The sequence below is a fragment of the Streptomyces antimicrobicus genome (assembly GCF_020532625.1).
In the GTDB taxonomy this organism is placed as follows: domain Bacteria; phylum Actinomycetota; class Actinomycetes; order Streptomycetales; family Streptomycetaceae; genus Streptomyces; species Streptomyces antimicrobicus.
Genome location: NZ_JAJAUY010000004.1, coordinates 56,345 through 102,865 on the forward strand (window position 1 = coordinate 56,345; position 46,521 = coordinate 102,865).

A 46,521-nucleotide genomic window follows, 5' to 3' on the forward strand; every position below is an offset into this window, starting at 1 on the left:
GGTGGTGCACCTGGGGGTAGGCCGCCGGGGCGTACGGCCCGTGCTCGCGCATGAACCGGTTGACCAGCCCCCGCGCCGGGCGGCCGGAGAACGCCCGGGTGAGCTCGGTGCGGACGAACAGGGGGTCCGTCAGCGCCTTCTTGTGCAGCGGGTGCGCCCCGGACTCCGGGCAGGCCAGGAACGCCGTCCCCAGCTGCGCCGCCGCCGCGCCCGCGGCGAGCACCGCGGCGATCTGCGAGCCGCGCATCAACCCGCCGGCCGCGACGATCGGCAGCCCGACGGCCTCGCGGACCTGGGCGACCAGGGCCAGCAGTCCGACCCCGCTGCCGTCGGCCTCCGGGTCGTCGCGGTGGGTGCCCTGGTGGCCGCCCGCCTCGATGCCCTGCACGCACACCGCGTCCGCGCCGGCCGCCTGGGCGGTCCTGGCCTCGGCCACGGAGGTCACGGTCACCACCGTGTACGTGCCCGCCGCCCGCAGCCGGTCCAGCGCCTCGGCGGTCGGGCAGCCGAAGGTGAACGAGACCACGGGGACGGGGTCCTCCAGCAGGATGGCCAGCTTGGCGTCGTAGCCGTCGTCGGTCGCGCCGAGGACGTCGTCGTCCGGGAGGGAGGTGCCGTACCAGCCGGCCTCGCCGGCGAGCTGCCCCCGGTAGGCCTCGACCGCGGCCGGATCGACGTAGCCGGTCTGCGGCATGAACAGGTTCACGCCGAACGGCTGCCGGGTCAGCCCGCGCAGCCGTTTGACCTCCTCGTACATGCCCTCGGCGGTCTTGTAGCCGCCGGCCAGGAAGCCCAGCCCGCCGGCCTCGCTCACGGCGGCGGCCAGTGCCGGGCAGGAGCCGCCGCCCGCCATCGGAGCCTGCACGATCGGACGGGGGAGGAGACCGTTCAGCGCGGTGGACATGAGGTGCATCGTGCCATGTCCACCGCACCCCGCCGAATCGTGGCGTGCGCCTGGCGCAGTCCGCGGCCGGGACCGGCCGGGCGGCCCGCGGCCGCTAGGTCAGCGGCCGTTGAAGGCGTCCTTCAGGCGGCTGAACAGGCCCTGCTGGCCGGGCTGGAACTGGCCCATCGGGCGCTCCTCGCCGCGCAGCTTGGCCAACTGCCGCAGCAGGTCCTCCTGCTGGGGGTCCAGCTTGGCCGGAGTCTGCACCTCGACGTGGACGATCAGGTCACCGCGGCCACCGCCGCGCAGGTGCGTGACACCGCGGCCGTGCAGCGGGATGGACTGGCCGGACTGGGTACCGGGCCGGATGTCCACCTCCTCCATGCCGTCCAGCGTCTCCAGCGGGCACTTGGTGCCCAGGGCCGCCGCCGTCATGGGGATGGTGACCGTGCAGTGCAGGTCGTCGCCGCGGCGCTGGAACACCGGGTGCGGCAGCTCGTGGATCTCCACGTACAGGTCGCCGGCGGGGCCGCCGCCGGGGCCGACCTCGCCCTCGCCCGCGAGCTGGATCCGGGTGCCGTTCTCGACGCCGGCCGGGATCTTGACCGTCAGGCTGCGGCGGGAGCGGACCCGGCCGTCGCCCGCGCACTCGGGGCACGGGGTGGGGACCACGGTGCCGAAGCCCTGGCACTGCGGGCAGGGGCGGGAGGTCATGACCTGGCCCAGGAAGGACCGCGTCACCTGCGACACCTCACCGCGACCGCGGCACATGTCACAGGTCTGCGGGGAGGTGCCGGGCGCGGCGCCCTCGCCGGAGCAGGTCGTGCACACCACCGCGGTGTCGACCTGGATGTCCTTGGTGGTCCCGAAGGCCGCCTCGTCCAGCTCCAGGTCGATGCGGATCATCGCGTCCTGGCCGCGCCGGGTGCGCGAGCGCGGGCCGCGCTGGGACGCCGTACCGAAGAAGGCGTCCATGATGTCCGAGAAGTTGCCGAAGCCGCCGGCCCCGAAGCCGCCCGCGCCGCCGCCGCCCGAGGAGGACAGCGGGTCGCCGCCGAGGTCGTAGACCTGCTTCTTCTGCGGGTCCGACAGCACCTCGTACGCGGCGTTGATCTCCTTGAAACGCTCCTGCGTCTTGGGATCGGGGTTCACGTCCGGGTGCAGCTCGCGCGCAAGCCGCCGGAAGGCCTTCTTGATCTCGTCCTGCGATGCGTCGCGGCGCACGCCGAGTACGGCGTAGTAGTCCGTGGCCACTTACGACTCCGCCAGGATCTGTCCGACGTAACGTGCCACTGCGCGTACCGCTCCCATCGTTCCGGGGTAGTCCATGCGGGTCGGTCCGACCACGCCGAGTTTGGCGACTGTTTCGCCGCCCGAACCGTAGCCGACCGAGACGACGGACGTGGAGTTCAGTCCCTCGTAGGCGTTCTCGTGGCCGATGCGTACGGTCATGCCCGACTCATTGACCTCGCCGAGCAGCTTGAGGAGCACGACCTGCTCCTCGAGCGCCTCCAGCACCGGCCGGATGGTCAGGGGGAAGTCGTGTCCGAAGCGGGTGAGATTGGCGGTGCCGCCGATCATCAGCCGCTCCTCGGTGTCCTCGGCCAGCGTCTCCAGGAACGTGGCCAGCACGGTCTGCACCGTGCCGCGGTCCTCCGCGTCGAAGGACTCCGGCAGGTCCTGCACCAGCTGCGGCACGTCCGTGAAACGACGGCCGACGACCTTGCCGTTGAGCCGGGCCCGCAGGTCCGCCAGCGACTGCTCGCCGAACGGCGCCGGGCAGTCCACCATGCGCTGCTCGACCCGGCCGGTGTCCGTGATCAGCACGAGCATCAGGCGCGCGGGCGCCAGCGACAGCAGCTCGACGTGCCGGACGGTGGACCGGGTCAGCGACGGGTACTGCACGACGGCGACCTGCCGCGTCAGCTGCGCCAGCAGCCGCACGGTGCGGCCCACGACGTCGTCGAGGTCCACGGCGCCGTCGAGGAAGTTCTGGATGGCCCGCCGCTCCGGCGTCGACAGGGGCTTGACGCCCGCCAGCTTGTCGACGAACAGGCGGTAGCCCTTGTCCGTGGGGATCCGGCCGGCGCTGGTGTGGGGCTGGGCGATGTAGCCCTCCTCCTCCAGCACCGCCATGTCGTTGCGGACCGTCGCCGGCGACACGCCGAGCCGGTGCCGCTCGGTGAGTGCTTTGGAGCCCACCGGCTCCTCGGTACCGACGTAGTCCTGGACGATGGCGCGCAGCACTTCGAGTCTGCGTTCGCTGAGCATCGCGCGCACCTCCAGCTGGTTCGGTCGGATTTCGGCCTGCGTCTGGCACTCGCTGCGGGTGAGTGCCAGAGAACCCCCCGGTCAGTGTACGGCGGGCGGGCACGCCCCCCGCAAGGGCGGACGGCCGTCGGGCCGGTCACGGTAGCGTCCCGGTATGGACATCGCATGGGAAGAGGCAGGGTGGGAGCGGCTCTCCGCGCGGGCCGGGCGCCGGCGGCTGCCGGGCTGGGACTGCACGGTGGGGCTGGTGGTGGGGGACGACGCGGTGCTGATGATCGACCCTGGTTCGTGCATCCGGGAGGGCGCGGAGCTGCGGGCGCAGGCCGAGGGGCTGACCGGTCGGCACGTGACCCATCTCGCATTCACCCACGACCATTTCGATCACGTCCTGGGTGCCGCGGCCTTCCCGGGCGCCGAGGTCTACGGCGCCGTGGGACTGGACGCGCTCATGTCCTCGGCCCGGGGCCGGGAGGAGCTGCGCGCGGACGCCGTCCGGCAGGGCCTGCCGGAGGCGGACGCGGCGGAGTCCGCGGCGCAGCTGGTGGCCCCCCGGCACCTGGTCTCGGGCGAGTGGACGCTGGAGCTGGGCGGCCTCCAGGTGCTGCTGGCCAACGTCGGTCCCGGCCACACCCCGCACGACCTGGCGGTGTGCGTACCGGACCCGGCGGGCACCGAGGTGGTCTTCTGCGGGGACCTGGTGGAGGAGTCCGGCGAACCCATGGCCGGACCGGACGCGGTGCCGGCGCAGTGGCCCGCCGCGCTGGACCGGTTGCTCGCCCTGGGCGGCCCGGACGCCCTGTACGTGCCCGGTCACGGAGCGGTGGTGGACGCGGCCTTCGTGACTGCGCAACGCGCCACACTGGCGGCGCGTTTCGGCGTGTCGTCCGCGTGACCGGCCCCGGGTGCCTACCGTCGTCCGAATGCGTGAGTACTCACCCGATCTGACCCCGCCCTGGAAGCGCCCCCGGGCGGTACCGGAGGTTCCGGCCGATCCGGAGCTGGTGGTCGAGGTGGCGGGCGCCGACTTCTGCGGGGCCGTGGTGGCGTGCGAGGCCGGCACGGTGACCCTGGAGGACCGCTTCGGCAAGCGCCGCGTCTTCCCGCTGGAACCGGCCGGCTTCCTGCTGGACGGCCGGGCCGTGACCCTGGTCCGCCCCGCGCGCGGCCGGGGCGGCGCCGGCGGTCCGGGGGGCCCGGGCGGTCATGGCGCCGGTCCGGCCCGTACGGCGTCCGGCTCGATCGCCGTGCCGGGGGCGCGGGCCCGGGTCGCCCGGGCGGGCCGGATCTACGTGGAGGGGCGGCACGACGCGGAGCTGGTCGAGCGGGTGTGGGGCGACGACCTGCGGATCGAGGGCGTGGTCGTGGAGTACCTGGAGGGTGTCGACGACCTCCCGGCGATCGTGGCCGACTTCGGCCCGGCCCCCGACGCCCGGCTGGGGATCCTGGTCGACCACCTGGTCCCGGGGTCCAAGGAGTCGCGGATCGCGGCGGCGGTGACCTCCCCCGACGTGCTGGTCGTCGGCCATCCGTACGTCGACGTCTGGCAGGCGGTGAAGCCGTCGGCCCTCGGCATCGCCGCCTGGCCCGTGGTCCCGCCCGGGCAGGACTGGAAGACGGGCGTCTGCCGGGCGCTGGGCTGGCCGCCGAACACCGGGGCGGCCTGGGCCCGCATCCTGTCGCGCGTGACGTCGTACCGCGATCTGGAGCCGGCGCTGCTGGGGCGGGTGGAGGAGCTGATCGACTTCGTGACGGCGCCGTAGGGCCGCGGGGCGGCCTGACGGCGCCGTAGCCGCGGGGCGGCGCGGACCGGTGGCGGGTGGCCGGTGGTTGGTGGCCGGTGGCGGGTGGCCGGTGGCGGGTGGCCGGTGGCCGGTGGCCGTCAGTCCACCAGGTCGCGCACCACGGCGTCGGCCAGCAGCCGCCCGCGCAGGGTCAGGACGGCGGAGCCGGCCGCGTACGGCCCCGGCTCCAGCAGGCCGTCGGCCAGGGCGCGCCCGGCCGCCGCGAGACCGGCCGGGGCCAGCAGGGACAGCGGGCAGCCGGTCACCAGGCGCAGTTCCAGCAGGATCCGCTCGACCCGGCGGTCCTCGTCGGAGAGCAGTTCGCGGCCGGCGCCGGGCGAGTGGCCCGCCGCCAGGGCGGCGGCGTAGGCGCCGGGGTGCTTGACGTTCCACCAGCGGACCCCGCCGACGTGGCTGTGGGCGCCGGGACCGGCGCCCCACCAGTCGGCGCCGCGCCAGTACAGCTCGTTGTGCAGGCAGCGGGCGGCCTCGGAGGTGGCCCAGTTGGAGACCTCGTACCAGCTGTAGCCGGCCTCCGCCAGCACCGAGTCCGCGATCAGGTAGCGGTCGGCGTGCACGTCGTCGTCGGTCGTCGGGACCTCGCCGCGCCGGATGCGGCGGGCCAGCTGGGTGCCCTCCTCGACGATCAGCGCGTACGCCGACACGTGGTCGGGCCCGGCACCGAGCGCGGCCTCCAGCGAGGCCCGCCAGTCGTCGTCGGACTCGCCGGGGGTGCCGTAGATCAGGTCGAGGTTGACGTGCTCGAAGCCGGCCGCGCGCGCCTCGCCGACGCAGGCCTCGGGCCGGCCGGGGGTGTGCGTGCGGTCGAGCACCTTCAGCACGTGCCGGCGGGCGCTCTGCATGCCGAAGGAGATCCGGTTGAAGCCGCCCTCGCGCAGCTCGGCGAGGTAGGCCGGGGTGACCGACTCCGGGTTGGCCTCGGTGGTGACCTCGGCGTCCTCGGCGAGCCCGAACTCGTCCCGGATCGCGCCGAGCATCCGGACCAGGTCGGCGGCGGGCAGCAGGGTCGGCGTGCCGCCCCCGACGAAGACGGTCCGGACCGGCCGCGGGTCGTCGCCGAGCACCTTGCGCGCGAGGCGCACCTCGCCGGTGAGGGTGTCGGCGTAGTTCTCGCGGGACGCGAGCACCCCGCCCGTGCCGCGCAGCTCGGAGGCGGTGTAGGTGTTGAAGTCGCAGTACCCGCAGCGCGTGGCGCAGTACGGGACGTGCAGGTAGAACCCGAGGGGACGGCCGGCCGCGCCGGTCAGGGCGTGGGACGGCAGCGAGCCGTCCTCGGGCACGGGGTCGCCGTCGGGCAGGGCGGAAGGCATGGACCCATTGTCGCGTATGCCGCGACACGCCCGGGCCGGGCGTGCCGCGGCGGTGCGACGGCGGTGGTACGACGGCGATGGTGCGACAGCGGCGCGACAGCGGCGCGACGGCTGCCGCGCGGTCGGGGCGCCGCCGGGGCCCGCAGGCTCCGTGGGCCGCCCCGCTGCGAGGCCTACGCCTCGACCGCGCCCTCGTACATCTCGTCGAGGAGGTGCTTGAACTCACGCTCGACGGCCGGCCGCTTCAGCTTCAGGCTGGGCGTGAGGTCGCCGTGCTCCACGTCCAGGTCGCGCGGCAGCAGCCGGAACTTCTTGACCGTCTGCCAGCGCTGGAGGCCGTCGTTGAGCGTCTGCACATACGTCTCGATCAGCCGGGCCGTCTCGGGGGCCGCGACGACCTCGGCGTACGACTTGCCCTCCAGGCCGTGCTCGGCGGCCCAGCCGAGGACGGCGGCGGGGTCGAGGGCGATCAGGGCCGTGCAGTAGTTCCGGTCGGCGCCGTGCACGACGACGTTGGAGACGAACGGGCAGATCGCCTTGAACTGGCCCTCGATCTCGGCCGGGGCGACGTACTTGCCGCCCGAGGTCTTGATCAGGTCCTTCTTGCGGTCGGTGATCCGCAGGTAGCCGTCGGCCGAGAGCTCGCCGATGTCGCCGGTGTGCAGCCAGCCGTCGGACTCCAGGACCTCGGCGGTCTTGTCGGGCAGCCGGTGGTAGCCCTGCATGATCCCGGGGCCGCGCAGCAGGATCTCGCCGTCGTCGGCGATGCGGACCTCGGTGCCGGGCAGCGGCTTGCCGACCGTGCCGGTGCGGTAGGCCTCGCCGGGGTTGACGAAGGAGGCCGCGCTGGACTCCGTCAGCCCGTAGCCCTCCAGGATGTGGATCCCCGCGCCGGCGAAGAAGTAGCCGATCTCCGGGGAGAGGGCGGAGGCGCCGGAGACGGCGGCGCGCAGGTGGCCGCCGAAGGCCTCGCGGAGCTTGGAGTAGACGAGGGCGTCGGCGACCTTGTGCTTCATGGACAGGCCGAAGGGAGCCGTGGCCCGGCCGGTGCGGCGGAAGTTGTCCTGGGTGACCTTGGCGTACTCGCGGGCCACGCCCACCGACCACTTGAAGATCTTGTACTTGGCGCCGCCGCCGGCCCGGGCCTTGGCCGCGACCCCGTTGTAGACCTTCTCGAAGATGCGCGGGACGGCCGCCATGTAGGTCGGCTGGACCACCGGCAGGTTCTCGATGATCTTGTCGATCCGGCCGTCCACGGCGGTGACGTGGCCGACCTCGATCTGGCCGGAGGTGAGCACCTTGCCGAAGACGTGGGCGAGCGGCAGCCAGAGGTACTGGACGTCGTCCTTGGTGATCAGGCCGGTCGCGACGGTGGCCTTGGCCATGTACGACCAGTTGTCGTGCGGCAGCCGGACGCCCTTGGGCCGGCCGGTGGTGCCGGAGGTGTAGATGAGGGTGGCGAGCTGGTCCGCGCGGATCGCCGCGATGCGGTCCTTGACGGCGGCGGGGTGGTCGGCCAGGTACTCCCGGCCGCGCCGCTCCAGGTCGGCCAGGGACAGCACCCAGCCCTCCGGGTCGCCCTCGGCCGGGACGGCGCCCTCGGCGTCGACGACCACGACGTGCCGCAGGTCGGGCAGGTCGGCGCGGCGTTCGCGGGCCTTGGCCAGCTGGGCGGCGTCCTCGGCGATCAGCACCCGGCTCTCGGAGTCGGAGAGGATGAACGCCGACTCCTCGGCGTTGGTGCTCGGGTAGATCGTGGTGACGGCCGCGCCCGCGCACATCGCGCCGAGGTCGGCGAGGATCCACTCCACGCGGGTGTTGGAGGCGAGCGCCACCCGCTCCTCGGGCTGGACGCCGAGGTCGACGAGGCCGGCGGCGATGGCGAACACCCGCTCGGCCGCCTGGCCCCAGCTGAGCGACTTCCAGTCGTCCGGACCCTGACCGGACGCCGGCGGGACCGGATAGCGGTAGGCCTCCGCGTCCGGGGTGGCGGCGACGCGCTCAAGGAAGACGGCCGCCACCGAGGGCGGGCGGTTCTCGATCAGGGACTGTGTGTCGCTCACGACATCCTCCGGACCGGTCCACGCGGGCAGCGCGTTCCGTTCTTGTAACTGGCGAGTAACCATCGAGCTGCGATCAGGGTAGAGGTCAGCCGGCGGGTGCGTAAGAGCCGGCGGGCGGCCGGTTCATAACGAAACGGGCCCCCGCGCCGCCGCGCGAGGGCCCGTGGGCACCGCTTCCGGTTCGCTGCCCGGACGCGGCCCTACTTCTTCTTGCCGCCGCTCTCGTCGCTGGAGAGCACCGCGATGAACGCCTCCTGCGGGACCTCCACGGAGCCGACCATCTTCATCCGCTTCTTGCCTTCCTTCTGCTTCTCCAGCAGCTTCCGCTTACGGGAGATGTCGCCGCCGTAGCACTTGGCGAGGACGTCCTTGCGGATGGCGCGGATCGTTTCACGGGCGATGACCCGGGAGCCGATGGCCGCCTGGACCGGCACCTCGAAGGCCTGCCGCGGGATGAGCTCGCGCAGCTTGGCGACCAGGCGCACGCCGTAGGAGTAGGCGGCGTCCTTGTGGGTGATCGCCGAGAAGGCGTCGACCTTGTCGCCGTGCAGCAGGATGTCGACCTTGACCAGGCTGGAGGCCTGCTCGCCGGTGGGCTCGTAGTCGAGGGAGGCGTAGCCGCGGGTCTTGGACTTCAGCTGGTCGAAGAAGTCGAAGACGATCTCCGCGAGCGGGAGGGTGTAGCGGATCTCGACGCGGTCCTCGGAGAGGTAGTCCATGCCGAGCAGGGTGCCGCGGCGGTTCTGGCACAGCTCCATGATCGAGCCGATGAACTCGGTCGGGGCGAGGATCGTGGCGCGCACGACCGGCTCGTACACCTCCGAGATCTTGCCCTCGGGGAACTCGCTCGGGTTGGTGACCGTGATCTCGGTCTTGTCCTCCATGACCACGCGGTAGACCACGTTGGGCGCGGTGGCGATGAGGTCGAGGCCGAACTCGCGCTCCAGGCGCTCGCGGATCACGTCGAGGTGGAGCAGGCCGAGGAAGCCGACGCGGAAGCCGAAGCCGAGGGCCGCGGAGGTCTCCGGCTCGTAGACCAGGGCGGCGTCGTTGAGCTGGAGCTTGTCCAGGGCGTCGCGCAGCTCCGGGTAGTCCGAGCCGTCCAGCGGGTACAGACCGGAGAAGACCATCGGCTTCGGGTCCTTGTAGCCGCCGAGGGCCTCCGTGGCGCCGCCGGTCATCTGGGTGATGGTGTCGCCCACCTTGGACTGGCGGACGTCCTTCACACCGGTGATCAGGTAGCCCACCTCACCGACGGACAGGCCGTCGGCGGGCAGCATCTCCGGGGAGTTGCAGCCGATCTCCAGCAGCTCGTGGGTGGCGCCGGTGGACATCATCCGGATGCGCTCGCGCTTGTTGAGCGTGCCGTCGACGACCCGGACGTACGTGACCACGCCGCGGTAGGAGTCGTAGACCGAGTCGAAGATCATGGCGCGGGCGGGGGCGTCCTTGACGCCGACCGGGGCCGGGACCGTCTCGACCACGCGGTCGAGCAGGGCCTCGACGCCCAGGCCCGTCTTGGCGGAGACCCGCAGCACGTCGTCGGGCTCGCAGCCGACCAGGTTCGCCAGCTCCTCGGCGAACTTCTCCGGCTGGGCCGCCGGCAGGTCGATCTTGTTGAGCACCGGGACGATGGTGAGGTCGTTCTCCATCGCCAGGTAGAGGTTGGCGAGGGTCTGCGCCTCGATGCCCTGGGCGGCGTCCACCAGCAGGATCGTGCCCTCGCAGGCCGCGAGGGACCGGGAGACCTCGTAGGTGAAGTCCACGTGGCCCGGGGTGTCGATCATGTTGAGGATGTGCGTGCGGCCCTGGCCCTCGCCCGCGGTGGGCGCCCACGGCAGCCGGACCGCCTGGGACTTGATCGTGATGCCGCGCTCACGTTCGATGTCCATGCGGTCGAGGTACTGGGCGCGCATCTGCCGCTGGTCGACGACGCCGGTGAGCTGGAGCATCCGGTCGGCGAGCGTCGACTTGCCGTGGTCGATGTGCGCGATGATGCAGAAGTTGCGGATCAGCGCCGGGTCGGTACGGCTCGGCTCGGGCACGTGGCTAGGGGTCGCGGGCACGCAGTGTCCTGATTCTCGGGTCTCAGTCGGAACGTTACGCAGGCGTCTATCGTCCCATGACTACGGCCGTGCGCTCGGTTTGGGCCACCTGTTGGGCGCCTGGTAGCCTGGGCAGCTGTGTCTCGTGTGCCCTCTCAGCTTGCGCGACACCAACCGAAGATCAACCTCTGAACCTGAAAAGGCTCTTTCGTGGCGAACATCAAGTCCCAGATCAAGCGGAACAAGACGAACGAGAAGGCCCGCCTTCGCAACAAGTCCGTCAAGTCCGAGCTCAAGACCTACATCCGCAAGGCGACCGAGTCCATCGCCGCCGGTGACGCGGAGAAGGCCACCGCGGCCGTCCGTCTGGCTTCGAAGAAGCTGGACAAGGCCGTCTCGAAGGGTGTCATCCACAAGAACGCCGCCGCCAACAAGAAGTCGGCGCTGGCCACCAAGGTTGCCACCCTCCAGGGCTGAGCTACTTCGATGTGATCGCCGGGACGGACCCAGCGGGCCCTCTCATCCGCTCCTGACCGGCACCCCCTCCGCCCCCGGGCGGCGGGACCACGCGTCGCACGCGGCCTGCGTTCGCCACGCGGGTGCGACGCCCCCGAGCACCAACCCGAAGGCCCCGACCTCTCCCTTTCCCCAGGACAGAGGCCGGGGCCTTCGGCGTACCTGGGGCGGCGGGGCCGGGCGGGGCGGCCGGGGGCGGCGGAGCCAGGCCCGGCGGGGCGGAGCCGGCGGGGCGGAGCCGGCGGGGGTGGCGGGGCGTGGGGGCTGGGCAGGGGCGGCGGTGCGTGGTAGCGGGAACCGGTGCGGCGAAGGGCGGCCCGCGGTCGGTTGGGCTCCGGTGGAGGGCGTGGGGCGGTCAGCGGTGGGGGCGGGCGGCTCGGGAGACTGCCACCACGGCCTTTTCCAGGGCGTACTCCGGGTCGTCGCCGCCGCCCTTGACGCCCGCGTCGGCCTCGGCGACGGCGCGCAGGGCCTGGGCGACACCGTCCGCCGACCAGCCCCGCATCTGCTGCCGGACCCGGTCGATCTTCCACGGCGGCATCCCGAGGTCCCGGGCCAGGTCGCCCGGGCGGGCGCCGCGCGGCGCGGAGGCCAGCTTGCCGATGGCCCGGACCGCCTGGGCCAGGGCGCTGGTGATCAGGACCGGCGCCACCCCGGTGCCCAGCGACCACCGCAGCGCCTCGAGCGCCTCGGCCGCCCGGCCCTCGACCGCGCGGTCGGCCACCTCGAAGCTGGAGGCCTCGGCCCGACCGGTGTAGTACCGGCCGACCACGGCCGCGTCGATGGTGCCCTCGACGTCGGCGCACAGCTGCGCCGCCGCGCTGGCCAGCTCCCGCAGGTCGCTGCCGATCGCGTCCACCAGGTTCTGGCAGGCCTCGGGCGTGGCCGACCGGCCGAGCGTGCGGAACTCGCCCCGGACGAACGCCAGGCGGTCCCCCGCCTTGGTCATCTTCGGGCAGGCCACCTCCCGGGCGCCGGCCTTGCGGGCGGCGTCCAGCAGGCCCTTGCCCTTCGCGCCACCGGCGTGGAGGAGCACGAGCGTGATCTCCTCGGCGGGCGCGTCCAGGTAGGCCTTGACGTCCTTGATCGTGTCCGCGGAAAGGTCCTGCGCGTTGCGCACGACCACGACCTTGCGCTCGGCGAACAGCGACGGGCTCGTCAGCTCCGCGAGCGTCCCCGGCTGCAGCTGGTCGGGAGTCAGGTCCCGCACGTCGGTGTCGGGGTCGGCGGCCCGGGCGGCCGCCACCACCTCCCGCACGGCGCGGTCGAGCAGCAGGTCCTCCTGCCCCACCGCGAGGGTGAGCGGGGCGAGCGGATCGTCGGTGGAGTTCTTCCTGGTGGCCATCGGCTCCAGCATCGCACGCCGCACCGACAGTGCCGGGCGCCCCGTACCGGAGAATGGTGCGGTGAGCCTGCGACATGTACTGGTCCTGCCCGACCGCGACGCCGCCGAGGAGGTGGCGCAGCAGGTCGTCGACCGCTTCGGCCTGCCCGAGGAACCCCAGCTGGTCCGTGACGCCCTGGCGGGCGAGGACGACGCCGAGGACGCCCAGTGGCTCGTGGTGGTCGAGGACCCGGACACCCGGCTCGACCCGACCGCCCTGGACGACCTCGCCGCGGAGCACGAGGGCTGGCTCGAAGCCCCGTAGCCGCGGAGTCCGGAGCCCCGTAGGCACGAGACCCGCAGGCCCCCACGCCCGCAGGCCCGCAGTCCGATCCCCGTAGGCCCACAGCCCCGCAGGCCCGCAGTCCGATCCCCGTAGGCCTGTGGCCTGCAGGCCGGGGCCGGCCGGGCTCGCGCGCGGGGTCCCCTCCCGGCTCGGCCCTGGTCCTCCTGTCCCGGCCCCGCCCCGGTCCCCGCGTGCGGTCAGGCCTTGTGGACGATCTGGACGTCCAGCGCGACCTCGACGCTCGAACCGATGGCCGCGATGCCGTGGGCCAGCATCGACTGCCAGTTGAGGGTAAAGTCCTCGCGCTGCAGCTCGGCCGAGGCGCGGCAGGCGGCCCGCGGCTCCCCTTCCATGCCGGTGCCGGTCCCCAGGTACTCGGTGTCCAGCGTCACCGAGCGGCTCACACCGTGCAGGGTCAGGGCGCCTGCCACCGTCCAGCGGCTGCCGCGGCGGTGGATGAAGCGCTCGCTGTAGAACTCCACCGTGGGGTGGCGCGCGGCGTCCAGGAAGTCCGCCGACCGCAGATGGTCGTCGCGCATCCGCAGGCCGGTGTCGATGCTGGCCGTGTCGATGATCACGTGCATGGAGGAGTCCTCCATGCGCTCGGCTATCCGGACGGCGCCGGCGAAGGTGTTGAACCGGCCGTGGATCCGGGCCAGTCCGATGTGCCGGGCCGTGAACGCGATGGTGGAGTGGGCCGGGTCGATCTCCCAGTGGCCGGGCTGCGGCAGCAGCGGCGGCTCGACGGGGTCGAGCACGATCTCGGCCGTCCCCGGCTGGGCGCTGCCGCCGACCAGCGTCGCGCCGTGGAACGGCGCGTAGCCCTCCGCGATGACCGTCAGCCGGTACTCCCCCTCCGGCACCGCGGCGGTGAACCCGCCGTACGGGTCCGTCTCGCCGCCGACGACCCGGCGGCCGATCGGGTCGGTCACCTCGAACCGGGCCTGCCGGACCGGCTGGTGGACCGTGTCGAGCACCCTGCAGCTGAGCAGCTTCGCCGTGGGCGGCAGCGTCAGCGTCGCGGCGGAACCCGGACTGCTGTTTCCGGCCGTATCCAACCCCCGTCGGCGACCGAACATGGTTGATGCACCCCCGTGCTGTATGGAATCGGGCCCGCATGGGGACCCTTCTGGCGAAAACGCATTCGATCATGTGGCGGGACTGTGGGCAAACAGAGCGCGCGGGCCGGCGGAACACCCGTCGGGACGCCGCTGCGCACGCCCGTCGCCCCGCCCGTCCGCCGCCAGCCGTAGGGCGCGCCGGTCGGTCGGCCCGTGCGCCTGCCCGTGGGCGCGCTCGGCCTGCCCGTCCGCCTGCCCGCGCGCCTGCTCCTCGGCCGGCCCTGCGGGACCGCCCGCGGCCGGCCGGAACGGCTCGGGTCGCGGCGCCGGTTCCGAGCACCGCGACCGACCCGTCGGTGTCGGTCCGCAGGACCAGCGCCCCGCCGGCTCGCAGCGACGCCAGCGTGGTGGGGGCCGGATGGCCGTAGCGGTTGCCCGCGCCCACCGGGACGACGGCCAGCCGGGGACGGACGCGGCGGTGCAACGCCGGGTCCTGGTGGGCGGATCCGTGGTGCGCGACCTTGAGTACGTCCACCGGGCCCAGGGCCGGATGGTCCCTCAGCAGCCCCTGCTGGGAAATGGGTTCGAGATCGCCCAGAAGCAACAGGCTCGGCCCCGCCGTACGGACGAGCAACGCTACGCTCGCGTCGTTCGGGCCCACCCCCGACAGCCCCGGCGGCGGCCACAGCACCTGCCACTCCACCGGCCCGACCCGGCGCCGTTCGCCGGCCCGCGCCGCGAGGACGGGCACGCCCGCGGCGGCCGCGGTCCGGCGGACGGCCGCGGCCCCGCCGACGGGCTCGGCCAGCGTGGACGTCTGGATCAGTCCCACCGACCGCCCGCGCAGCACCCCGGCGAGGCCGCCGACGTGGTCGGCGTGGAAGTGGGTCAGGAGCAGCAGCGGCACCGTGACGACGCCGAGGGAGCGCAGGCACGCGTCCACCGGCTCGGGCTCCGGGCCCGCGTCGACGACCACCGCCGTACCGGGCCCGACCGCCAGGACTCCGGCGTCGCCCTGGCCGACCGCGCACTGCACGTAGCTCCAGTCGGGCGGCGGCCAGCCGGTGAGCACGCGGGTCAGTTGCGGGGGCCGCAGTACGGCGACCAGCAGGAGCAGGGCGGCCAGGGCGGGCGGCCATCGGCGGTGGCGACCGGTGCCCGCCGCGCACCGGACGGCGAGCACGGTCAGCACGGCCAGCAGCAGCCCACCGGCAGGGCCGCCCGGCCAGGACAGCTCGGCTCCGGGGAAGCGGGCGCCGGTCCGGGCGACGAGGGCGATCCACCCGGCCGGTACCCCCGCGCACCGGGCGAGCAGCTCGGCGAGCGGCGGGCAGGCGGGGGCCACGGCGAGCGCGGCGAAGCCCAGGACGGTCGCCGGTCCCGCGGCGAGCTCGGCCAGCAGGTTGCAGGGGACCGCCACGAGGCTCACCCGGGCCGTGAGCACCGCCACCACCGGCGCGCAGACCGCCTGCGCGGCGGCCGCCGCGGCCAGCGCCTCGGCCGGGCGCGGCGGCACCCCGCGCCGCTGCAGGGCGGCGCTCCAGCGCGGGGCGAGGAGCAGCAGCGCTCCGGTGGCCAGGACCGACAGCAGGAAACCGTAACTGCGGGCGAGCCAGGGGTCGAGGAGCAGCAGCAGTACGACGGCTGCGGCGAGGGCCGGGACCAGCGAGCGGCGCCGTCCGGTGGCGATCGCCAGCAGTGTGACCGCGCCGCACGCCGCGGCCCGCAGCACGCTCGGCTCCGGCCGGCACACGACGACGAACGCCAGCGTCAGCGCGGCCCCGGCGAGGGCGGTGGCCCGTAGGGAGAGCCCGAGGCGCGGGGCCAGGCCCCGCCGTTCGGTGTACTGGGCGCTGGCGGGTGGGCCGATCAGCAGGAACAGCACGACGGTCAGGTTGGAGCCGGACACCGCGAGGAGGTGCAGGAGGTCGGTGGCCCGGAAGGCGTCGTGCAGGTCCTGCGGCACGCGGGAGGTGTCGCCCACGACCAGGCCGGGCAGCAGGGCACGGGCGTCGGGGGCGAGCCCGTCGGTGGCCCGGCGCAGTCCTTCGCGCAGGGTGCCCGCGATCCGCTGGACGGCGTCCGGGCCGCCGACCACGCGGGGCGGGGTGTCGCCGGCCGGCCGGAGCAGCGCCACGGAGCGCTCGCCGGCGCGGGCCGGCGCCAGCCGGGCCGTCACCGCCAGGCGGGTGGACGGCAGCAGCCGGGTCCAGGCCGGGTCGTCGCCGGCCAGCACCGTCACCGGGGTCGCCACCCGGGTGACGGCGCCGTCCGGGCCGGTGACCTGGGTCAGCTCGGCGTCGAACACGACCACGGGCGGGCCGCTCGTGCCGCCGGCGCGGCGGGGGTCCGACCCGACCGTCAGCTCCGCCGACACCCGGCCGTGCCGGGCCGCCAGCCCGACCACCGGCCCGGCCCGGTCCTCGGCCCGCTGCAACCCGGCCACTGCGGCCCCGGCCGCCGCGGCCAACAGCAGCCCGGCGAAGGCCGTCGCCAAGGCCCGACGCCGGGCCGGGCGGAGGGGGGAGCTGGGCTGTGCTGCGGAAGGCGGGGTGCGCGTCTCCCGGGGGCCGGCCGGCCCTGGCGGGCCCTGCGGGTCCGGTGGGGCGGCCGGCCCCGGCGGGTCGCGCTGCTCCCGCAGGGGATGCGGGTTCCGGGGTTCGGGTGGCTGTGGCGGGCCGTGCCGGTCCGGTGGGGCGGCTGGCTCCGGCGGGGTGTGCGGGGGCCGGGGCCGGGCTGGCTCCGGGGGGTCGTGGTGGTCCTGCGGGGCGGGTGACCCTGGTGGGTCGTGCGGGGCCCGTGGGGTGGTCGGGTGTCGGTCTGATCGGGGGCGGGGTGTCAGGAGGAGCGTCACGGCGGCGGCCGTGCACAAAGTGGCAGCCGCGACTGTCCACGTGGCGGGGGCGGTCAGGGCCAGGGCGGCGGCCAGCCAGGCGGCCAGGGCCGGGCCGGCCAGGCGCAGGTCCAGCGGGGTGTCCTTGGGCTCTGCTCGGTTCGGCTGAGCCTCGGGGGTCGGCGGGCCGGGGCTTCGGGTCGGGCCTGGTGATTTCATGGCCGGACCAGTGGGCGGAGGTCGGCGAAACGGCGTTCGCCGATGCCGGTCACCTCGCGGAGCTCCTCCACGGAGCGGAAGCCGCCGCGGGCGGTACGGAAATCCACGATGTGCTGTGCCAGCACGGGGCCCACGCCGGGTAACGCGTCCAGCTGTTCCACCGTGGCGTTCCCGAGGCTGAGGGGGGTGCCGGGGCGGAGTGAGTTCGCCCGGGCCCCGCCGGGCGCGGGTGGTTGGGGTGGTGCGGGCACACCGACCAGGACCTGTTCGCCGTCGACCAGCAGGCGGGCCAGGTTGAGCCCGCTGGTGTCCGTGCCGGGGCGTACTCCCCCGGCCGCGGCGACCGCGTCCGCCACGCGTGATCCGGGCGGGAGGTGGCGCAGGCCCGGGGCCCGGACCTTTCCGCCCACGTCGACCACCAGGGTGGTGGGGGACGGGGAGGGTGGCGGGCCACCGTCCGAGGGCGTGTTCGCGACCGGGGCCGGGGCCATGACCGCCGGGGCCGACACCTGCCGGGGCCTGCCCGCCCAGTACTGCTGGGCGGCGAAGGCCAGGCCGATCACGAGGACCACGACGATGGCGGCCAGCGGCCGCCGTTCGAGGCCGCAGCGGGTCTGGAGCCAGAGCGGCAGCCGTTCGCGCAGGGCCAGGCGGAGGGAGGTCGCGGGTGGCAGCGGGTTCTCGGTCTCGGGCGGGGGTGCTTCCGAAAGGGGCGCGGCTCGGGGCCCGGCTGCTTGGGGCGGATCGGTCCGCCGCGGCCCTGCCGGGGGCCGGGCTTCCTGCCGTGTGTCCGCCCGCCGCGGCCCCGCCGAGGGCCGGGCTTCCTGCCATGTGTCCGCCCGCCGCGGCCCCGCCGAGGGCCGGGCTTCCTGCCATCTGCCCGTCCGCCGCTCGGCGGGTGAGGGCCTTTCGTTCCGGCGTGCGTCAGGGCGCTGCCGAGTGTCTGCGGGTCGTCCCTCTGGGGGCAGCAGGTCGGTCTGCCGCTGGTCGTCCTCTTCCACCGGGTCCCAGTGCAGGTCGTCCTGCCCTGTCTCGTCCCCGGGGAGGACGGCGTTCTGCGGCGGCGTGTCACCGGGCGGGCTGTCCGGCCTTGCCGCGTCCCGGGCCACTGCCTGCTGCCGTACCGGGGGCGGGGGCAGGGGTGTCCCTCCCGCCAGGGGCCGCGTGAGGGTGCTCGGGGGGTCGGGGGTGGGGAGGGCCGGGTGTTCGGGGGTGCGCTGCAGGGCGGTGCGCTCGATGGTCGCTGCCGTGGTGGTGCCGGCCAGCAGGGTCTGGGCGCGGCGGTGGAGCGCGGCGGCCGCGGCCTCGGCGTGGGCTCGGCGACGAGTACGGAGGCGGGTGCGGCGGTACCGGGCGCGGGTGTCCGAGGAAGGGGGGCGGCCCGGGCCGCTTGTGGCGCCGGTGGGGAGGGGTGGGGTGGGGCGGCGGGGGGTGTGGGTGCCGTACAGGCTTGAGGGGCCGTAGGGGCTTGAGGGGCCGTAGGGGCTTGAGGGGCCGTAGGGGCTTGAGGGGCCGTAGGTGTCGGGGGGCTCCGGGGTGGCCGGGGTTTCTGAGGTGTCGGAAGTCGCCGGGGACGGGGGTGTGCCGAGCGGCTCGGGGGTTGCCCTTGCCGTTGCGGCTGCGGCTGCGGTTGCGGTTGCGGTTGTTGGGCGGGGCGTCGGTCGGGCTGATGTAGTCATGCCGACGACCGTACGAGGAGAGCCCGACATCGGTGCGGAAGTGCGGATTCCTGTGGATAAGCCGGGAGTTGTGGATGGTCGCGTCAGCCGTTCGGCGCTTCAGTGCGGGGAGATCACCGCGGCCAGGAGGCCCGGTCCCGTGTGCGCGCCGATGACGGCCCCCACCTCGCTCACGTGCAGCTCCCGTAGGCCCGGGATGCGCTCGCGGAGGCGTTCGGCGAGCATGTCCGCGCGGTCGGGGGCGGCGAGGTGGTGGACCGCCACGTCGACGCCGGCCGTGCCGGCCCGTTCGACCGCCAGCTCTTCGAGGCGGGCGATGGCCTTGGAGGCAGTCCGTACCTTCTCCAGCATTTCGATGCGGCCGCCGTCGAGGGTCAGCAGCGGCTTGACCGCCAGGGCGGAGCCCAGGAGGGCCTGGGCGGCGCCGATGCGGCCGCCGCGGCGGAGGTAGTCGAGGGTGTCGACGTAGAAGAACGCGGACATGCCCGCGGCCCGCTTCTCGGCGGCGGCCACGGCCTCGTCCAGCGTGCCGCCCGCTTCGGCCGTCTCGGCGGCGGCGAGGGCGCAGAAGCCGAGGGCCATCGCGACCATGCCGGTGTCGACGACGCGGACCGGGACCGGCGCGGTGCGGGCCGCCAGGACGGCGGCGTCGTAGGTGCCGGAGAACTCGGCGGAGAGGTGGAGGCTGATGATGCCGGTCGCCCCGGCGGCTGCGGCTGCGTCGTAGGCCCGGACGAAGTCCTCCGGGCTGGGGCGGGAGGTGGTGACGGGGCGGCGCTTCTGGAGGGCCAGGGCGAGGCTTCGGGCGGAGATCTCGGTGCCCTCTTCGAGGGCCTCGTCGCCGAGGACCACGGTGAGGGGGACGGAGGTGATCCCGTGCCGCGCCAGTGCCGGGTGGGGCAGGTAGGCCGTGGAATCGGTGACGATCGCGACATGGCGGGACATGAGGCGGAGAGTACCGCCAGTGGGGGCGGTGCGGCAGCCTGGGCCTGTGGCTGGCCCTCTGCCGGGGCCGGCCCGCGGCCCGGGGGCCGGCCGCGGCCGGCCTGGCGCATGCCTCGGCCGGGCCTGCCGCCCGGCTCCGTCCTTCCGGAGCGCGACCGGCCCGGACCAGGCCTGGGCCTGGGCCTGGGCCTAGGCCTGTGCCGGGCCGCCGCCAGGACCGGACCAAGCCTGGGCTCGGGCCTGGGCCTGTGCCGGGCCGCCGCTGGGTCTCGCCGCCCGGCCCGGGCGGACCCGGCGCCTGCCGGACCGCCGCCGGGACCGGACCAAGCCTGGGCCTGGGCCTAGGCCTGCGCCAGGCCGCCGCCAGGACCGGACCAAGCCTGGGCTCGGGCCTGGGCCTGCGCCGGGCCGCCGCCGGGTCTCGCCGCCCGGCCGGGGCGGACCCGGCTCCCGCCGGGGCCACGCCTGGGCTCGGGCTGGCCACCCTGGCTGGGCCCGGGCCTGCCTGGGCCGTGCCTGTCCGGCCCCTCGGCTGGGGCCTGTCCCGCTGGGGCGGGTGGGGGCCGGGTCCGTTACCGGGCCGAGCTGGCAGCTGAGGCCTGGCGGGCGGGGGTGTGGCCGCTGCGCGGAGCCTTTCCCCACCCCGCCCCTTCCCGTACCTGGGGCTCCGCCCCAGACCCCGCGCCTCAAACGCCGGCGGGGCTGGAGAGAGGGAGCCCTCGCTCCGGACCTGGAGCCTCGCACCCTAGCGGGACCGATGCACCCCTCCGACAAGCCGTACCCTGACCTGCCCCACCGAAGCGTCTGCGCCCAGGGGTTTTCGTGGGCCTCCGCCCCAGACCCCGGGCCTCAAACGCCGGCGGGGCTGGAGAGAGGGAGCCCTCGCTCCGGACCTGGAGCCTCGCACCCTAGCGGGACCGATGCACCCCTCCGACGAGCCGTACCCTGCCGTGCCCCGCCGGAGCGTCTGCGCCCAGGGGTTCTGGGCCTCCGCCCCGGAAAGAGCGAGCTCTCGCTCCCGGCCCGGAGCCTCGCACCCCAAGCGGGACCGGTGCACCCTCTCAGCCGGCAGCCGGCCCTGCGGACCGTCTGCGCCCAGGAGCTTCTGGGGCTCCGCCCCGGACCCCGCGCGTCAAACGCCGGCGGAGCTGGAGAGAGGGAGCCTTCGCTCCGGCCCCGGCGCCGCCGAACCGCTCGCCCTGGGGCAGCGGCCCGAGCCCGGCGACGCTGAAGGTTCCGGCCCCGGCTCCGTAGGCCCGCCCAGCAAGCCCAGCCCGCCCCTCAAGCCCCGCCCAGCAAGCCCCGCCCCGGCCCCCACACACCCGCGCCGGCAAGGCCGCCCCGGCAGTGCGTGGCTTCGGTTCAGGTCGTGGCCTCTGGCCTCGGGGTCTTCTGCCAGGGGTACGTCGGTGTCGGCCGGGCCGGGTCCAGGGCCGGGCGCTGCGCGCCCTGGTCGCCGGTCGGCGCGGGGGTGTCCGCCGCCGCCCCGGCCGAACGGGAAGCCGCCCCCGAGCCCGAGCCCGCCGCAGGCGGAGCAGCGCCCGCCCCGGCTCCCGGGCCGAAGCCGCCCGCAGCCTGACCGGAGCCGGCCCCGGCCCGGCCCGCCGGCCCGGTCTCCGCGGTCGCGGACTCGGACGCGGACTCGGACGCGGACCAGTGGCGCAGGGCGCCCGACTCCAGGTCGATCTGGGCCGACAGGGTCGACAAGTCGTCCTCCGCGAAGCGGCGGGCGCGGTCGTTGGCGGCGAAGCGCAGGGAGTCGGCCGCCGTGGTGATGCGGCTGGTGCGGTCGCGCAGGTCGGGGAGGCGGGAGGCCAGGTGGGCCTTGTCCGGCTCCTGTTCCAGGCGCTTGAGCTCCTCGTCCAGCTCGCGCCCGTGGGCGCTGAGGCGTTCGAAGAGGGCGAGGGACTCGTGCAAGGAGGCGTCCGAGCGGACGCCGTGCTCCAGGGTCTCGCGGGTGGCCCGCATCGACGTGCGCAGATCGAGCCGGAGCTGGGCGAGCGTGGCCGCCGGGCCGAACTGGCCCAGGCTCTTGGCCCGCAGGGTGGTGTCCTCGACCGTGCGGCGGGCCTGGGTGACCGTGCGTTCCACGCCCCGCTTCGCCACCCCGACCACCTTGACCGTGGCGTACACCGCCAGGCCGACCAGGGCCATCAGCATCAACGCGAAGATGATCAACGCGGCCTCCATGACGGTCCCTTTCCCCTGGCCCCTGTTTCCCCTGGCACCTGTTCTCGTTCTCCCCCTCACCGTAAACGCCGGGGGCAGGTCACGGGTTCCACAACGACCCTCGACCTGCCCCCGGAATCTCCTCAGGGTTCTCGCGCACCGCCCCTACGGGATGTCACCCATGGGATGTCACCACCCCACGGGATGTCACCCTCCACGGGACGTCGCCCCACCGGAAGGGGCACCCCCCGGACGTCGCCCCACCGGAAGGGACACCCCCCCCGGACCGCCTCACACCACGATGTTCACCAGCTTCGGCGCCCGCACGATCACCTTGCGGATCTCCGCCCCGCCCAGCGCCGCCACCACGGCCTCGTCCGCCAGCGCCAGCTGCTCCAGGTCGCCCTCGGAGATGGTCGGCGGGACCTCCAGGCGGGCCTTGACCTTGCCCTTGATCTGGACGACGCAGGTCACGGCCTCGTCCACGACGTACGCCGGGTCGGCGACGGGGAAGTCCTGGTGGACGACCGAGTCGGTGTGGCCCAGGCGGTGCCACAGTTCCTCGGCGATGTGCGGGGCCAGCGGCGCGATCAGCAGGACCAGGCGCTCGGCCACCGAGCGCTCCAGCGGCTTGCCGGCCTTGGTCAGGGTGTTGTTCAGCTCGGTGATCTTGGCGATCGCCGTGTTGAAGCGCAGCCCGGCCATGTCGCCGCCGGCCCCGTCGATCGCCTTGTGCAGGGCGCGCAGGGTGGCCTCGTCCGGCTCCCCGTCCACGACGGTGACCTCGCCGGTCGTCTCGTCCACGATGTTGCGCCACAGGCGCTGCAGCAGGCGGAACTGGCCGACCACCGCGCGGGTGTCCCACGGGCGCGAGACGTCCAGGGGACCCATCGCCATCTCGTACAGGCGCAGGGTGTCGGCGCCGTACTCCTCGCAGATCTCGTCGGGAGTGACGGCGTTCTTCAGGGACTTGCCCATCTTGCCCAGCTCGCGCTTGACCGGCTGCCCCTCGAAGAAGAACTTCCCGTCGCGCTCCTCGACCTCGGCGGCCGCCACCGGGAAGCCGCGCTCGTCGCGGTAGACGTAGGCCTGGATCATGCCCTGGTTGAACAGCTTGTGGAACGGCTCCGCCGACGAGACGTGGCCCAGGTCGAACAGGACCTTCGACCAGAAGCGCGCGTACAGCAGGTGCAGCACCGCGTGCTCGGCGCCGCCGACGTACAGGTCGACGCCGCCGTGCGGGGCGCTCTCGCGCGGGCCCATCCAGTACTGCTCGACGGCCGGGTCGACCAGCGCGTCGGCGTTGTGCGGGTCCAGGTAGCGCAGCTCGTACCAGCAGGAGCCGGCCCAGTTCGGCATGGTGTTGGTCTCGCGGCGGTAGCGCCGCACGCCGCGGCCGTCGCCCAGGTCCAGCTCGACGTTGACCCAGTCCTCCTTGCGCGACAGCGGGGTCTCCGGCTGGGAGTCCGCGTCGTCGGGCTCGAAGGTGCGCGGGGAGTAGTCCTCGACCTCGGGCAGCTCCAGCGGCAGCATCGACTCGGGCAGCGCGTGGGCCACGCCGTCCTCGTCGTAGACGATCGGGAAGGGCTCGCCCCAGTAGCGCTGGCGGCTGAACAGCCAGTCGCGCAGGCGGAAGTTGACGGTGCCCTCGCCGATGCCCTGCTCGGTCAGCCAGGCGGTGATCGCGGCCTTGGCCTCCACCACGCCCAGGCCGTCCAGGGAGATGCCCTCGCCGGTGGAGTTGACCAGCTTCGCGTCGTGGGAGACGAACGCCTCGTCCCACTCGGCCGGGTCGGTGCCGCGGCCGTCGGTGGGCTCGACCACGCAGCGCATCGGCAGCTCGAAGGCGCGGGCGAACTCGAAGTCGCGGCTGTCGTGGGCCGGAACGGCCATGATCGCGCCGGTGCCGTAGCCCATCAGGACGTAGTCGGCGATGAAGACCGGGACCTTCTCGCCGCTGACCGGGTTGACCGCGTACTCACCGGTGAAGACGCCGGTCTTGTCCTTGGCCTCGGCCTGGCGCTCCACGTCCGACTTCGACGCCGCCTGCTTGCGGTACGCCGCGACGGCCTCGGCCGGGGTCGCGTGGCCGCCGGTCCACACCTCGCGGGTGCCCTCGGGCCAGGCGGCGGGGACGAACTTCTCGACCAGCGGGTGCTCGGGCGCCAGCACCATGTAGGTGGCGCCGAACAGGGTGTCGGGGCGGGTGGTGAAGACGGTGACGGCCTCGTCGCCCAGCGCGAAGTCGACGCGGGCGCCCTCGGAGCGGCCGATCCAGTTGCGCTGCTGCAGCTTGATGGCCTCGGGCCAGTCCAGCGCGTCCAGGTCGTCCAGCAGGCGGTCCGCGTAGGCGGTGATCCGCATGTTCCACTGGCTCAGCCGGGCCTTGAAGACGGGGAAGTTGCCGCGCTCGGAGCGGCCGTCGGCGGTGACCTCCTCGTTGGCCAGGACGGTGCCCAGTCCGGGGCACCAGTTCACCGGCGCGTCCGAGGCGTACGCCAGGCGGTACTCGTTCAGTACGTCGGCCCGCTCGGCGGCGCTCAGCGCGGCCCAGTCACGGCCTCCGGGGACCTTGCGGGAGCCGTCCTCGAAGGAGGCGACCAGCTCGGCGATCGGGCGGGCCTTGCCGGCCTCGGTGTCGTACCAGGAGTTGTAGATCTGCAGGAAGATCCACTGGGTCCACTTGTAGTAGTCCGGGTCGATCGTGGCGAACGACCGGCGCTTGTCGTGGCCCAGGCCCAGGCGGCGCAGCTGGGCCTTCATGTTCTCGATGTTCGCCTCGGTGGACACCCGCGGGTGCGTGCCGGTCTGCACGGCGTACTGCTCGGCCGGCAGGCCGAAGGCGTCGAAGCCCAGGGTGTGCAGGACGTTGTGCCCGGTCATCCGCTGGTGGCGGGCGAAGACGTCGGTGGCGATGTACCCCAGCGGGTGACCGACGTGCAGGCCCGCGCCGGACGGGTACGGGAACATGTCCATGATGAACTTCTTGGGCCGCGCCACGACGGCGGGGTCGCCCGCCAGGTCACCGCTCGGGTTCGGGGCCTCGTAGGTCCCCTCCGCGTCCCATACGTCCTGCCAGCGTGCCTCGATGTCGGTGGCCATGGCGGCCGTGTAACGGTGCGCCTCGGCCGCCTCGGGGGCCGGGGTGTTCGTCTCGCTCATGATTCCTACAAGCTCCATCGATCGTCTCTGCCGTCTCTGCCTGCCCAAACGAAAAAACCCCTCGCACAGGAGGGGACGCCGCGCCGAGGCCGACCGGGTCGGTGCCGGTCGGGACTGTTCAGCGCGGCTCGGTAAGCAGAAGGCGTACGGCACGCATGGCGTCAGGGTACCGCAGCGGTCCCGGCGGACGCTCTGCCGTTCCGCGGGGCGGGCACAACGAGAAGCGGGCCGCCCTGTCCGGACGACCCGCTTCCTCACTGTGGAGCTAAGGAGAATTGAACTCCTGACCTCTTGCATGCCATGCAAGCGCTCTACCAACTGAGCTATAGCCCCTTGCTTTCGCAGTGTCCCCCGGGTCCTGCTCGGTTTCCCTTGCCGGTTCCCCCTGGCGACATCGAGAACATTACACGGTGATGGCCCCGGACCAAAAATCGGTTTCCCCGGCCGCCGCACGACTACCGTTATGTCCGGTTCGACCTGGTCAGGCCCGGGCGAACTGGTAGAAGCGCTTCAGCGTGCAGTGCTCGTCGAGCAGCCGGCCGTAGATCGGCTCCCCCTCCAGTTCCCGGTACGTCTCGATGGGGTCGCCCTTTATGATCAGCGCCCGCGCGCATTCCTCGCACCAGTACTGGTAGTCGGGGTTGACCGGGTCCATGTCCCGCACGATCGGCGTGCCGTTGTCGCACCAGTCGCACCGCCGCCGGTGTGCACCCATCCGTCAGCGACTCCCTCCCGCTCCGGGCCGTCGTCTCCCCCTCCGGCGCTGTCGATTCTGCCACGCCGGTGCGTCAGGGGTCAGCTAGGGACAAAGAGCAAGGATCCCGCCCCCTGTTGGGGACGGGATCCTTCTTCTGTGGAGCTAAGGAGAATTGAACTCCTGACCTCTTGCATGCCATGCAAGCGCTCTACCAACTGAGCTATAGCCCCGCTCTCCGTCGCGCTTCCCGCCGTTTCCTGCGGTCCTCGCTGCGGACAAGAAGAACTCTAGCCTGTGACCAGCCGAAAAGTGAAATCCGGTCCCAGGGCGGTCCCGGGGGCCCCGCCACGGGGCCCCACCAGGGCCTCAGTCGTCGTCGCCGAGCACCGGCTCCGGCAGGGTGCCGGCGTTGTGCTCCAGCAGCCGCCAGCCGCGCGCGCCCTCGCCGAGGACGGACCAGCAGCAGTTGGACAGGCCGCCCAGGCTCTCCCAGGCGGCCGCCTCCAGGCCGAGCAGCCGGCCGATGGTCGTACGGATCGTGCCGCCGTGGCTGACCACGACCAGCGTGCCGTTCTCCCGCAGGCCCGCCGCGTGCCGGAGCACCACCGGGGCCGCCCGGTCGGCGACCTCGGTCTCCAGTTCGCCGCCGCCGCGGCGCACGGGCTCGCCGCGCTTCCAGGCCGCGTACTGCTCGCCGTACTTCGCCACGATCTCCTCGTGGGTCAGCCCCTGCCACTCGCCGGCGTACGTCTCGCGCAGCGCCGCGTCGTGCGCGACCGCCAAGCCGGTCACGGCGGCCAGCTCGGCGGCGGTCGCCGCGGCCCGCTTGAGGTCGGAGGCCACGATGGCGTCGGGCTTGAGGGAGGCCAGCAGCCGGGCGGCGCGGCGCGCCTGCGCGACCCCGGTCTCGGTCAGCTCGATGTCCGTGGAGCCCTGGAACCGGCGCTCCAGGTTCCACGACGTCTGGCCGTGCCGCCACAGGACGATCTTGCGGCCCGGCCGGGAAGCGGTCGTCGCGCTCAGAACAGATCACCGTCCAGGTCGTCGTCCGCCTGGGCCTCGCGCAGCTTGGCGTGCTCCTCGGCCTTGCCGCGGGTCTGCTTGGCGTCCTCGGGCAGGTCGAGCTCGGGGCAGTCCTTCCACAGGCGCTCCAGCGCGTAGAAGACCCGCTCCTCGCTGTGCTGCACGTGCACGACGATGTCGACGTAGTCGAGCAGGATCCAGCGCGCGTCGCGGTCGCCCTCGCGGCGGACCGGCTTGGCGCCGAGGTCCTTCAGCAGGCGCTCCTCGATCTCGTCGACGATCGACTTGACCTGGCGGTCGCTGGGCGCGGAGGCGAGCAGGAAGGCGTCGGTGATCGACAGCACGTCGCTGACGTCGTAGGCGATGATGTCGTGCGCGAGCTTGTCCGCGGCCGCCTGGGCGGCGACGTTGATGAGCTCGATGGAGCGGTCCGTGGCGGTCACTAGGCCATGCTTTCGGGTCGACGGGCAGATCCTTACAAGGGTCTCACGGTCCGCCGACCCCGCCCACGCCATTACGCCGCCGCGGGCCGCGGCCCCCGAGGAGGGGGTCCGGGGCCGGTTCAGGAGGGCTTGTAGTCCTTGCCCAGGGTGACCACCACGTCCGCGTTGAGCGGGCTCTCGGCCTTCTTGACGGCGCTCTCCGGCAGGCCCAGGGTCTTGGCGACCTCGACCGCGCGGTCCCGCTGGGCGTCGTCCTGGTACGTGATCTGCGAGGTGGCCTGGCCCTGCCCGGCCCGGCCGCCGTCCACCAGGGAGTAGCCGCCGTTCATCAGCGCCGCCTTGGCCGCGGTGTGCGTCCTGTCGTCGCCGGTGCCGTCGCGCAGGCCCACCCGGGGCGCGGCGCCGCTCTGCGGGCCGGTCACGGCGCCGCCGAGGACCTCCTTGACCACCTTGCGGCCGGCCTCGTCGGTCAGGGTGCCGTCGGGCTTGACCGTGACCAGGTCGGTGCGGTGGTCGCCGACCTTGGCGTGCTCGGCGAGCTTGGCCAGCGAGGCGCCGAGGGCCTGCTCGTTCAGGGAGGGGTCCAGGATCTGGGCCAGGGTCTCCACGGTGACGGTGGCGGCCCGGGGATCGCTGGAGACCTTGCGCAGCGTGGCCAGCAGCACCTTGCCGAAGCGCTCCAGCTGCCGCGCCTCCGGCTCGTTCTGCGCGCGGTACGTCGCATAGGCGACGGCCATGGCGCCGTTCAGGCTCTGCTTCGGGCCCTGGCCGACGGCCGGGGTCCTCGCCCTGTCGTCGGCGGGGACGGCGGTGTCGGTGTCCACCTCGATGCCGCCGACCAGCTCGACGAGGTTCTCCAGGTACGGCGTGTCCAGCCGCCAGGTGCCGCCGATCCGGGTGCCGAGCAGGGTGTCCAGGCCCTCGCGGGTGCCGCCGAGGCCGTCCTCCTCGACGGACTTGGCCAGTGGCACGGAGCTGCCGTCGTCACGCGGGACGGCGAGGGCGCCGGGGAGCAGGACGGTGGCGCCGTGCCGGGTGGTGACGTTGTCCACGAGCAGGGCGGTGGAGGTGCCGCCGGTCTTGGTGTGGTGCAGGTGGACCACGATGATGTCGCGCTTCTGCGGACCGGCCGGGGTGCCGGCGGCCTGGGTGCGGTCGGGCCCGTCGAGGCCGGGCAGCTTGCCCGCGTACCAGAGGTAGCCGACGCCGCCCGCGACGAACAGGGCGAGGACGACGATCAGCGCGACCACCCGGTTGCGGCCGCGCCGGCGGGCCTCCTCACGGCGCTCGGTGCGGCTCTCGGTGAACTTCAGCCAGTCGATGACGTCGTCGCTCTCCTCGTCCGGCTGGTCGAGGAAGGCGAACTGCTCGGTGCGGTAGTCGGGCGTCGGGGCCCGGTCGGGCTCCCCGCGGCGCGGCTCGGGTACCGGTACGGCCTGCTGCGGGGGCCACTGCTGCTGCGGCTGCTGCGGCTGGGGCTGCTGGTGCTGGTGCGGGCCGCCGTAGGGACCGCCGTGCGGACCGTCGTACGGCTCGTCGTACGGGTCGTACTGCTCGTGGGGGCCGGGCCCGGCGGGGGCGCCGGAGGGGTCGTACCCGTACTGCTGTTCGTACACCTGGCCGGAGTACGGCGCCTGCGGCGGGTACGGCTCGTACGGGGGCTGCTGCCGAGGGGGCGCGGCGGCGTACACCGGCCGCCCGTAGGCGTCGTACCCGACGAGCTGCTGCTCCTCGTTCACCGCGGTGCCCCTCTCTTTCCGGACCCTCAGGCTCCCCGGTACAGCTCACGCTTGTCGATGTAGCGCACCACACCGTCGGGCACCAGGTACCACACGGGATCGCCCTGGGCCACCCGTGCGCGGCAGTCCGTGGACGAGATGGCCAACGCGGGGACCTCGACGAGGGACACCCCGCCCTCCGGCAGCCCGTCGTCGGTGAGGACGTGGCCGGGGCGGGTGACGCCGATGAAGTGGGCGAGGGAGAAGAGTTCTGCGGCGTTGCGCCAGGTCAGGATCTGGGCGAGGGCGTCGGCGCCGGTGATGAAGAACAGGTCGGCGTTCTCGTTGAGCGCCTTCAGGTCCCGCAGGGTGTCGATCGTGTACGTCGGGCCGCCCCGGTCGATGTCGATGCGGCTGACGGAGAACTGCGGGTTGGAGGCCGTGGCGATGACCGTCATCAGATAGCGGTCCTCGGCGGGCGAGACGGCCCGCTCCGACTTCTGCCACGGCTGGCCGGTCGGCACGAACACCACCTCGTCGAGGTGGAACAGCGCGGCCACCTCACTGGCGGCCACGAGGTGACCGTGATGGATCGGGTCGAACGTCCCGCCCATCACGCCGAGCCGGCGCTTGACCGGGCCGGTAGGCATTTCCTGCTCTCCCATGAGCGCAGACCCTACCGGCCCGCCGCGTCGGCTCAGCGGTCGCGGTTCAGACGCGTGGTCACCCACAGCATGAGCAGCAGGACGACCAGGGCGCCGCCGCCGGTCAGGTAGGGGTTCAGGCTGTCGTGGTTGCCGCCGTGCGTCTCGGCCCCCTCCGAGGCGAGGAGAACCAGGCTCTGGGCGGTGCTGGAGAGGCTCATCAGGCAGGTACCTATTCGGGTCGGGAGTGGGCGGAGACTTCGCTCACATCGTAAGTGGGTGCCTGGGGCACGCTCACGCCGACTCAGGCGTTGGAGAGGATAGACGCAAGGCACTGCAGGCCGATCAAGGGGGATGCGCCATGACAGAACAGGCTTCCGGGACGTCGACGCCCGCGCGCGACCGCAGGAGGTTCCCGGGAATCTCCTCACGGGCGTACGAACACCCGGCGGACCGCTCGGCGCTGGTGGCGCTGCGCAAGCTGAGCGGCTTCGACACGGTCTTCAAGGCGCTCAGCGGGCTGCTGCCGGAGCGCAGCCTGCGGCTGCTCTACCTGTCGGACTCGGTGCGGGTGGGCGAGACGCAGTTCCCGCACCTGCACCAGATGCTGCTCGACGCCTGTTACGTGCTGGACCTGGAGAAGGTCCCCCAGATGTACGTCCAGCAGGACCCCAAGCCCAATGCCATGTGCGTGGGGCTCGACGAGCCGATCATCGTGGTGACCACGGGCCTGGTCGAGCTGCTGGACGAGGAGGAGATGCGGGCGGTCGTGGGCCACGAGACGGGCCACGCCCTGTCGGGCCACGCGGTCTACCGCACGATCCTGCTGTTCCTGACGGGCCTGGCGGTGAAGGTCGCGTGGATCCCGCTGGGCAACGTGGCGATCATGGCGATCGTCACCGCCCTGCGCGAGTGGTTCCGCAAGTCGGAGCTGTCGGCGGACCGGGCCGGGCTGCTGGTGGGCCAGGACGTGCAGGCCTCGATGCGCGGCCTGATGAAGATCGCCGGCGGCAACCACCTGCACGAGATGAACGTGGACGCCTTCCTCGCCCAGGCCGACGAGTACGAGAAGAGCGGCGACCTGCGCGACTCCGTGCTGAAGATCCTCAACGTGCTGCCGCGCAGCCACCCCTTCACCACCGTGCGCGCCGCCGAGCTGAAGAAGTGGTCGCAGAGCCGCGACTTCCAGCGGATCATGGACGGCCACTACCCGCGGCGCGAGGACGACAAGGACACCTCCGTCACCGACTCCTTCCGGCAGTCGGCCGCGCACTACGCCGACGCGGTGCGCACCAGCAAGGATCCGCTGTTCAAGCTGGTCGGGGACATCGCGGGCGGCGCCGGCGACCTGGCCGGCGACCTGGGCGGCAAGCTGCGCGAGAAGTTCAGCGGCGGCGGCAGCGGCAGCGGCACGGCCGGCTAACCGGCCGACGGGGCCGCCGGGGCCGAGGGGGCCGACGGAGCAGGGCTGCGGTCCGGCGGCTCGGCCCCGGGCTCGGCCAGGACGCCGCACAGCCCGGCGGCGCGGCGCGGGTGGCCACTGGCGTACGGGTCGCTCGCGGCCGGGCCGACTGCGGTGGGCTGCGCCCCGGCCAGCTGCGGGCGGAAGCCGTCGGCCACCTCGGCGGAGCATGCCTGCGGCCCGGCCATCACGTACGCGGAGCGCAGTTCGGCCCGGCGGGCCACCAGGTCGTCGCGGTCGAAGCGCAGCCGCAGCTCGCGCCGGACGGTGAAGAGGGAGGCGCCGTCGGCCGCCCCCGGCGAGCCGGCCGCGGCGGGCCGGACGGCGTACACGAAGGTGTGGTCCGTCGTCACCTCCAGGACGTCGGGCAGCACCTCGCGGAAGGCGAGGGTGCCGTTCACCCGGACGCGGGAGTCGGCCACCACGGCGGTGGCCGGGTCGAAGCGGACCAACCAGCCGGTCGCCGCGTGCTGCCCGTCCCCGGCCGGGTCGGTCATGCTGCGCTCGAACTGCGCCACCTGGTCGGGGTCGAGCAGCACCCGCACCGGCCGGACCGCGGTGCCGGCCAGCACGTCCGGGTCCAGCGAGGACTGCACGAGGTAGTCCTTGGCGATGGACAGGGCGGCGAGCACCTGCCCGTCGGTGAAGTGCCCGGTGCGGTGCACGGCGGGCAGGGTGATGCCGGCCGCGCCGACCCGGTACCCGGCGGCGGGGCTCTGCGCGTACAGCTCGGACGGCCCTCCGCCGGGGACCGTGCGGGAGGCGGCGAGCGGGACGACCGTGCTGGTCAGCGGCTCGGGCCGGGTGGCGACCGGCGGGACGTACGGGGTGCGCATGCCCATGAAGACGGCGGCGGCGAAGGTCAGGGCGATCAGGAACACCAGCAGCAGGCCCTGGCGCGAGCGGCGGCTCGGCGTGCTGTCGCCGGAGCCGCGGCCGCCGGACCACAGGGAGCGGCTGCGCACGGCGCGGGCGTGCTCGCCCATGCGTTCCTGGGCCGAGAACTCCTGGAGGCGGGCAGCCCGGACGAAGTCCTCGTCGAACACCACCGACCGGTATTCGTCCTCGGGGGTGCCGTCAGGGGAATCTCCTGGTACGGCCATGGCGTCTCCCCGCTGTCACGCGAGAGGGGTCGTACTTTCAGGGTTGGCGGGAGACGGGATACATAAACGCGCCAGTACCGGTGACTTCCGTCAGCGGGCTGGTGGTGGGGGCCGGGGCGGGCGGCTCGGGGTCGTTCGCGGCGCCGCGGTAGACGGCGGTGAAGGCGAGGGCGACCATGCCGACGCCCATCACGACGGCCAGCACCCAGGCGACCGGGCGCAGCCAGCGGGAGCGGCCGCGGTAGGGGCGCAGGGCGCCGCCGTGGATGCCGTACGGGCCGTGGCCGGGGCCGTAGCCGTACGGGTAGCCGTCGGGGCCGTAGGCCAACGGGTCCCCGTCGGGGCCGTGGCCGTAGCCGTGGGCGTCGTACGGGTCGAAGGCGTCCGGGCCGTCGTAGCCGCCGGCGACCGCCCGGGCGGCCTCGGCCGCCCGCTGGCGCTCGACGGCGCTCGGCTCATGGATCGTGGCGCTCCGGACGAAGTCCTCGTCGAACACCACGGAGGCGAAGTCCTGGTCCGCGCCTCCGCGGTCGTCGTCGGGCTCCCCGCCGTCCGGGTACGGCTTGCCCCCCACGTCGTCCGGCACGGGAACCAGCGTAGACCTGGGCGGCCGGTTTGGGCAGGGCAACTGCCGAAATCCGGCCACCCGGACGGGTGAGGGCGACTACCGGACGTGACCGTCGCCGGTGACGATGTACTTGGTGGAGGTCAGCTCCGGCAGGCCCATCGGGCCGCGGGCGTGCAGCTTCTGGGTGGAGATGCCGATCTCGGCGCCGAACCCGAACTGACCACCGTCGGTGAAGCGGGTGGAGGCGTTCACGGCGACCGTGGTGGAGTCGACCAGCTGGGTGAAGCGGCGGGCGGCGGCCTGCGAGGTGGTGACGATGGCCTCGGTGTGGCCGGAGGTCCAGCGGCGGATGTGGGCGACGGCGTCGTCGAGGGAGTCCACGACGCCGGCGGCGATGTCGTACGAGAGGTACTCGGCGGCCCAGTCCTCGTCGGTGGCGGGTACGGCGGTGACCTTGCCGCCCTCGGCGGCCTTCAGGACCTGCTCGTCGCCGTGGACGGTCACGCCGGCCTCGGCGAGGGCGTCGAGGGCGCGCGGCAGGAAGGCGTCGGCGATGTCGCGGTGGACGAGGAGGGTCTCGGCGGCGTTGCAGACGGACGGCCGCTGGGCCTTGGAGTTGACGAGGATCTCGACGGCCGTGTCGAGGTCGGCCTGGGCGTCGACGTAGACGTGGCAGTTGCCGGTGCCGGTCTCGATGACGGGGACGATGGACTCCTCGACGACCGTCTTGATCAGGGAGGCGCCCCCGCGCGGGATCAGGACGTCGACCAGCCCGCGGGCGCGCATCAGCTCGCGGACGGAGTCGCGGGACTCGCCGGGGACCAGCTGGACGGCGTCGGCGGGCAGGCCGGCGCCGGCCACGGCGTCGCGGAGGACGGCGACGAGGGCGGTGTTGGAGGCGTAGGCGGAGGAGGAGCCGCGCAGCAGGACGGCGTTGCCGGACTTCAGGCAGAGGGCGGCGGCGTCGACGGTGACGTTGGGGCGGGCCTCGTAGATGATCCCGACGACGCCGAGCGGCACCCGGATCTGGCGGAGGTCGATGCCGTTGGGGAGGGTCGAGCCGCGGACGACCTCGCCGACCGGGTCGGGCAGGGCGACGACGTCGCGGACGTCGGAGGCGATGGCGCGGACGCGCTCGGGGGTGAGGGTCAGGCGGTCGATGACGGTCTCGCTGGTGCCGGCCGCCCGGGCCTTGGCGATGTCCTCGGCGTTCGCCGTGACGATCTCGGCGGTGCGGGCCTCCAGGGCGTCCGCGATCGCACGCAGGGCCGAGTCCTTCGCGGAGCGCGGGAGCGGGGCGAGGATGGCGGCGGCGGCGCGGGCGCGGGTCGCTGTCTCGAGGACCGGGGTGGGGGTGGCGGCGGCGTGCGACGAGGTCATGCCGCCAGGGTAGTGCGCCGGGCCCGGCCCCTGACCCCCGATTCCACCCCGCGAGACGGCCCCCGGGCGGTGTCAGTAGGGGTGGACGCCCACCGGGTGGGCCGGGGGCGGGCCGTAGCCTTCGGCCACGCGCTGGTGGTACGTGGCGCGGTCGATAACCTCCAGGCCCACGATCTCCCACGGCGGGAGCTTCGCCGTCGAGCGGTGTTCGCCCCACAGGCGGAGGGCGACCGCGGCGGCGTCGTGGAGGTCGCGGGCCTCCTCCCAGTAGCGGATCTCCGCGTGGTCGTCCGCGTACCGGCTGGTCAGCAGGAACGGATGGTCGTGGGCCAGCTGTTCCAGGGCCCGGCGGACCTCACCCAGGGGCACCGGCTTGCCGGAGACGCTCAGGGTGATGTGCCACAGCCGGGAGTCGTCCTCGTCCGCGCCCCCGCCGGGGACGCTGGTCAGCGCTCGCCTCACCAGCCGCCTCCTTCGCCCTGCGTCTTCGCCCGACTCCCACAGTTGACCAGTCCTTGGCCCGTTTCGCGGCGGTTTTACAGAACCTCAGCCCTGGAGCAGGACGAGATCGTCCCGGTGGACGACCTCCCGCTCGTACTCGGGTCCCAGTTCGCGCGCCAGTTCGCGCGTGGAGCGGCCGAGCAGCCGCGGCAGCTCCTTGGCGTCGAAGTTGACCAGGCCCCGGGCGACGGCCCGGCCGTCGGCGTCGCGCAGTTCCACCGGGTCGCCGGCGGTGAAGTCGCCCTCCACCGCGGCGATCCCGGCCGGCAGCAGCGAGCTGCCGCGTTCGGTCACGGCGCGTACCGCGCCCTCGTCGAGGACCAGGTGGCCCTGCGGGGTGGAGGCGTGCTGGAGCCAGAGCAGCCGGTCGGCGGACCGCTTGCCGGTGGCGTGGAAGAAGGTGCCCGTCTCCCGGCCCGACAGGGCGTCCGCGGCCTGGCTGGCGGAGGTGAGGACGACCGGGACCCCGGCGGCGGCGGCGATCCGCGCGGCCTCGACCTTGGTGACCATGCCGCCGGTGCCCACTCCCGCCTTGCCGGCGCTGCCGATGGAGACGTGGGCGATGTCGGCGGGGCCGCGGACCTCCTCGATCCGGGTGGTGCCGGGCAGCGACGGGTCGCCGTCGTACAGGCCGTCCACGTCCGAGAGCAGGACCAGGAGGTCGGCGCGGACCAGGTGGGCGACCAGCGCGGCGAGGCGGTCGTTGTCGCCGAAGCGGATCTCGTCGGTGGCGACGGTGTCGTTCTCGTTGACGACCGGCAGGGCGCCCATGGCCAGCAGCTGGTCCAGGGTGCGGTACGCGTTGCGGTAGTGGGCCCGGCGGCTGGTGTCGTCCGTGGTCAGCAGGACCTGGCCGACGCGGACGCCGTAGCGGGCGAAGGAGGCGGTGTAGCGGGCGACCAGCAGGCCCTGGCCGACGCTGGCGGCGGCCTGCTGCCGGGCCAGGTCCTTGGGGCGGCGGCGCAGGCCCAGCGGGGCGAGGCCGGCGGCGATGGCGCCGGAGGAGACCAGGACGATCTCCTTCTCGCCGCCGCTGCGCGCCTTGGCCAGGACGTCCACCAGGGCGTCCACCCGGTCGGCGTCCAGCCCGCCGGCCGCGGTGGTGAGGGAGGAGGAGCCGACCTTGACCACGATCCTGCGGGCGTCCACGACCGCCTGCCTTGCCCCTGACACGTCCATCCCCTTGCCCTCGTCATGCCGTCTCGCGACTTGCCTGACGTCAATCTACGGGGTCCCGGGCGTCGGCCGCCCGGCGGTGTCAGACCGTGGACGGGGGGCGCCCGGCCGCGGCCTGCGGTTCCGGCTCCACCGCCGGCTCGCCGCCGGCCGCCGCCCCCCGCGAGCCGGGGACCAGGATCTTGCGCGAGAGCAGGAAGGTGAAGGGGATCGCCACCACGGCGGCGACCAGCGGCGCGATCCGGGTGTCCATGCCGGCCCAGGTCACCAGGGCGTACAGGCCGACCGACTGGATCAGGTAGTTCGTCACGTTGGTGAGCGGGAAGAGCAGGAACTTCTTCCAGGTCGGGCGGGTCCGGTAGGTGAAGTAGGTGTTCATGAAGAACGAGCCGACCATCGCCAGCACGAAGGCCAGCGAGTACGCGGCGAAGTACGGCATCCAGGGGTGCAGCAGCAGGTAGATGCCGAAGAAGGTGCCGGTGTTGACCCCGCCCACGAGGGCGAACCGCACCACTTGTCCGAGCTGGTCCTTCATCGGGCGCCGCGCTCCGACGGGGCCGCCGAGCGCTCGGTGACCACGTACGCGGGGTCCCGCGGCAGCGGCCGGTCCGCGCCGTGGGACTCCTTGACCAGGAAGTGCGGGCGGCGCTTGGTCTCGTAGTAGATGCGGCCGATGTACTCGCCGATCAGTCCCAGCATGACCATCTGGACGCCGCCGAGGCCGACGATGATCGCCACGAGGGTGACGTAGCCGGGGGCGTCGACGCCGTTGGTGATCGCGTTGACGGTGATCCACACGGCGTACAGCGCGGTCAGGGCCACCAGCGAGGCGCCGATCCAGATGCCGACGCGCAGCGGCCGGTTGTTGAAGGAGATCAGGCCGTCCATGGCGTAGTTCAGCAGGCTGCCGAACTTCCACTTGGTCTCGCCGGCCTCGCGCTGGGCGTTGCGGTAGTCGAAGTGGACGGTGTCGAAGCCGATCCAGGAGAACAGGCCCTTGGAGAAGCGGTTGTACTCGGGCAGCGACAGCAGGGCGTCCACGGCCGGGCGGGAGAGCATCCGGAAGTCGCCGACGCCGTCGGTGAGCTCGACGTCGACCCAGCGGTTGACGCCGCGGTAGTACAGGCGGCTGAGCGCGCTGCGGACCTTCTTGTCGCCCTCGCGGGTGCGGCGGGCGATGATCTGGTCGTGGCCCTGCCGGTAGTAGTCGAGCATGGTCGCGATGAGCTCCGGCGGGTGCTGGAGGTCCGCGTCCATGATCACGACGGCGTCGCCGGTGGTCTCGCGCAGGCCGGCGAGCATGCCGGCCTCCTTGCCGAAGTTCCGGCTGAACGACACGTACCGGGTCCGTTCGCCGTGCTCCGCGGCGATCGCGCGGAGCTTGCCGAGAGTTCCGTCACGGCTGCCGTCGTCGACGTAGCAGACCTCGTACTCGACGGGGAGGGAGTCCAGTACCTTGCGGATCTCGGTGTCGAACGCGTCGATGACTGCTTCTTCGTTGTAGCAGGGGACTACTACGGACAGCTTCGTCATGAACACTTCCTGCGGGGGGTCCGAACGGGTGATTGTCAGCGACCGGACCCGACACTCACCTCTTCCTTAGAAGTATGCACGGCGGATGTCGGCCTGCCGGAGTCCAGCGACGCACACGGTAGCTTTGACGGGTTGTGGGGGGTCGCCCCGGGCGGAGTCCGGGAGAGGAATGGAACGAAGGGATCGAGGTGCACGTGCCTGACGTCTCCGTGGTCGTCATCGTCTACAACGACGCAGAGCGTCTGCCGACAGCGGTGCGGTCCGTGTTGGACCAGACCCTGGCCGGTGTCGAAGTCGTGATCGTCGACGACTGCAGCAAGGATCGTTCCTTCGCCGTCGCCCAGGAACTGGAGGCCGCCCACCCGGGCCGGGTGCGCGCCTTCCGGCTGCCCGAGAACAGCGGCGGCTGCGGAGCACCGCGCAACCACGGGATCCAGCAGGCCACCGGCACGTACGTGATGTTCCTGGACAGCGACGACGTCCTCGACAAGAACGCCTGCCGGAACATGCTGCAGGCCGCCGAGACCACCGGCGCCGACCTCGTCTCCGGCATGTGCGTGCGGGTGTTCGTCGACAACCGCTTCGGCAAGACCTCCGAGTGGTACCCGTGGATCTACTCCCGCACCCGCACCCTGGAGTCGATCAGCGAGTACCCGGACCTGCTGGTCTACGACACCCTCTCCACGAACAAGTGCTACCGGCGTTCGTTCCTGCTGGACAACGACCTGAGGTTCCCGGTCGGCATCCACTACGAGGACCTGCTGTTCTCGGCGCAGGCCTACGTCGCCGCCCGCCGCATCACGCTGATCCCCAACCGCGTCTACCACTGGAACGTGGTGGAGAAGGCCGCCGCGAAGTCCATCAGCAACCGGCGCCACGAGATCGCGAACTTCGTCCACCGGATGGAGATCCACCGCCGCGTCGACGAGCTGCTCGCGGCCAAGGGCCACACCGCGATCAAGTCCGCCAAGGACGCCAAGTTCCTCAAGCACGACCTCGTGCTGCACCTGCGCGACCTGCCGCTGCTGGACGACGACTACCGCACCGAGTTCGCCCGGCTGGCCAACGGCTACCTCGCGGGCATCGACCCGGCCGCGTACGAGAACGTCACCTACCTCCAGGCGATCTGCGCCTACCTGCTGGGCAAGGAGGACTGGGACAACCTGCTCCCGGCCGCCGACGCCATGACCAACAAGGGCCGGCTGACCTCCCCGCTCGCCGAGCGCGACGGCCGTGTCTACTGGTGCGCCCGGCACATCGACGACCCGGCGGACACCGAGGCCCGGCGGATACTGGACGTCACCGACCAGGGCTTCCACACCACGCCGCTGACCTCCTTGCACCTGGGCAACCGGCTGACCGCCTACGAGGACGACGGCCGCGGCACAGTCACGCTGACCGGCGCCATGGTGAACCCCCTGGGCCGCATCACGGCCGGCACCGAGCTCAGCGCCGAGCTGGAGTTCCGGGCCCGCCGGCAGGTCGGCGTCCGCTCGTTCACTTTCCCGGTGACAACCGTGCGCCACGCCGGCGACACGATCGAGTGGTCCGGCACCGCCGACATCGGCCGCACCGTGCGTCCGCTCGGCATCATCGACGCCGTCTGGGACGTCCGGCTGAAGCTGACGGCCGGCGAGGACCGGATCACCACCCGGGTGTCGGTCGGCGGGGTGCACCTGGACCGGGCGGCGGCGCTGCGCGTGCGCCCGCGCCTGACCCGGCTGGTCTCCGACCGCTTCGAGCCGGAGATCACCAAGAAGGGCAACCTCTCCTACGTCCTGGTCGCCCAGGGCCCGGCCGCCGTCCGCACCTCGAACCTGATCAACAGCGCCATACACGGCAAGGCCGCGGGGCTGGTCAAGCGCGGACTGCGCAAGGCCCTGCACGCCCGGCGCAACCTCGGCTCGGGCGAGCAGAAGGTCAAGGTCTACCACGAGGTGTTCTCGAAGCTGCCGGTCAAGAAGGGCACGGTCGTCTTCGAGAGCCACATGGGCAAGCAGTACAGCGACAGCCCCCGGGCCGTCTACGAGGAGATGGTCCGCCAGGGCGTCGCCTTCGAGGCCGTCTGGTCCTACGCCGGCGCCCGCCCCACCGGCTTCCCCAAGGAGGCCACCCTGGTCAAGCGCTGGAGCTGGCCGTACCTGCGGGCGCTGGCCCAGGCCGAGTTCTGGATCGACAACCAGGGGTTCCCGCTGGCCCTGGCCAAGCGGCCCGGGACGACGTACATCCAGACCTGGCACGGCTCGGCGCTCAAGCGCATGGGCTTCCACGAGCCGCGCACCAAGGCGCAGGGCCGCGCCGGGCAGGCCAAGTTCCAGGCGGCCATCGACCGCTTCGACCACTTCCTGATCCGTTCCGAGCACGACGCGCGCACCCTGGCCAAGGGCTTCCGGCTGCGGGACGAGGTGCTGCTGCGCACCGGCTACCCGCGCAACGACGCCCTGGTCGCGGCGCACCGCGCCGAGGTCGACAGCGGTGAGCGGGTGCGCGGGCCGCTGGCCGCGGAGCTGGGCATCGACCCCGACAAGAAGGTGCTGCTGTACGCGCCGACGTTCCGGGCGAACGCCGACGGCCAGGTCGAGGGCTTCACCTTCCCCTTCGACGTGGAGGAGTTCGCCGAGCGGCTCGGCGACCGGTTCGTGCTGCTGGTGCGCACGCACTACCTCAACAGCGTCTCGTTGCCGCCGTCGGTGGCCGGCCGGGTGATCGACGTCTCGCGCCACCACGACATCACCCCGCTGCTGGCCCTGGCCGACGGGCTGATCACGGACTACTCCTCGGTGATGTTCGACTACTCGGTCCTGGACCGGCCGATGCTGTTCTTCGCGTACGACTACGACACGTACGCCAACGACATCCGCGGCACGTACTTCGACCTGAAGGAGAAGGCGCCGGGCCCGGTCGTCGCCACGGCCGACGAGTTGTTCCAGGCCGTCTCCGCCTTCGAGGAGGCGGACGCCAAGTACGCCGAGGCGCGCCAGCGCTTCCTCGCCGAGTTCGGCGAGTACGACCGCGGGGACGCCGCCCGCCAGATCGTCGAGAAGTTCTTCACCGGGAGCGGCAAGTGAGCATCGGCCGTGACATCTTCATCGTCTCCAACAGCGTCGACGAGCTGGGCGGGGTGACCACCTGGTCGCACCAGATGGCCCGGCTGTTCACCGACCGCGGGCACCGGGTGCACATCGTCGGCATCGCGCCCGTCGCCGAGGAGATCCGGCAGCAGCTCCCGGCGGACCTGCCCTACGCCACGACGACGCTGTACGACGCCCACCCGCCCAAGGCCCGCCGGCTCAGCGGCGTCAAGGGCCGGCTGAACGCGCCCGAGCGGCGCCGGCAGGCGGCGCGGCGGGCCGGGATGCGGGCGCAGGCGGAGAAGCTGAGCGCGCTGTTCCGCCAGGCCCGGCCGGGCGCGGTGGTGATCGTCACCCAGGTGTGGGCGATGGAGTGGGTGGCGCTGGCCGACACCAAGGGGCTCAGTGTCATCGGCATGAGCCACGAGTCGTACGAGGCCAGCCAGAAGTCCACCCGCGGGGCCCGGGTCCGCCGCTACTACCCGGAGGTGGACCGGCTGCTGGTCCTCACGCCCGAGGACGCGGACCTGTGGATCCGCGCGGGCATGGAGAACGTCGCCAGCATGCCCAACCCGCTGCCGTTCATGCCGGACTCCCCCGCCCCCCGCGAGGCGAAGGTCGTGGCGTCGGTGGGCCGGCTCGCGTTCGAGAAGGGCGTCGACCTGCTGCTCGACGCCTGGGCCGACGCCGCCCCGCACCACCCCGACTGGACCTTGCGGATCTACGGCGCGGGCGTGGAGGAGGCGGCGCTGCGGGCGCACTGCACGGAGCTGGGCCTGGACGACTCCGTGGAGTGGATGGGCAGCACGAACGACGTGCTCGGTGCGCTGCGCGGCGCGTCGGTGTTCGCGCAGGCCTCTCGGGCGGAGGGCTTCCCGATCACGCTGCTGGAGGCGATGGCGGCCGGGGTGGCGCCGGTGGCGTTCGACTGCGCGCCGGGTGTCCGGGAGATCGTCACCGACGGCGAGGACGGCCTGCTGGCCCGGCTGGGCAACACCATGGAACTGGCCGGGCACCTGCACACGCTGATGTCGGACAAGGCGCTGCGCGACCGGCTCGGCGACGCGGCGTTCCGCAGCGTGCGGCGGTACTCGGCCGACTCGGTCACCGACCGGTGGGAAGAGCTGTTCGCGTTCCTGGAGCGCTGACGGCGACCGCCGTCCCCGGCCCGCGGGCCGGGGACGGCGCGTCCCGTGGAACGCTCAGCGTTCGTGGTGCTGGGCCGGGACGCGGTTGGCCTGCCAGCCCTGCCAGGCCGAGGTGATCATGTCGCGGACGTCGTGGCGGGCCTTCCAGCCCAGTTCCGCGGCGATCCGGTCGGCCGAGGCGACGACCTTCGCCGGGTCTCCGGGGCGGCGCGGGGTGACCACCGGCTCGTACGCGTGGCCGGTGAGCTCGTTCATCAGGCGGGTCATCTCGCGCACGGAGACCCCCTCGCCGCGGCCGATGTTGACCGTCAGGTCCTTGTAGTCGCCGGCCGCCGCCCACTCGGCCAGCTTCCGCGCGGCCACCAGATGGGCGTCGGCGAGGTCCTCGACGTGGATGTAGTCGCGGATGCAGGTGCCGTCCGGGGTCGGGTAGTCGTCGCCGAAGATGCGGGCGCCCTCGCCCCGGTCGTAGCGCTCGAAGACCATCGGGACCAGGTTGAAGACACCGGTGTCGGCGAGTTCCGGCGAGGCCGCGCCGGCCACGTTGAAGTAGCGCAGGCACGCGGTGGCGATGCCGTGGGCCCGGCCGGCCGCGCGAACCAGCCACTCGCCGGCCAGCTTGGTCTCGCCGTAGGGGCTCAGCGGCAGGCAGGGGGTGTCCTCGGTGACGGTGTCCACGTCCGGCATGCCGTACACGGAGGCCGAGGAGGAGAACAGGAAGCTGCGGACACCGGCGGCGGCCACCGCCTCCAGCAGGACCGTCAGGCCCTGCACGTTCTCGTGGTAGTAGTACGTCGGCTTCTCCACCGACTCCCCCACCTGCTTCTTGCCGGCCAGGTGCACGACACCGGTGATCCGGTGCTCCCGGACGGTCTCGTCGAGGACCAGCCGGTCCAGGACGGAGCCGATCACCAGCGGGACGCCCTCGGGCACACGGTCCTCGTTGCCGGTGGACAGGTCGTCGAGGACGACGACCCGCTCGCCCGCGGCGAGCATCGCGCGGACGACGTGCGAGCCGATGTAACCGGCGCCACCGGTGATCAGAAACGTCATGCGTATCTCCCTGTGCTTGTGGCTAGCGGGAACGGCGGCCCATGCGGGCCCGGCCGAGACGGTTGCGTACGAGGTTCAGGGCGCCCTCCGCGCCGGGCGCGAGGCGCAGCGCGAGCGAGCCGGCCGCCGTCCGGTAGGGCTGCGCCAGCAGCACACCGTACCGGGTGCTGGGCAGCGCCCGGCGGCGCAGCAGGGATCCCTGGGGGCGCAGGGAGGTGAGCAAGGAGCTCCCGTCCGCGCACTCCACGCCCGCCCGGACGTCCCAGGCCTGCATCCCGCGCCGCCCGGCGCGGCGGCCGGCGGCGGCCAGCGGGGCGAGGCGGAAGGGCAGCTCGGCGGTCCACACGCCGTCGCCCGCCGGGCGCAGCGCGGCCGGCTCGCCCGCGACGGGCTCGCCGCCGCCGCGGGGCAGGAAACGCAGCTGCGCGGTGCGGGGGCCGGCCTCGGCCAGGCGGCCGTAGAGGTCGTGCACGCGCACCCGCAGCAGGGCCCCGGACGGTTCGGCGTCGACGGTGACCGGCAGGTCGGCGACCGGCAGCCCGGCCAGTCCGTCGAGGACCGCCGGCACCTCCTGGCTCCACACCGGTACGCCGTCCACCTGCGCGTACGGGGGCAGCAGCCGCGGCGGCTCCGCGGCGAAGCGGGTCAGGCGCTGGACGTCCGGCGGCGGTGTGGCGGTGGCGCGCAGCACCCGGACGATCCACCGGGCACGGGCGGCGGCGGCCTCGACGGCGGCCTCCTCGAAGCCGGCGACGTAGTCCCGGGTCAGCGTCCACCAGGCGGCCTGGTACTCGGGGTCCTGACCGAGCTCGCGCAGGTACATGCGCAGGTCGTACTCCAGGAACTTCACCTGGCAGGCGTGCGCCAGTTCCGGGGACGCTGCCCGCAGGATCTCCTCGGCCGTGCGGTGGGCGGCCACGCGGGAACGCCAGTTGCCGACGTCCTTGCGGTCCAGGGAGATCGACTTCTGGGCGGCGCTGCGGCGCACGTGCCAGACGTAGACGAGGTCGTCGATCACGGCCATGCGGGGGGCGGCGGCCAGGACCCGGGCGGTGAAGACGAAGTCCTCGTAGACGAACCGGCCGTCGGGGAACCGGATCGCGTGCTTGTCCAGGAAGGCCCGCTCGTACAGCTTGTTGACGCACAGGGTGTCCCGGACGAGCTCGGGGCGGTCGGCGGGCCGCTCGATGACGTCACCGGCGGTGTACAGCCCGGGCATCCAGGGCACGTCGTTGCCCTCGGGCAGTTCCCGGCGCACGCACGCGCCCACGGTGACCTGCGCGTCGTGGGCGGTCGCGGCGCGCAGCAGCGCCTCGGCGGCCCCGGGCGGCAGGACGTCGTCGCTGTCGAGGAACAGCACGTAGGGGGCGGTCGCGGCGGCGATGCCGTCGTTGCGGGGTGTGCCGCAGCCACCGCTGTTCTCGGTGCGGTGCACGACCTTCAGCCGCGGGTGCGCGGCGGCCAGCTCGTCCAGCACCGCCGCGGTGCCGTCGGCCGACTTGTCGTCGACGGCGATGACCTCGCTGACGACCGGGCCCTGGGCGAGGGCCGATGCGACGGCCTCGCCCACGAGCCCGGCGTCGTTGTAGGCGATCACGACGACGCTGACGCTTGGGTTGCTCACCGGACGGATCCTACGGGAGGTCCGTAAAGCGCAGCTCAAACCGTCAGAACGGGCGGAACTCGTCGTACTCCCGCTGGGCGGAGTCGCCGCGCTCGGCCTCCCGGTCCTTGCGGCGCTGGGCGGCCGGACGCGGGGCCTCCATGCGGTGGTCCTCACCGCGGCGGCCCAGCATCTCGGCGCCGGCCTGCATGGTCGGCTCCCAGTCGAAGACGACCGCGTTCTCGTCGGGGCCGATGGCGACGCCGTCGCCGGCCTTGGCGCCGGCCTTCATCAGCTCGTCCTCGACGCCGAGGCGGTTGAGGCGGTCGGCCAGGTAGCCCACGGCCTCGTCGTTGTTGAAGTCGGTCTGGCGCACCCAGCGCTCCGGCTTCTCACCGCGCACGCGGTACAGGTCCTCGGCCTCGTCGTAGGTGACGGTGAAGCCGGCGTCGTCCACGGCCTTCGGCCGGATGACGATGCGGGTCGCCTCCTGCTTGGGCTTGCGGGCGCGGGCCTTGGCGACGATCTCGGCGAGGGCGAAGGACAGCTCCTTCAGGCCGGTGCGGGCCACGGCGGAGACCTCGTAGACCTGGTAGCCGCGCTCCTCCAGCTCGGGCCGGATCATGTCGGCCAGGTCCTTGCCGTCGGGGATGTCGACCTTGTTCAGCACGACCAGGCGCGGGCGCTTCTCCAGGCCCCCGCCGTACAGCTTGAGCTCCTCCTCGATGACGTCGAGGTCGGAGACGGGGTCGCGGTCGGACTCCAGGGTGGCGGTGTCGAGGACGTGCACCAGGACCGAGCAGCGCTCGACGTGGCGCAGGAACTCCAGGCCCAGGCCCTTGCCCTGGCTGGCGCCCGGGATCAGGCCGGGGACGTCGGCGATGGTGTAGACGGTGGAGCCGGCGGTGACCACGCCCAGGTTCGGGACCAGGGTGGTGAACGGGTAGTCGGCGATCTTCGGCTTCGCGGCGGAGAGCACGGAGATCAGCGAGGACTTGCCGGCGCTCGGGTAGCCGACGAGGGCCACGTCGGCGACGGTCTTGAGCTCCAGGACGATGTCGCCGACGTCACCGGGCTCGCCCAGCAGGGCGAAGCCGGGGGCCTTGCGGCGGGCGGAGGCCAGCGCGGCGTTGCCGAGGCCGCCGCGACCGCCCTGGGCGGCGACGTAGGTGGTGCCCTGGCCGACGAGGTCGGCGAGGACGTTGCCCTGCTTGTCGAGGACGACGGTGCCGTCGGGGACGGGCAGGACCAGGTCCTGGCCGTCCTTGCCGGAGCGGTTGCCGCCCTCGCCGGGCTTGCCGTTCGTGGCCTTGCGGTGCGGGCTGTGGTGGTAGTCCAGCAGGGTGGTGATCGACTGGTCGACGACCAGGATCACGTCACCGCCGCGGCCGCCGTTGCCGCCGTCGGGCCCGCCGAGGGGCTTGAACTTCTCCCGGTGCACGGAGGCGCAGCCGTGGCCTCCGTTACCCGCGGCGACGTGCAGCTCGACGCGGTCCACGAAGGTGGTCATGGGTGTTCCTCCAGAGATGTGCGGAAAAGTCTCGTGCGCTACAGCCTGTGTAACGCGCCGAGGGCGGACCCGCTTCCCGGCGCGGTGCGCCGGGAAGACAGAGATCCGCCCTCAGAAAGTTACGAACGCTCGATCAGGAAGATCAGGCGGCCGGAACGATGTTCACGACCTTGCGGCCACGGTGCGTGCCGAACTGCACGGCGCCGGCCTCCAGGGCGAACAGCGTGTCGTCGCCACCGCGGCCGACACCGGCGCCCGGGTGGAAGTGGGTGCCGCGCTGGCGGACGAGGATCTCACCAGCGTTGACCAGCTGACCGCCGAAGCGCTTCACGCCGAGCCGCTGGGCGTTGGAGTCGCGACCGTTCCGGGTGGACGATGCGCCCTTCTTGTGTGCCATTGCTCAGTCCCTCTTTACTTCGCGGCCGTCGGGATGGACGTGACCTTGATCGCCGTGTACTGCTGACGGTGACCCTGGCGACGGCGGTAGCCGGTCTTGTTCTTGTAGCGCAGGATGTCGATCTTGGCGCCCTTGTGGTGGTCCACGACCTCGGCCTGGACCTTGATGCCGGCCAGGACCCACGGGTCGGAGGTCACGGCGTCGCCGTCGACAACGAGCAGGGTCGAGAGCTCGACCGTGTCGCCAACCTTGGCAGTGGAAATCTTGTCAACCTCAACGATGTCGCCGACAGCAACCTTGTGCTGGCGACCACCGCTGCGCACGATGGCGTACACGCGGATCTCTCTCTCGCTCGATTCGAAAACCCCTGAAGCCAGCCGACCCCCGCCGAACGCGGGGCGGCCTCCCCCGGACCGCGCAGCGGCTCGGGAGGTGAGGTGCTCAGTGGCTGGCGTGCACTCAGACACGCCGACGGTCTAGGTTACGGTCTGCCCCTGACAGGGTCAAACCGGCCCCCGTCCGGGCCCCCGAAGGCGCCCGGACAGGGAGTGCGGCGCGGGCCGCTCGGCCGATCAGGCTTCCGTCGAGGACGTGACGGACGGAGCGGGCTGCTCCGCCGCCGCGGTCTTCTTCGTCGCCTTCTTGGCCGTGGTCTTCTTCGCCGTCGTCTTCTTGGCGACGGCCTTCTTGGCGGTCGTCGTCTTCTTGGCGGCGGCCTTCTTCGCCGGGGCCTTCTTGGCGGCCGTCTTACGGGCCGTCTTCTTGGCCGGGGCGGCCTCCTCGGCGGCGGCGTCGGCGGTCACCGGCTCGGCGGCGGCCTCCGCCGCGACCGGCTCGGCGGCCTGCTCCGGGGCCGGCTC

General features: G+C 73.1%; 38 protein-coding genes, 2 tRNA genes and 1 pseudogene (1 of these 41 running past the window's edge). 7 read left to right on the forward strand and 34 right to left on the reverse strand.

The window, feature by feature from the left end; translation table 11 throughout:
- The 3 genes from LG632_RS02020 to hrcA form a co-directional block, all read right to left on the reverse strand.
- A protein-coding gene (locus tag LG632_RS02020) for a nitronate monooxygenase (RefSeq protein WP_226724564.1) crosses the window boundary here: on the reverse strand, nucleotides 1-904 show its 5' portion. The gene continues 161 nt to the left of window position 1, outside the view; only the first 904 of its 1,065 coding nucleotides appear in the window; it begins with the start codon at nucleotides 902-904; its stop codon lies off the left edge, out of view.
- A 99-nt stretch (nucleotides 905-1,003) separates the two neighbouring features.
- Entirely contained in the window at nucleotides 1,004-2,140 is a 1,137-nt protein-coding gene (gene dnaJ, locus LG632_RS02025; RefSeq protein WP_226724565.1) for a molecular chaperone DnaJ, read from the reverse strand.
- On the reverse strand, nucleotides 2,141-3,157 hold the full coding sequence (gene hrcA / locus LG632_RS02030) for a heat-inducible transcriptional repressor HrcA (RefSeq protein ID WP_226724566.1): 1,017 nt from the start codon (nucleotides 3,155-3,157) through the stop codon (nucleotides 2,141-2,143). It lies immediately after the preceding gene.
- A 154-nt stretch (nucleotides 3,158-3,311) separates the two neighbouring features.
- Between hrcA and LG632_RS02035 the strand changes: the two genes are divergently transcribed.
- Both LG632_RS02035 and LG632_RS02040 read left to right on the forward strand, forming a co-directional pair.
- Complete coding sequence (locus LG632_RS02035; RefSeq protein WP_226724567.1) at nucleotides 3,312-4,049, forward strand: MBL fold metallo-hydrolase; 738 nt, start codon at nucleotides 3,312-3,314, stop codon at nucleotides 4,047-4,049.
- 28 nt (nucleotides 4,050-4,077) lie between these two features.
- Nucleotides 4,078-4,917: a DUF3097 domain-containing protein gene (locus LG632_RS02040; RefSeq protein WP_226724568.1), complete on the forward strand. Its 840-nt coding sequence runs from the start codon at nucleotides 4,078-4,080 to the stop codon at nucleotides 4,915-4,917.
- 119 nt (nucleotides 4,918-5,036) lie between these two features.
- On the opposite strand, the gene hemW is transcribed toward LG632_RS02040, so the two are convergent.
- The 3 genes from hemW to lepA form a co-directional block, all read right to left on the reverse strand.
- Nucleotides 5,037-6,269 (reverse strand): radical SAM family heme chaperone HemW, encoded by a 1,233-nt coding sequence (gene hemW, locus LG632_RS02045; RefSeq protein WP_226724569.1) that lies wholly within the window; start codon nucleotides 6,267-6,269, stop codon nucleotides 5,037-5,039.
- A gap of 173 nt (nucleotides 6,270-6,442) precedes the next feature.
- Nucleotides 6,443-8,332 carry an AMP-dependent synthetase/ligase gene (locus LG632_RS02050; protein ID WP_226724570.1) on the reverse strand — a complete coding sequence of 630 codons (1,890 nt, stop codon included), beginning with the start codon at nucleotides 8,330-8,332 and terminating at the stop codon, nucleotides 6,443-6,445.
- A gap of 200 nt (nucleotides 8,333-8,532) precedes the next feature.
- Nucleotides 8,533-10,398, reverse strand: coding sequence for a translation elongation factor 4 (gene lepA / locus LG632_RS02055; protein ID WP_226724571.1), 1,866 nt, complete (start codon nucleotides 10,396-10,398; stop codon nucleotides 8,533-8,535).
- A gap of 189 nt (nucleotides 10,399-10,587) precedes the next feature.
- Here lepA and rpsT point away from each other — a divergent pair, with 189 nt between their 5' ends.
- Nucleotides 10,588-10,854, forward strand: coding sequence for a 30S ribosomal protein S20 (rpsT, locus tag LG632_RS02060; RefSeq protein ID WP_226724572.1), 267 nt, complete (start codon nucleotides 10,588-10,590; stop codon nucleotides 10,852-10,854).
- Nucleotides 10,855-11,248: 394 nt separating this feature from the next.
- Here the strand turns inward: rpsT and holA are convergent, their stop codons facing one another.
- Nucleotides 11,249-12,238, reverse strand: coding sequence for a DNA polymerase III subunit delta (gene holA / locus LG632_RS02065; RefSeq protein WP_226724573.1), 990 nt, complete (start codon nucleotides 12,236-12,238; stop codon nucleotides 11,249-11,251).
- Nucleotides 12,239-12,299: 61 nt separating this feature from the next.
- On the opposite strand from holA, the gene LG632_RS02070 reads away from it, so the two are divergent.
- Nucleotides 12,300-12,542 carry a hypothetical protein gene (locus LG632_RS02070; RefSeq protein WP_226724574.1) on the forward strand — a complete coding sequence of 81 codons (243 nt, stop codon included), beginning with the start codon at nucleotides 12,300-12,302 and terminating at the stop codon, nucleotides 12,540-12,542.
- Nucleotides 12,543-12,760: 218 nt separating this feature from the next.
- Here the strand turns inward: LG632_RS02070 and LG632_RS02075 are convergent, their stop codons facing one another.
- The 14 genes and pseudogenes from LG632_RS02075 to LG632_RS02140 form a co-directional block, all read right to left on the reverse strand.
- Nucleotides 12,761-13,642, reverse strand: coding sequence for a YceI family protein (locus tag LG632_RS02075; RefSeq protein ID WP_226724575.1), 882 nt, complete (start codon nucleotides 13,640-13,642; stop codon nucleotides 12,761-12,763).
- 283 nt (nucleotides 13,643-13,925) lie between these two features.
- A pseudogene (locus LG632_RS02080) lies at nucleotides 13,926-16,121 on the reverse strand (ComEC/Rec2 family competence protein); the annotation flags it as partial.
- Nucleotides 16,122-16,672: 551 nt separating this feature from the next.
- The gene (locus LG632_RS30095) at nucleotides 16,673-17,248 is read right to left on the reverse strand and encodes a ComEA family DNA-binding protein (RefSeq protein WP_308107786.1); all 576 of its coding nucleotides are present in this window, start codon (nucleotides 17,246-17,248) and stop codon (nucleotides 16,673-16,675) included.
- A gap of 1,206 nt (nucleotides 17,249-18,454) precedes the next feature.
- A complete protein-coding gene (locus LG632_RS02090) occupies nucleotides 18,455-19,300 on the reverse strand; it encodes a DegV family protein (RefSeq protein WP_226724577.1) in 846 nt (281 codons plus the stop codon).
- Nucleotides 19,301-20,662: 1,362 nt separating this feature from the next.
- Nucleotides 20,663-21,490 (reverse strand): hypothetical protein, encoded by an 828-nt coding sequence (locus LG632_RS02095; RefSeq protein WP_226724578.1) that lies wholly within the window; start codon nucleotides 21,488-21,490, stop codon nucleotides 20,663-20,665.
- A 270-nt stretch (nucleotides 21,491-21,760) separates the two neighbouring features.
- Nucleotides 21,761-24,631, reverse strand: a complete 2,871-nt coding sequence (gene leuS, locus LG632_RS02100) for a leucine--tRNA ligase (protein WP_226724579.1) — start codon at nucleotides 24,629-24,631, stop codon at nucleotides 21,761-21,763.
- A 260-nt stretch (nucleotides 24,632-24,891) separates the two neighbouring features.
- Nucleotides 24,892-24,964, reverse strand: a tRNA-Ala gene (locus tag LG632_RS02105).
- A gap of 148 nt (nucleotides 24,965-25,112) precedes the next feature.
- Complete coding sequence (locus tag LG632_RS02110; protein WP_030229679.1) at nucleotides 25,113-25,346, reverse strand: hypothetical protein; 234 nt, start codon at nucleotides 25,344-25,346, stop codon at nucleotides 25,113-25,115.
- A 139-nt stretch (nucleotides 25,347-25,485) separates the two neighbouring features.
- Nucleotides 25,486-25,558: transfer RNA gene (locus LG632_RS02115), tRNA-Ala, on the reverse strand.
- 136 nt (nucleotides 25,559-25,694) lie between these two features.
- Nucleotides 25,695-26,351, reverse strand: a complete 657-nt coding sequence (locus LG632_RS02120) for a histidine phosphatase family protein (protein WP_226724600.1) — start codon at nucleotides 26,349-26,351, stop codon at nucleotides 25,695-25,697.
- Entirely contained in the window at nucleotides 26,348-26,794 is a 447-nt protein-coding gene (gene rsfS / locus LG632_RS02125; protein ID WP_226724580.1) for a ribosome silencing factor, read from the reverse strand. Before rsfS ends, LG632_RS02120 begins: the two co-directional genes overlap by 4 nt.
- Nucleotides 26,795-26,913: 119 nt before the next feature.
- Entirely contained in the window at nucleotides 26,914-28,533 is a 1,620-nt protein-coding gene (locus LG632_RS02130) for an LCP family protein (protein ID WP_226724581.1), read from the reverse strand.
- 26 nt (nucleotides 28,534-28,559) lie between these two features.
- Nucleotides 28,560-29,177, reverse strand: coding sequence for a nicotinate-nucleotide adenylyltransferase (gene nadD, locus LG632_RS02135; protein ID WP_226724582.1), 618 nt, complete (start codon nucleotides 29,175-29,177; stop codon nucleotides 28,560-28,562).
- Nucleotides 29,178-29,209: 32 nt separating this feature from the next.
- On the reverse strand, nucleotides 29,210-29,377 hold the full coding sequence (locus LG632_RS02140; RefSeq protein ID WP_226724583.1) for a hypothetical protein: 168 nt from the start codon (nucleotides 29,375-29,377) through the stop codon (nucleotides 29,210-29,212).
- A 140-nt stretch (nucleotides 29,378-29,517) separates the two neighbouring features.
- On the opposite strand from LG632_RS02140, the gene LG632_RS02145 reads away from it, so the two are divergent.
- Nucleotides 29,518-30,579 (forward strand): M48 family metallopeptidase, encoded by a 1,062-nt coding sequence (locus LG632_RS02145; RefSeq protein ID WP_226724584.1) that lies wholly within the window; start codon nucleotides 29,518-29,520, stop codon nucleotides 30,577-30,579.
- Here the strand turns inward: LG632_RS02145 and LG632_RS02150 are convergent.
- From LG632_RS02150 to LG632_RS02180, 7 genes are all read right to left on the reverse strand, one after another.
- Nucleotides 30,576-31,721, reverse strand: coding sequence for an SCO2583 family membrane protein (locus tag LG632_RS02150; RefSeq protein ID WP_226724585.1), 1,146 nt, complete (start codon nucleotides 31,719-31,721; stop codon nucleotides 30,576-30,578). The genes LG632_RS02145 and LG632_RS02150 overlap by 4 nt on opposite strands.
- Before the next feature lie 37 nt (nucleotides 31,722-31,758).
- Complete coding sequence (locus LG632_RS02155) at nucleotides 31,759-32,307, reverse strand: SCO2584 family spore wall biosynthesis protein (protein ID WP_226724586.1); 549 nt, start codon at nucleotides 32,305-32,307, stop codon at nucleotides 31,759-31,761.
- A gap of 78 nt (nucleotides 32,308-32,385) precedes the next feature.
- Nucleotides 32,386-33,669 carry a glutamate-5-semialdehyde dehydrogenase gene (locus LG632_RS02160; RefSeq protein WP_226724587.1) on the reverse strand — a complete coding sequence of 428 codons (1,284 nt, stop codon included), beginning with the start codon at nucleotides 33,667-33,669 and terminating at the stop codon, nucleotides 32,386-32,388.
- 72 nt (nucleotides 33,670-33,741) lie between these two features.
- Nucleotides 33,742-34,173, reverse strand: a complete 432-nt coding sequence (locus LG632_RS02165) for a DUF8830 family protein (protein ID WP_374203379.1) — start codon at nucleotides 34,171-34,173, stop codon at nucleotides 33,742-33,744.
- A 42-nt stretch (nucleotides 34,174-34,215) separates the two neighbouring features.
- Nucleotides 34,216-35,343, reverse strand: coding sequence for a glutamate 5-kinase (proB, locus tag LG632_RS02170; protein ID WP_226724588.1), 1,128 nt, complete (start codon nucleotides 35,341-35,343; stop codon nucleotides 34,216-34,218).
- 85 nt (nucleotides 35,344-35,428) lie between these two features.
- Nucleotides 35,429-35,881, reverse strand: coding sequence for a GtrA family protein (locus LG632_RS02175; protein ID WP_226724589.1), 453 nt, complete (start codon nucleotides 35,879-35,881; stop codon nucleotides 35,429-35,431).
- Nucleotides 35,878-36,879, reverse strand: coding sequence for a glycosyltransferase family 2 protein (locus tag LG632_RS02180; protein WP_226724590.1), 1,002 nt, complete (start codon nucleotides 36,877-36,879; stop codon nucleotides 35,878-35,880). Before LG632_RS02180 ends, LG632_RS02175 begins: the two co-directional genes overlap by 4 nt.
- Nucleotides 36,880-37,067: 188 nt before the next feature.
- On the opposite strand from LG632_RS02180, the gene LG632_RS02185 reads away from it, so the two are divergent.
- The gene (locus LG632_RS02185) at nucleotides 37,068-39,947 is read left to right on the forward strand and encodes a bifunctional glycosyltransferase/CDP-glycerol:glycerophosphate glycerophosphotransferase (RefSeq protein WP_226724591.1); all 2,880 of its coding nucleotides are present in this window, start codon (nucleotides 37,068-37,070) and stop codon (nucleotides 39,945-39,947) included.
- Nucleotides 39,944-41,098 (forward strand): glycosyltransferase, encoded by a 1,155-nt coding sequence (locus LG632_RS02190; RefSeq protein WP_226724592.1) that lies wholly within the window; start codon nucleotides 39,944-39,946, stop codon nucleotides 41,096-41,098. The genes LG632_RS02185 and LG632_RS02190 overlap by 4 nt, the downstream gene beginning before the upstream one ends.
- Nucleotides 41,099-41,152: 54 nt before the next feature.
- Here LG632_RS02190 and galE read toward each other — a convergent pair whose 3' ends face one another.
- From galE to LG632_RS02220, 6 genes are all read right to left on the reverse strand, one after another.
- Nucleotides 41,153-42,151: a UDP-glucose 4-epimerase GalE gene (gene galE, locus LG632_RS02195; protein ID WP_226724593.1), complete on the reverse strand. Its 999-nt coding sequence runs from the start codon at nucleotides 42,149-42,151 to the stop codon at nucleotides 41,153-41,155.
- A gap of 22 nt (nucleotides 42,152-42,173) precedes the next feature.
- Entirely contained in the window at nucleotides 42,174-43,775 is a 1,602-nt protein-coding gene (locus LG632_RS02200) for a glycosyltransferase family 2 protein (protein ID WP_226724594.1), read from the reverse strand.
- A gap of 43 nt (nucleotides 43,776-43,818) precedes the next feature.
- The gene (gene obgE / locus LG632_RS02205; protein ID WP_226724595.1) at nucleotides 43,819-45,264 is read right to left on the reverse strand and encodes a GTPase ObgE; all 1,446 of its coding nucleotides are present in this window, start codon (nucleotides 45,262-45,264) and stop codon (nucleotides 43,819-43,821) included.
- Between the two features lie 142 nt (nucleotides 45,265-45,406).
- Nucleotides 45,407-45,661 (reverse strand): 50S ribosomal protein L27, encoded by a 255-nt coding sequence (gene rpmA / locus LG632_RS02210; protein WP_030366504.1) that lies wholly within the window; start codon nucleotides 45,659-45,661, stop codon nucleotides 45,407-45,409.
- A 14-nt stretch (nucleotides 45,662-45,675) separates the two neighbouring features.
- Nucleotides 45,676-45,996 (reverse strand): 50S ribosomal protein L21, encoded by a 321-nt coding sequence (gene rplU, locus LG632_RS02215; protein ID WP_010476312.1) that lies wholly within the window; start codon nucleotides 45,994-45,996, stop codon nucleotides 45,676-45,678.
- A gap of 237 nt (nucleotides 45,997-46,233) precedes the next feature.
- A partial coding sequence (locus tag LG632_RS02220) for a hypothetical protein (protein ID WP_226724596.1) occupies nucleotides 46,234-46,521 on the reverse strand: 288 nt, incomplete at its 5' end.

Bases quoted from the DNA above. Each gene is read 5' to 3' on its own strand.
- hrcA (WP_226724566.1), bottom strand. From the start codon at position 3,157: ATGCTCAGCGAACGCAGACTCGAAGTGCTGCGCGCCATCGTCCAGGAC.
- LG632_RS02035 (WP_226724567.1), top strand. From the start codon at position 3,312: ATGGACATCGCATGGGAAGAGGCAGGGTGGGAGCGGCTCTCCGCGCGG.
- LG632_RS02040 (WP_226724568.1), top strand. From the start codon at position 4,078: ATGCGTGAGTACTCACCCGATCTGACCCCGCCCTGGAAGCGCCCCCGG.
- hemW (WP_226724569.1), bottom strand. From the start codon at position 6,269: ATGCCTTCCGCCCTGCCCGACGGCGACCCCGTGCCCGAGGACGGCTCG.
- holA (WP_226724573.1), bottom strand. From the start codon at position 12,238: ATGGCCACCAGGAAGAACTCCACCGACGATCCGCTCGCCCCGCTCACC.
- LG632_RS02075 (WP_226724575.1), bottom strand. From the start codon at position 13,642: ATGTTCGGTCGCCGACGGGGGTTGGATACGGCCGGAAACAGCAGTCCG.
- LG632_RS02090 (WP_226724577.1), bottom strand. From the start codon at position 19,300: ATGTCCCGCCATGTCGCGATCGTCACCGATTCCACGGCCTACCTGCCC.
- LG632_RS02095 (WP_226724578.1), bottom strand. From the start codon at position 21,490: ATGGAGGCCGCGTTGATCATCTTCGCGTTGATGCTGATGGCCCTGGTC.
- leuS (WP_226724579.1), bottom strand. From the start codon at position 24,631: ATGAGCGAGACGAACACCCCGGCCCCCGAGGCGGCCGAGGCGCACCGT.
- LG632_RS02110 (WP_030229679.1), bottom strand. From the start codon at position 25,346: ATGGGTGCACACCGGCGGCGGTGCGACTGGTGCGACAACGGCACGCCG.
- nadD (WP_226724582.1), bottom strand. From the start codon at position 29,177: ATGGGAGAGCAGGAAATGCCTACCGGCCCGGTCAAGCGCCGGCTCGGC.
- LG632_RS02140 (WP_226724583.1), bottom strand. From the start codon at position 29,377: ATGAGCCTCTCCAGCACCGCCCAGAGCCTGGTTCTCCTCGCCTCGGAG.
- LG632_RS02145 (WP_226724584.1), top strand. From the start codon at position 29,518: ATGACAGAACAGGCTTCCGGGACGTCGACGCCCGCGCGCGACCGCAGG.
- LG632_RS02150 (WP_226724585.1), bottom strand. From the start codon at position 31,721: ATGGCCGTACCAGGAGATTCCCCTGACGGCACCCCCGAGGACGAATAC.
- LG632_RS02160 (WP_226724587.1), bottom strand. From the start codon at position 33,669: ATGACCTCGTCGCACGCCGCCGCCACCCCCACCCCGGTCCTCGAGACA.
- LG632_RS02175 (WP_226724589.1), bottom strand. From the start codon at position 35,881: ATGAAGGACCAGCTCGGACAAGTGGTGCGGTTCGCCCTCGTGGGCGGG.
- LG632_RS02180 (WP_226724590.1), bottom strand. From the start codon at position 36,879: ATGACGAAGCTGTCCGTAGTAGTCCCCTGCTACAACGAAGAAGCAGTC.
- galE (WP_226724593.1), bottom strand. From the start codon at position 42,151: ATGACGTTTCTGATCACCGGTGGCGCCGGTTACATCGGCTCGCACGTC.
- obgE (WP_226724595.1), bottom strand. From the start codon at position 45,264: ATGACCACCTTCGTGGACCGCGTCGAGCTGCACGTCGCCGCGGGTAAC.
- rpmA (WP_030366504.1), bottom strand. From the start codon at position 45,661: ATGGCACACAAGAAGGGCGCATCGTCCACCCGGAACGGTCGCGACTCC.